This is a genomic window from Paucidesulfovibrio gracilis DSM 16080, assembly GCF_900167125.1.
GTDB classification, from domain to species: domain Bacteria; phylum Desulfobacterota; class Desulfovibrionia; order Desulfovibrionales; family Desulfovibrionaceae; genus Paucidesulfovibrio; species Paucidesulfovibrio gracilis.
Genome location: NZ_FUYC01000018.1, coordinates 1 through 41833, shown reverse-complemented (window position 1 = coordinate 41833; position 41833 = coordinate 1). Strand labels below are relative to the sequence as shown.

37 protein-coding genes, 1 tRNA gene and 1 riboswitch are annotated in these 41833 nt (G+C 54.8%); of the genes, 25 read left to right on the top strand and 13 right to left on the bottom strand.

Features of this window, described 5'->3' with window-relative positions; translation table 11 throughout:
- Positions 1-155: 155 nt before the first annotated feature.
- Both B5D49_RS12605 and B5D49_RS12600 read right to left on the bottom strand, forming a co-directional pair.
- Positions 156-232, bottom strand: a tRNA-Pro gene (locus B5D49_RS12605).
- A gap of 210 nt (positions 233-442) precedes the next feature.
- Positions 443-1204, bottom strand: a complete 762-nt coding sequence (locus tag B5D49_RS12600; protein ID WP_078718066.1) for a Smr/MutS family protein — start codon at positions 1202-1204, stop codon at positions 443-445.
- Positions 1205-1386: 182 nt separating this feature from the next.
- Between B5D49_RS12600 and B5D49_RS12595 the strand changes: the two genes are divergently transcribed.
- The 3 genes from B5D49_RS12595 (at position 1387) to B5D49_RS12585 (ending at position 3933) form a co-directional block, all read left to right on the top strand.
- Positions 1387-2148: an ABC transporter ATP-binding protein gene (locus tag B5D49_RS12595; RefSeq protein WP_078718065.1), complete on the top strand. Its 762-nt coding sequence runs from the start codon at positions 1387-1389 to the stop codon at positions 2146-2148.
- Positions 2149-2181: 33 nt separating this feature from the next.
- Positions 2182-3342, top strand: coding sequence for a SufB/SufD family protein (locus B5D49_RS12590; RefSeq protein WP_078718064.1), 1161 nt, complete (start codon positions 2182-2184; stop codon positions 3340-3342).
- A 138-nt stretch (positions 3343-3480) separates the two neighbouring features.
- On the top strand, positions 3481-3933 hold the full coding sequence (locus tag B5D49_RS12585; protein WP_078718063.1) for a metal-dependent hydrolase: 453 nt from the start codon (positions 3481-3483) through the stop codon (positions 3931-3933).
- 36 nt (positions 3934-3969) lie between these two features.
- Here the strand turns inward: B5D49_RS12585 and B5D49_RS12580 are convergent, their stop codons facing one another.
- Both B5D49_RS12580 and B5D49_RS12575 read right to left on the bottom strand, forming a co-directional pair.
- Positions 3970-5058 carry a glycosyltransferase gene (locus B5D49_RS12580; protein WP_078718062.1) on the bottom strand — a complete coding sequence of 363 codons (1089 nt, stop codon included), beginning with the start codon at positions 5056-5058 and terminating at the stop codon, positions 3970-3972.
- Positions 5059-5140: 82 nt separating this feature from the next.
- Entirely contained in the window at positions 5141-5608 is a 468-nt protein-coding gene (locus B5D49_RS12575; protein ID WP_078718061.1) for a hypothetical protein, read from the bottom strand.
- Between the two features lie 396 nt (positions 5609-6004).
- Here B5D49_RS12575 and B5D49_RS12570 point away from each other — a divergent pair, with 396 nt between their 5' ends.
- Positions 6005-6796: a hypothetical protein gene (locus B5D49_RS12570; protein ID WP_078718060.1), complete on the top strand. Its 792-nt coding sequence runs from the start codon at positions 6005-6007 to the stop codon at positions 6794-6796.
- Between the two features lie 130 nt (positions 6797-6926).
- Here the strand turns inward: B5D49_RS12570 and B5D49_RS12565 are convergent, their stop codons facing one another.
- The gene (locus B5D49_RS12565; RefSeq protein ID WP_078718059.1) at positions 6927-7844 is read right to left on the bottom strand and encodes an exopolyphosphatase; all 918 of its coding nucleotides are present in this window, start codon (positions 7842-7844) and stop codon (positions 6927-6929) included.
- Between the two features lie 83 nt (positions 7845-7927).
- A complete protein-coding gene (locus tag B5D49_RS12560) occupies positions 7928-9106 on the bottom strand; it encodes a hypothetical protein (protein WP_078718058.1) in 1179 nt (392 codons plus the stop codon).
- A gap of 58 nt (positions 9107-9164) precedes the next feature.
- On the opposite strand from B5D49_RS12560, the gene B5D49_RS12555 reads away from it, so the two are divergent.
- The 3 genes from B5D49_RS12555 to B5D49_RS12545 all read left to right on the top strand — a co-directional run bounded on the left by B5D49_RS12555 (position 9165) and on the right by B5D49_RS12545 (position 14702).
- Entirely contained in the window at positions 9165-10076 is a 912-nt protein-coding gene (locus B5D49_RS12555) for a biotin--[acetyl-CoA-carboxylase] ligase (RefSeq protein ID WP_159447232.1), read from the top strand.
- Positions 10077-10142: 66 nt separating this feature from the next.
- Entirely contained in the window at positions 10143-13844 is a 3702-nt protein-coding gene (locus B5D49_RS12550) for a pyruvate carboxylase (RefSeq protein ID WP_078718056.1), read from the top strand.
- Positions 13845-13913: 69 nt separating this feature from the next.
- Positions 13914-14702, top strand: a complete 789-nt coding sequence (locus B5D49_RS12545) for a DsbA family protein (protein WP_078718055.1) — start codon at positions 13914-13916, stop codon at positions 14700-14702.
- An 82-nt stretch (positions 14703-14784) separates the two neighbouring features.
- Here the strand turns inward: B5D49_RS12545 and B5D49_RS12540 are convergent, their stop codons facing one another.
- Both B5D49_RS12540 and B5D49_RS12535 read right to left on the bottom strand, forming a co-directional pair.
- Complete coding sequence (locus tag B5D49_RS12540) at positions 14785-15405, bottom strand: FMN-dependent NADH-azoreductase (RefSeq protein WP_078718054.1); 621 nt, start codon at positions 15403-15405, stop codon at positions 14785-14787.
- A 143-nt stretch (positions 15406-15548) separates the two neighbouring features.
- A complete protein-coding gene (locus tag B5D49_RS12535; RefSeq protein WP_078718053.1) occupies positions 15549-15812 on the bottom strand; it encodes a hypothetical protein in 264 nt (87 codons plus the stop codon).
- A gap of 126 nt (positions 15813-15938) precedes the next feature.
- Between B5D49_RS12535 and B5D49_RS12530 the strand changes: the two genes are divergently transcribed.
- The gene (locus B5D49_RS12530; RefSeq protein ID WP_234990739.1) at positions 15939-16433 is read left to right on the top strand and encodes a chemotaxis protein CheD; all 495 of its coding nucleotides are present in this window, start codon (positions 15939-15941) and stop codon (positions 16431-16433) included.
- On the top strand, positions 16430-17278 hold the full coding sequence (locus B5D49_RS12525; RefSeq protein ID WP_078718052.1) for an HDOD domain-containing protein: 849 nt from the start codon (positions 16430-16432) through the stop codon (positions 17276-17278). Before B5D49_RS12530 ends, B5D49_RS12525 begins: the two co-directional genes overlap by 4 nt.
- 76 nt (positions 17279-17354) lie before the next feature.
- Here the strand turns inward: B5D49_RS12525 and B5D49_RS12520 are convergent, their stop codons facing one another.
- Entirely contained in the window at positions 17355-17510 is a 156-nt protein-coding gene (locus tag B5D49_RS12520) for a rubredoxin (RefSeq protein ID WP_078718051.1), read from the bottom strand.
- Between the two features lie 156 nt (positions 17511-17666).
- Here B5D49_RS12520 and B5D49_RS12515 point away from each other — a divergent pair, with 156 nt between their 5' ends.
- Positions 17667-17945, top strand: coding sequence for a PilZ domain-containing protein (locus B5D49_RS12515; protein ID WP_078718050.1), 279 nt, complete (start codon positions 17667-17669; stop codon positions 17943-17945).
- Positions 17946-18484: 539 nt separating this feature from the next.
- The gene (locus tag B5D49_RS12510; protein WP_200806804.1) at positions 18485-21616 is read left to right on the top strand and encodes a hypothetical protein; all 3132 of its coding nucleotides are present in this window, start codon (positions 18485-18487) and stop codon (positions 21614-21616) included.
- Positions 21617-21794: 178 nt separating this feature from the next.
- On the opposite strand, the gene B5D49_RS12505 is transcribed toward B5D49_RS12510, so the two are convergent.
- Positions 21795-22484: a hypothetical protein gene (locus B5D49_RS12505; protein WP_078718049.1), complete on the bottom strand. Its 690-nt coding sequence runs from the start codon at positions 22482-22484 to the stop codon at positions 21795-21797.
- A gap of 252 nt (positions 22485-22736) precedes the next feature.
- On the opposite strand from B5D49_RS12505, the gene B5D49_RS12500 reads away from it, so the two are divergent.
- The gene (locus tag B5D49_RS12500; protein ID WP_159447231.1) at positions 22737-25118 is read left to right on the top strand and encodes a PAS domain S-box protein; all 2382 of its coding nucleotides are present in this window, start codon (positions 22737-22739) and stop codon (positions 25116-25118) included.
- A gap of 70 nt (positions 25119-25188) precedes the next feature.
- Here B5D49_RS12500 and B5D49_RS12495 read toward each other — a convergent pair whose 3' ends face one another.
- Positions 25189-25569 carry a hypothetical protein gene (locus B5D49_RS12495; protein WP_078718047.1) on the bottom strand — a complete coding sequence of 127 codons (381 nt, stop codon included), beginning with the start codon at positions 25567-25569 and terminating at the stop codon, positions 25189-25191.
- 177 nt (positions 25570-25746) lie between these two features.
- A riboswitch (FMN riboswitch) is annotated at positions 25747-25894 on the top strand.
- Positions 25895-26006: 112 nt separating this feature from the next.
- Here B5D49_RS12495 and ribB point away from each other — a divergent pair.
- Positions 26007-26654: a 3,4-dihydroxy-2-butanone-4-phosphate synthase gene (ribB, locus tag B5D49_RS12490; RefSeq protein ID WP_078718046.1), complete on the top strand. Its 648-nt coding sequence runs from the start codon at positions 26007-26009 to the stop codon at positions 26652-26654.
- A gap of 52 nt (positions 26655-26706) precedes the next feature.
- Here ribB and B5D49_RS12485 read toward each other — a convergent pair whose 3' ends face one another.
- Positions 26707-27447, bottom strand: coding sequence for a GGDEF domain-containing protein (locus B5D49_RS12485; protein WP_159447230.1), 741 nt, complete (start codon positions 27445-27447; stop codon positions 26707-26709).
- A gap of 430 nt (positions 27448-27877) precedes the next feature.
- Positions 27878-29221 carry a Na+/H+ antiporter NhaC family protein gene (locus B5D49_RS12480; RefSeq protein ID WP_078718044.1) on the bottom strand — a complete coding sequence of 448 codons (1344 nt, stop codon included), beginning with the start codon at positions 29219-29221 and terminating at the stop codon, positions 27878-27880.
- Positions 29222-29672: 451 nt separating this feature from the next.
- Here B5D49_RS12480 and yedE point away from each other — a divergent pair, with 451 nt between their 5' ends.
- From yedE to cas2e, 12 genes are all read left to right on the top strand, one after another.
- Complete coding sequence (yedE, locus tag B5D49_RS12475) at positions 29673-30758, top strand: YedE family putative selenium transporter (RefSeq protein ID WP_078718043.1); 1086 nt, start codon at positions 29673-29675, stop codon at positions 30756-30758.
- Positions 30759-30770: 12 nt separating this feature from the next.
- Positions 30771-30989, top strand: coding sequence for a sulfurtransferase TusA family protein (locus B5D49_RS12470; RefSeq protein WP_078718042.1), 219 nt, complete (start codon positions 30771-30773; stop codon positions 30987-30989).
- Between the two features lie 2 nt (positions 30990-30991).
- On the top strand, positions 30992-31543 hold the full coding sequence (locus B5D49_RS12465) for a putative Se/S carrier protein (RefSeq protein WP_078718041.1): 552 nt from the start codon (positions 30992-30994) through the stop codon (positions 31541-31543).
- The gene (locus B5D49_RS12460; RefSeq protein WP_078718040.1) at positions 31531-32394 is read left to right on the top strand and encodes an NAD(P)H-hydrate dehydratase; all 864 of its coding nucleotides are present in this window, start codon (positions 31531-31533) and stop codon (positions 32392-32394) included. The genes B5D49_RS12465 and B5D49_RS12460 overlap by 13 nt, the downstream gene beginning before the upstream one ends.
- A 631-nt stretch (positions 32395-33025) precedes the next feature.
- Complete coding sequence (locus tag B5D49_RS12455; RefSeq protein ID WP_078718039.1) at positions 33026-35647, top strand: CRISPR-associated helicase/endonuclease Cas3; 2622 nt, start codon at positions 33026-33028, stop codon at positions 35645-35647.
- A gap of 145 nt (positions 35648-35792) precedes the next feature.
- A complete protein-coding gene (casA, locus tag B5D49_RS12450; protein WP_078718038.1) occupies positions 35793-37361 on the top strand; it encodes a type I-E CRISPR-associated protein Cse1/CasA in 1569 nt (522 codons plus the stop codon).
- Complete coding sequence (gene casB / locus B5D49_RS12445; RefSeq protein WP_078718037.1) at positions 37358-37861, top strand: type I-E CRISPR-associated protein Cse2/CasB; 504 nt, start codon at positions 37358-37360, stop codon at positions 37859-37861. Before casA ends, casB begins: the two co-directional genes overlap by 4 nt.
- Before the next feature lie 12 nt (positions 37862-37873).
- Positions 37874-38989, top strand: a complete 1116-nt coding sequence (gene cas7e / locus B5D49_RS12440; RefSeq protein ID WP_078718036.1) for a type I-E CRISPR-associated protein Cas7/Cse4/CasC — start codon at positions 37874-37876, stop codon at positions 38987-38989.
- 5 nt (positions 38990-38994) lie between these two features.
- Positions 38995-39759 (top strand): type I-E CRISPR-associated protein Cas5/CasD, encoded by a 765-nt coding sequence (cas5e, locus tag B5D49_RS12435; protein ID WP_078718035.1) that lies wholly within the window; start codon positions 38995-38997, stop codon positions 39757-39759.
- Positions 39752-40402 carry a type I-E CRISPR-associated protein Cas6/Cse3/CasE gene (gene cas6e, locus B5D49_RS12430; protein WP_159447229.1) on the top strand — a complete coding sequence of 217 codons (651 nt, stop codon included), beginning with the start codon at positions 39752-39754 and terminating at the stop codon, positions 40400-40402. Before cas5e ends, cas6e begins: the two co-directional genes overlap by 8 nt.
- Positions 40402-41313: a type I-E CRISPR-associated endonuclease Cas1e gene (gene cas1e / locus B5D49_RS12425; protein ID WP_078718033.1), complete on the top strand. Its 912-nt coding sequence runs from the start codon at positions 40402-40404 to the stop codon at positions 41311-41313. Before cas6e ends, cas1e begins: the two co-directional genes overlap by 1 nt.
- Positions 41288-41587, top strand: a complete 300-nt coding sequence (gene cas2e, locus B5D49_RS12420; RefSeq protein ID WP_200806803.1) for a type I-E CRISPR-associated endoribonuclease Cas2e — start codon at positions 41288-41290, stop codon at positions 41585-41587. Before cas1e ends, cas2e begins: the two co-directional genes overlap by 26 nt.
- Positions 41588-41833 lie beyond the last annotated feature (246 nt).

Genomic DNA, 41833 nt, shown 5'->3' with positions numbered 1-41833 from the left:
TCGTGACTGCCCCCGTTTTTGGTGTAGACCCGGGTAAGTGGACATGCCCGGAACAGTTCGCTTTCGTGACTGCCCCCGTTTTTGGTGTAGACCCCATTTGAGTCACCACGAAAAAGGGGTTTCGGATACTATCCGAAACCCCTTGGCTCTCGTCGTGGTCGGGATGAGAGGATTTGAACCTCCGGCCCCCTGAACCCCATTCAGGTGCGCTCCCAGACTGCGCTACATCCCGACGAAGCGAGGGAGTTACTACCTCTGGGCCGACTGCTTGTCAACGATCTTTGAGCATTTTTTTCAATTTTTCTTAAGAATCGTTGTTTCGTAGTTTGCGGAGAAGAAGACTAAATGTTCCTTTTTGACAAATATTCTTTTTAATCTCGGAATGTTACAGGAAGATGAAAAGGGAGCATGAGATAGTGGTCAACCATGCCCGTCAGACGTGTTAATCGGAAAAGAATGCCGAACGGTCCCAGTGGATTTTGCCCTGGGATTTACGTTGTTTTCGCAGCAGTACGTAGAGTGCTCCGGCACCGCCGTCCGCGGCGCGGGCCGTGCAGAAGGCCAACACGACGCGTTTGAGAGGTTCTCTGGTCAGCCAGTTTTGTACGGAGCGACGGAGAATGCCTTGTCCTCCAGGGGAGTTAATGCCGCGTCCTGTGACGAGAAGAACGCATCGCCGTCCCTGCAGATATGATTCTTTAAGGAAAAAGACCATGGCGTCATAGGCTTGTTCCGCATTCATGCCGTGCAAGTCGAGATGCCCCTCATGGCTTAGGGTTCCCGCTTTGAGTTGGTTGAATGTCTTGGCATCCAGCCCTTTGACGTACCCGTGCATGTATTCTTCCGTGAACTCCAACTCAAAATCCACTTCACCCCGTACGAATTTGTCGAGGTACTCCTTAGCATCTTCATCAATGGAGGAAGGTGCAGGAGCCGGAGGCGCGCTTTCCGGGGCTATTTGCCTTCCTTGACTTTCATCCAGGGGTGCCACGCCTTGCATGGCGCTGAAAAACATGTGCTCATCATCCGGCTCGGCCCGGGGGGTATTATCCTTCGCGGATGAGGGCTCTTTTTCTTCATCCACAAGGCCTAGGCGTTCACGCACCTTCTCTACGACGCGTTCATGTTTGGGACGTTTCTTTTTCTTTTCTCCAAAGCTAACGGATTGAAGAGCATCAAGGGAGTTCAGCTTTTTTTTGGCCATGACCTTTTCCTTGGTTTTGCCCCGCTTGGCCCGCGGGGTGCAATATCTTCTGTGCACGGCCTTGACTTTCGGCAATGCGTGGACATGTTGGAAAATGAAGCGCCGCGTTTGCGGCTGGACTTGCCGAGCTGTGTCAAGTAATAAACCCGGCTCGTTGAATGTCAATATAAGTGAGGAATCCGATGCTCAAGATCGAAAATCTGCATGTTGAAATCGACGGGCGGGAGGTGCTCAAGGGCATCGACCTGGAGATCAACGAAGGAGAGACCTTCATTCTCTTCGGGCCCAACGGTTCCGGCAAAACGTCGTTGCTTATGACCCTGATGGGGTTTTCAGGATATGAGGTGACCAAGGGACGCATATTCTTTAACGGTGAGGACGTGACCTACGCGCCGACGTATGAACGTGCGCGGCTGGGGATTGGGATGTCCTTCCAGCGTCCGCCTACCATCCATGGCCTGCGCACCCGCCATCTGGTGCAGATGTGTGCCCGCGGGCATGAAGTGGATGTGGATGAAATGGCCCGCAAAGTGAACTTTGATCATTTTTTGGAGCGCGATATCAATGCGGGATTTTCCGGTGGAGAGATCAAGCGTTCCGAATTGCTCCAACTCATGGCCCAAAATCCTCGGCTGGTACTTTTCGACGAGCCGGAATCCGGTGTAGACTTGGAAAATATGCAACTGGTGGGCAAGGTGGCCCGCTCCATCTTGGATGGGGATGTGCAGCCCCGGGCGGATTTGAGCATGAAGGAACAGAAGATGCAAAAGCGTAGGACTTCCGGGTTGATCATTACGCATACCGGATACATTTTGGATTACGTGAATGCTGATCGCGGCCAGGTGCTCTACAACGGACATCTTTGCTGCGAAGCTCGTCCCCGGGACATCCTGGAGCATATTCAGGAATATGGTTACCAGGAATGCGTGAAGTGCCTGAACTAACCCCGCTCGATTCGGGTGAGGAGATATATGTCTATGCGTGATGTCGATCTTAAGCAATTCGAATTTAAGGGCCGGGAACACGAAGCCATCACAGGACTTGATACCCTGGACAAGGCTGATCAGGAACAGCTGCTCATGGCCGGTGTGGTTTCCGATGAGAGCAACAGGAGTGCCTCATATCTCCAGATGGACCATTCCGCAGTGCATTGCCGTTCGCATAATGATGCCGTGGAAATCATGGACATCAAGGACGCCTTGAAGAAGTACGACGGACTCAAGGATTATTTTTGGACCTTGGTTGATAAGGATAAGGACGACTACACCCGTTCCGCAGCGGAAAATCTGCATGGCGGATACTTTATCCGGGTCAAGGCCGGGGCAAAGGTCGAACAGCCCATTCAGTCCTGTCTGATGCTCAAGTCCGAGCAAGTTGGCCAAAATGTTCATAATATTGTGATCATTGAGGAAGGTGCCGAAGCGCATATCATCACGGGTTGTTCCGTGGCCCACGGCACCCAGGGGGGTGCGCACCTCGGAATCTCCGAGTTTTTTGTGGAAAAGAACGCTTCCCTGACTTTTACCATGGTCCACAACTGGAGTGATAACGTCGCAGTCCGGCCTCGTTCCGCGGGCATTGTCAAGGAAGGGGGGAAATTCCTTTCCAACTACGTGCTGCTCAAGCCCGTTCGCGATCTCCAGATGTACCCGTCCATTCGCATGGTGGGCGAGGATTCCGTGGCCCGGTTTAATTCCGTGATCGTGGCTCCGGAAGATTCCTACCTTGATATGGGCAACCGCGTGATTATGGAAGCGCCCAATACTCGATGCGAGATTATCGCCCGGACCATTTCCACAGGTGGTACCATCATCAACCGTGGGCATATCGGAGCCCATGCCGTTCCGGCCAAGGGGCATCTGGAGTGCCAGGGGCTTATTCTTGGAAATGGGCGTATTCACGCTATTCCGGAATTGGACGGCTCCCTGGAAGGGGTGGAACTTTCCCACGAAGCGTCCGTAGGCAAAATTGCCCAGGAAGAGATTGAATACCTCATGGCTCGTGGACTGGATGAGGACGAAGCCACCTCTACCATTGTTCGTGGGTTCCTGAATACTGATATTATGGGGCTGCCCGATGTGCTTACCAAGGCCATTGATAAGCAGATTGAGGAATTGCAGGCCAGCGGCGCCATGTAGGCGCATTGCATTGTCCGGCCGGGCAATGGGATAGGGAGCGGTCTTCCTTCGGGAGGGGCGCTCCCTTTTTTTCCGGTGGCCAGGCCGGTTGTTGCCTTGCTGGAAGGGTCGCCATATACTGATTTGAGGAAAAGAAATATGCCGGGATACAAAGGACATCTGCTAGGCGGCGCGTTTGTCGGCGGGACCATGCTGGTGGTGATCGCCGGAGTGGGGCTGTACTCCGGGGAGTACCCCATGCTGGCTGCACTTTTTGCTTTGGTGCTTTTGGGAGCGCTGTTTCCGGATATCGATACCAATTCCAAAGGGCAGACGTTGTTCTACAGCTTGCTGCTACTCCTGGACGGATGGCTTATTTACCGGGAAATGTATATTTATGCGGCCTGGGTGGGACTGTTGGCGTTGATCCCCGTGGCAGGGCGGCATAGGGGCTGGGTGCATTCCTGGTGGGCTATGCTGGTTTTGCCTTCCCCCATCCTGGGTGTACCCCTGCTCTTTATGGATACGCCCTGGGAACAGAGTTTGCCTTTTTATCTTGCCTTTGTTTTGGGGTATTTCTCTCATCTTTTGTTGGACCGGACGCTATTTTAATCAATGTTTTCCTTTTTCGGACCGGCTTCCGTTATGTTATTCCACGGCATCCAAAAACCGTTGCAGGGCATGGCGGGTGTCGAAACGTTCCAATACCCGGGCGCGCCCTGCTTGTCCCATGCTCCGGCGTAGCTCCGCGTTTTGAAGTAATCGCTCCAGAGAGTCCGCCAAAGCTGTTTCGTCCTTGGGCGGAGTCAGCAACCCGGTTACCCCGTCCGCTACGACTTCCGGATTGGAGGATACGCTGAAAGCGGCCACAGGGAGTTCCATAGCCATGGCTTCTACGAGCGCATAGCCAAAACCTTCCCATAGCGAAGGCAAGGCAAAAATGTCCACAGAAGCGTAGAAGCGTTTTATTTCTTTAAAAAATCCAACGAATTCTGTTCGATCGTCAAGCCCGAGGCGGGAACACTCCTCGCGCAATGCGGCTTCGTCTTCTCCTACGCCGGCCAGCAGCAGGCGAAAGCGCAGCCCGCGGTCTTTCAGCATACGGGCAGCCCGAAGCAAGTGGCGTTGCCCTTTTTGCGGTGTAAGGCGGGCGGCATTACCGATAACGATTTCCGGTCCTTTGCGTGGTACGATCGGAGTGGCATCGAGACTGTCAAAGGTCTGAACGTCGAATCCGTTGTAAACCAGTCGAATGCGTTCTTCGGGGATCAGCGTTGGGTTGTGTGTGAGAACGCAGCGCTTGGTTTCTTTTGAGTTCACGAGAAGGCGGTGCAGCACCCGGCCATACAGCCAGCGGTTCAACAGGGAGTTGCGCACCGGAACCGCAATCCCCCGACGGTAAACCACGCGTCGGACTCCTGCCAGACGTGCTGCAGGTGCCGCGGCTTTCAGGTCAGCTGGCAGGGCCATGATCAGTGTATCGATTTTATGGGATCGGAACAGCTGATACAGTTGCGTCATTTTGATCGGATTGAGAAAACTGAGATTGCCGATGTGCAGCTCATGCAGGGTAATGCCCCGGGTCCGCCGAATCCTTTCGGCCAGTTCCCCGTCCCGATGGGCCGCTACATGGACGTTCCACCCGGCATCCCGACAGAGCAGGGCAAAGTCATGATTAAATTTTTCGCCGCCGCCCCAGGGGCGGTTGGTGTTGAAAAAACAGATGGTGCGCGTCATGGAATGAAAGGCTCCCGGAACCTGAAGGGGACAGGGAGCCTGGGCTGAAAGGTTGGGTGAAACGGGCTTGTGCTATGGAGCGTTAGAAGTCGTCTTGCGAGGACTCCACTTCCATCATGCCCAAGGTTTGAAGCAAAACTTGAACACGCTCATCCGTGGACAGCAAAATGGGAACGCGGTTGTTGTCGGAGTGAAGCTTGTAGCGCGTCAGATAGATGGCTTTGTCGTCCGGCGTGATCCATATGTCGATGACGGTCTGGTAACGGTCGTCCAGCAGGGGAAATTTCCACGCGGTGGCGACCCTGGCCTTGATGGTGCCGCCGTCCAACGCCTCGGATTCACGAATGCGCTGTATTTTGGATCCGAGATATTCGGCGCTGGGCCGCATCTCGGTGAGGGCGTGCTCTGCCGCCGTCTTGATTGCTTTTTCATAGCTGTCGATGAGCATTTGCTCCTTGAGTGTGAAGGCAGAGGCGGGCAGCGCCACACACAGGAGCATCAAAAGTAAAGCCAGATGGCTGATCACGGCAGAAAGGCGATTGGTTCTCATGCGTTCTCCTTGAGCTGTGTTCCGTTCTCAATCATGTTCCGTTGCGCCGGGGGGCGGTTCGTGATGCCGAGGTCGGCTTCACCGGCGGTTTGGCCATTCGTCCGCTTGTGTCCTGGAATGTTTGTGTCTCATGATCCGCCCGGTATGGAGTCATGATGCCGTATGGAGGGCATACCGGACGCAGGGTACAACATTTGCGAAGGTTGCCTGGCAATTCCTTTTGGCGGACAGGAGAACAAGGATGCACTGTAACGGATATTTGCAAAGTTTAGGTGGTTTGAGTTTTTTTTTCAACGTCTAATCAGGACATGCAGGAATGCGCTTTTTGTTTCTCCCCATCTTGATGGGTTGTTGGAAATGCCGTACCAGAATAAAAAGTGCTGGAGGCGTATTTTTATGAGTGATTTCGAATCGTATGCCGAAGGACTGGCGGAAGAGGTTCTCAGTGAGATGGCCGATAATTTCTTCGGCTCTCGGCGGCGCATGGACCGACATATGGAGCACTTTCAGGTTTTGACCGGAGAGCTGCAGCCTGCTTTTCGTTATGCGGCGGAACGTGTTGAAATGCTGCATTTCCTTTTCCCGAATATTGAGACGCGAAAAGAGTTTTATACCCTGGTGGGGGTGGGGTGGGACGATGTTCCCGTGTCCATGGAGGAAGAACGCGTTCCTGTTTTGGAACGGGTGCCATGGGCGTTAACGCGGCGGAGGAAATACCTTTCCCTGGTGGAAGCAACGTATTCCGCCATGGGACGTGCTGTGCTCGAATATATGTATGGCAAAGAGTACGCAGATCCGGAAGAACCTCGTCGGAAATTATTGACCGTGCATTATGTGGGGTTGAAGCATTTGGAACGGCAAATCAACGCCACATTGGAAAAAATGAATGGTCAGACTTCCGTCTCCGGGACGTTGCAGTATGTCCGGGGGTTGGACCCCGCCGGTTTGGAGCGCGAAAATATCGCAGGTGCGCCAGCCGATGATATGCGTTCCCTTGATGAGGCATTCCGCTATGAGGCTGTGGATCTGGATGCAACGGGCCTGACTCCGTTTCCAGATTTCCCGCCTTTGTCGGAGATTCGTTCTGAGCTTCGCGCTTTTGCTGGTTCGGTTTACAGAAAGCATGCCAAGCAGGTTTGGGCGTTGGTGAAGCAGGTACGCAGGGTTGATCCGGATGAAGCTGGGTAACTGACCGTTAAAATACTTGATTTTTTAGAGATGAATGCGCAATGCGGGGCGGACCAAGAAGTTACTTGGTCCGCCCCGACGCTTGAAATGGTTTGGATGGAGGAGAGAGCGGAGGAGGGCGACCTGAAGCTCAGCCCTGTGCATTGATTTTGCGGATAAGTTCCTCTCGAACCGTTTTCGCCTGTTCAACCGGGATCTGGCAGGTACCCACGCCAGGATGGCCGCCCCCACCATATTCCAGCATGAGTTTGCCCACATCGGTCTTACTGGTGCGGTTAAGGATGCTGTGTCCCACCGTGAATACAATATTCTGGCGCTTAAAACCCCACATGATTTGCATGCTGATGTTGGCGTCGGGGAAGAGGGCGTAGACGGCAAACCGGTTGCCTGCGAAGATGGTCTCCTGTTCCCGCAGGTCCGTAACCAGCAGATTTCCATGAACCGTGGTCGTGTGTTTGAGCATGTCCACGAAAAGATCGGTCTGCTCGAAGTATCGCCGGGTTCGTTCCCGAACATCTTCGATTTCAAGGATTTCATCCGCGGTTTTGTGGCGGCAGTATTCAATCATGTCCAGCATGAGCTGGTAGTTGGAGATTCGGTAATCGTGGAATCGGCCCAAGCCGGTTCTCGGATCCATGACATAGCCCAACAGAATCCACCCTTGGGGATTGGTGATGTCATCCGCTGTGAGGTTGGCGCTGTCCACCTTGTCCACGGCCTGCATCATGGGAAGCAAATGACTACCGAAGACTTCTTCTCCTCCATAGTAGTCCCAGATGACCCTGGCACAGCTTGGAAGGGGGCGACTGGCGCCTTCAAATCGAAGGTTTTGGTCCAGCCGTTCCTTTTCACTGGTGTGGTGGTCAAACCAGAGTCCCGCTCCCGGAACGTAAGGAACGTTGGCAAGGATATCGTTGGCATTGACAGGGATTTTGCCGTCCTGAAGATCTTTGGGGTGGGCAAAAAGATAGTCGTCCACAAGGCCTTGCTCTTTGAGCAACACGGCGCAGGCCAGTCCATCAAAGTCGGAACGGGTTACCAATCGCATGCGGCATTACTCCGTGGAAGAAGGTTGCAATAATAGGGTACTGCTGTTTGCACTTTTGTTAGTACGCAATGGCCGGAGATGGGTCAATCCGGCCTCGCGTTCGTCAGAGCGTTTGCCCGAAGTTCTCGTAATCGTTGACCGGATTCCCGTCCCATATTTTGGAGCGTTTTCGGGAGTCGAACAGCGAGGATTCTTTGCAGGTCGCGTTCAGCCCGTTGCCGGTAATCTTCTCCTTGATCCAAGCAAACGAGTTCAAAGAGTGGGCGCAGCAATCGTTTAGAGTAGAGTCGCATAAGCAAGTCCACGCGGGTGCCGGGGCGGAGGGTGGGATACCGCGCAGCCTGCATGTGCCATTGCGCGGCCACCGAGCCTGCCTCCAAATATCGGTTGGCAAGGGCCAAGCGGGTTCCCATCCTTTGAGCCGGTGCGCCCCCTTTTTGTTCGTGTCCGATATGTCGTGGCCATTCGTTTGGTGGTGTGTGAGCTTTTCCCAGGTCGTGGCAGAGGAGCATCCAGCCGAGTACGCATCGTTGTTCCGGGGTATGGTCTGGAAATTGGGCGGGCATGGTTTGGAGGAGGTGCAGGGTATGCCCGAATGCGTCACGTTCGCCGTGGAATTGTTTTGGACCGGCGGGAACAGCTTGCAAGGCTTCCAATTCCGTAAGCCATGGATTAAGACATCGGCATTTTGCCAAAAAACGAAAATAGCGTTCTGGGGCTGGAGCACTCAGGGCTTTGAGCAATTCATGACCAACCCGTTCCGGGGCGATGCCGTGAAGTCGATTTGACGACGCGATGCCGCCCATGGCTTGCTCCAAAATCGAATGAGGTCTGAAAATGGGGTATTGCGCCAGGAAACGGGCGGCACGAAGAGCGCGGGCCGGGTCGGTTTCCAGGGTGTGCTTGTGGCTGGGGCGTAATAACCGGGCGTGCAGATCCTCCAACGCCAAGGGATGGCAAAACAGTTCCCCGGATTCATCCAGTGCCATGGCGTTGATCGTTAGATCCCGTTCTTCAAGATCCGCTTGAAGTTTTTCTTCTTCAGTAATTGGTGGGGCAGTGGCCGAGGAAGGGGGGCGGGGAAAGGCGTATTCTTGGCCGTTGATAAGAAAAACCGGGAAGTTTTTGCCCACCTCCCGGGCCATTGGAAAACGCCGAAGAAACGTCTCCCTGTCCGTATCCAGGACAAGAAAGTCCTTGTCGGTCGGAGGGAGGCCAAGTAACAAATTGCGAACCGCGCCGCCTACCAATAAAATTCGCATGTCGTGGCATTAGCACATGCCGTGGGTGCTTGTCATGGCTGAAAAATTGGATTTATCAATGAATTGTGAAGTGTTGCTGCTGGATAATGGGTTGGGGGAACTATTTGATCCCGTGGACTTCAAGGAGTTGGCCTTTCAGAGTCCGGGGTGGGCCGGTGAGCCTCGTTTGGATGCGGTTGGTGAGTACGATGGTATCTCTTTACCTCCGTGGGGCGATGTCTTGGTTCGGCGTTTTCGCGTCCAGGGGGTCGGACCCGTTTGGGTTGGGGGCCGGTGTGAAACCAGCATGGAAGTTGCCTGGGCGCTGATTCGTGCGGGGGCGCTGCCGTCTTGGGGATCGGTTGTGGCCGTGGAACAGAAGGGGGGGCGCGGTCAGTTGCGTCGTCCCTGGGTCTCTGTACCCGGCAATCTCCATGTTTCCTTTGCGCTGGAGGTTCCTCCAGCTCCCTGGGACAGCCTGCTTTCCCTGGTGGCCGGGTATATTTTCTCTCAGGCCTTGACGGAATTGGGGGAGAGCGTCCGCATCAAATGGCCTAACGATTTGTATCAGCACGGCCGTAAGGTCGGAGGCATCCTGGTGGAACAGCGTGGCCAGGATGTTGTGATCGGCATGGGGTTGAATTTGGCGCAAGCGCCGGGCGATCACAAAATGCGTTCTGAAGCAGCGGCCCGAGCTGACATTTTACAATTGCGACCCCACGGTAGGAGTCCTTTGGGGGTCTGGCTGGAGCTTGTAAACCGGTCGAAAAATGCGTACAAGGAAATCTTGAAACATACATCACCCTCAACATTTCTGTCACTCGTTTCCGAACGCCTTCTCTGGCTTGGTCATATGATTTACCATCGACAGGGAACGCATTGGGAACGGGCCAGACTTGTCGGTCTTCATCAGGACGGCGGCTTGATTCTAGACAAAAATGGAAACAAGTCCGTTGTCTATTCGGGAAGTATCTTGTTCGAGCAGCCCTAACACCATTCAAAAGCGGCGACCGGACACCCCCGTCGATTCGGCGTCTGCAACTAATCGGAAGGACGTATGAAGCCCAAATCGTTCAATGAAATTCTGGATTTGATGAGTGACAAGCCCATTCTGGTGGCGAACCGGGGCATCCCGGCCAGACGCATTTGCCGAACTATTTCGGAAATGTCGGAAGCCATCAGCGTCATGACCGCCACAGACGTGGACAAAACGTCTCCTGCCACCTCCGGCGCCAATGAGTTGATGTTGCTGGGAGACGATCCCCGAGCCTATCTGGACATCGACACCATCATTCAACGAGCCAAGGATCGCGGCGTTATCGCCATCCATCCCGGCTGGGGGTTCGCGGCGGAAGATGAATCCTTTCCAGAAAAGTGCAAGGAAGCTGGGATCATTTTCATCGGCCCGCCGACCGATGCCATGCGTACGCTCGGCAACAAGGTTGCGGTGCGTCGGCTGGCCCAGGAGATCGGCGTACCTGTTGTTCCCGGATCCGAAGAAGCCGTAGACATCCCCAAAGCCCGCGAGATCGCCAAGCAGATCGGGCTGCCCATCATGCTCAAGGCTGAGGGCGGCGGCGGTGGACGCGGGATTTACGAAGTCTACTCCGAAGACCAGCTGGAAAAGGCTTTCCACAAAGCGTCCGCCTTGGCGCAGGCCAGCTTTGGCAACCCGCGGCTGTACATCGAAAAGCTGCTGACGTCGGTCCGACATATCGAAATTCAGGTCATTGCCGACCAGCATGGCAATGTCTTCGCTTTTGACGAGCGTGATTGCTCCGTTCAGCGCAACCACCAGAAGCTCATCGAGATCACGCCGTCCCCCTGGCCCCAGATGACTCCGGAGTTGCGCGAACAGCTCAAGGAATATTCCCGCAATCTGGTGAAGGCTGTCGGGTACTACTCCGTCTGTACGGTGGAGTTCCTTGTGGAAGAGGACGGCACTCCCTATTTGATCGAGGTCAATACCCGGCTCCAGGTGGAGCACGGCATTACGGAATGCCGGTATGGCATCGACCTGGTGGAAGAACAGGTTGCCATTGCTTTCGGTTCCAAGCTTCGCTTTACGGAAGAGAATTGCAAACCTTTCCAGCATGCGTTGCAGGTCCGAATCAATTTTGAGGATCCGCAGAACAGCTTTTCCCCCAACGCTGCCCGTATCGAACGGTACTTTGCTCCCGGCGGTCAGGGGGTGCGTTTGGATAGCTGCATCGGTGAAGGGTATACCTTCCCATCCCAATACGATTCGGCCGCGGCGTTGCTCATCACCTACGGTCGTTCCTGGGAAAAAACCGTGCTGCTTATGCGCCGTGCTTTGCGTGAATACGTTATCGGCGGCGTGAAAACCACGATTCCCTTTCATCGGCAGGTGCTCAAGCATCCGGATTTCTTTTACGCCAATTACAACACGAAGTTCGTGGATATGCATAAAAACGAACTTCTGGCCTATTCGGATGAGGCCAAGGATTCGTTCAGGTTGTGTCGGCTTATCGCCGAGATTTCCGCCAAGGGGTATAACCCCTATGTCCAGCTCGGCGAATATCGTAGCATTGCGGACAAACGCGTAGGAAAGTTCGAGTTCGTCCGACCTCCGGCGATTGACACCGGATTCCAGCCTCGTTTTAAGCGTGGAATGGACCGCACGGACATCATTAATGGATTGCGTGAAGACAGGGAAAAGGGTGTGGTTCACCTGACCGACACCACTACCCGAGACATTACTCAGTCCAACTCCGGCAACCGGTTCCGTCTGGCCGAAGATCGTTTGGTTGGTCCCTACCTCGACAAATGCGGATTTTTCTCGTTGGAGAGCGGCGGCGGCGCCCATTTCCACGTGGCCATGCTTGCCAACATGACCTATCCCTTTACCGAGGCCAAGGAATGGAACCAATTTGCGCCCAAAACGTTGAAACAGATTTTGGTGCGCTCCACCAATGTGCTCGGCTATAAGCCGCAGCCCCGAAACGTCATGCGGCTGACCGGGGAGATGATAGCCGAACACTTCGACGTGATCCGGTGCTTCGACTTCCTCAACCATATTGAAAATATGCGGCCGTTTGCTGAGGTTGCCCTGTCCAGCAAGACCAACATCTTCCAACCTGCTTTGTCCATGTCCTGGGCTGCCGGTTTTGATGTGGAGCACTATCTCGGCGTTACCGAGGAGATTCTGCGCATGTGCGCGGATGTGGCCGGGGTGAACACCACCAAGGTTCAGGATATGGTCATCCTCGGACTTAAGGACATGGCCGGTGTGTGTCCGCCATGGTTCATGCGTGAGCTGGTGGGGGCATTGCGGGCCAAGTATCCGAATCTGGTCCTGCATTACCATCGTCATTACACTGACGGTCTTTTCGTACCTTCGTGCGGTGCCGCAGCCAAGGCCGGTGCGCATATTCTTGACGTTGCCATCGGCTCTTCGGTCCGCTGGTACGGACAGGGAGAAGTCCTGTCCACTGCTTCCTATATGGAAGGGGAGTTGGGATTGAAGACCAATCTCGACAAGGAAATGATCCGCTCGACGAACTTTGCCCTCAAGCAGATCATGCCCTACTATGATCGCTACACCTCACCGTACTTCCAGGGTATTGACCACGACGTTGTCCGGCACGGGATGCCCGGCGGGGCCACGTCCTCTTCCCAGGAAGGCGCCATGAAACAGGGGTATATCCGCCTGCTTCCGTATATGCTGAAGTATCTGGCCGAAACACGGAAGATCGTCCGTTATCATGACGTGACTCCCGGCTCCCAGATCACCTGGAACACGGCCTTCCTGAACGTTACCGGCGCGCATAAGCGTGGTGGGGAAAAAGAGGTTCGCCGTCTGCTGAATATTATGGAAGTCGTCAACTCCGTGCCGGAGGAAAAACTCTCTGACCAGGAGCGTAAGGCGCGGCTGACCATTTACCGCGATTGCAACGATGCCTTCCGGGATTTGCTGAAAGGCAAATTTGGCAAGTTACCTTTGGGCTGGCCGCCGAATTGGGTTTATGAATCCGCTTTTGGTCTGGAGTGGGAAAAGGCTGTTGCCGAGCGTACGGAAGACTCTCCGCTGGACTCTCTGCCTGATGTCGATCTTGTGGCGGAGCGTGCTGCGCTTGACGAAGCCTTGGGACGTGAACCTTCTGATGAAGAATTCGTCATGTACCTGAACCATCCGGGCGATGCGCTGAAGACCATTGAGCAAAAGTCCAAGTACGGGAATCCGAACAACCTTCCGCTTCACGTCTGGTTTGAGGGCGTGGAAAAAGGTGAGGAGGTCTATTTCATCGGGAATTCCGGAAAGCCGCATAAGTTTAAGCTTATGGACCTTCCTGATCCTGATGATGAGGGCGTTTGCGATGTGCGCTATATCTATGATTCTGAAAACCTTAGTCATCAGGTTAAGGTACAGGAGGCCAGCAAGTCCGGACCTGGTGCCGTGGAAATGGCCGATCCTGATGATATCATGCAGGTTGCTTCGCCTTCCACCGGTGACTTGTGGGTCATGCATGTGCGTCCCGGCGATCTGGTCAAAAAAGGTGAGGAGATTTTCAACATCTCCATCATGAAACAGGAAAAGGCCGTGCTTGCGCCGGTGGAGGGGATCGTTCGCCGCGTTCTCAAGACCGCCAATTTCGAGGAAGACAAGAAGATGGTACCGGTCAAGGGTGGTGAGCTGTTGGTAGAGCTTGGTCCATCTCCACGTTCTTGTGAGAAGTGCGGTGAAACCATCGCCTTGGAAGAGTGCAAGTTCTGCCCGAATTGCGGAGCGAAGCGATAATTCCGAAGTTGGTAACGAAATAGGTACGGCGGTCCCCTGGGCCGCCGTATTTGCTTTGAGGAGAGGAAAATGCGTCGAGTTGTTGTTTTCATCCTGTTGCTGAGTACGATTTTGGCGGGTTGCGCCGGAAAGGAAGCCGTGCGTCGAGCCGTGCGTGAGAATCCCGAGATCGTTATGGACGTTTTGCGGGAGCATCGTTTGGAATTGTTGCAGATTATGCAGGAAGCAGTAACGGATAAGGAAGCCATGGCTCGGCGACAGCAGTGGCTTTTGGAGTTGGCGGAACCGTTTAAGCCGGTCATTGAAGGCGACCGTCCTATACGCGGAAGTGTTATCGCTCCGGTGACCGTTGTGGAGTATTCTGATTTTTTCTGCCCATATTGTGATCGGGGCAGCCGGACATTACATGAGTTGCAAGAGCTGCACCCCGAAGTCATCAAGGTAGTGTTTAAGCATTTTCCATTGCATGAGGGATCGCAGCTTTTGGCGGGACTTTTTGAAGGGGTAGCCCTCCAGAACGAGGATGCGGCCTGGGAATTCAAGCGGCGGGTTTTTGCCGCACGGGCCACCATTCAGGAAGAGGGACCATCTGGTCCAACTCTTCGGGATATATTGGAAGACTTGGGTGTTGACATCAAACAGGCCTATGTTGCTGCCCGGTCAGCCTCGGTTCAGGAGCGCATCGCGGCGGACGTCCAGGAGGCCAGGACATTTGGCTTTCGTGGAACCCCTACCTATCTGATTGGTGGCGTTGCGATTCGTGGAGCAGCTCCCTTGCAGGAGTTTGAGGAAGTGTTGGACCTGGTTTTAAAGGATCGTGACGGAGCGGCGACATGTATTGAATGCGGTTCCGAATAGGTTGAACGCGTCTCATTTGAAAGCACATGGGGAGGAAAGTCGTTCGCTTTCCTCCCCATGTGTTTTATCGATGGCTAGATGGTTAAAAATCTTCGGCGATTTCTTGGACACGTTTGATGGCTTTGGCTTTTGATGCTTCTTTGTTGGGGCCGAGCATGCCTGCCGCCGCCGCACTCACCACTTCGGTAATGCCAATGAAGCCTAGCCAAAGGTCCATATAGGGTGACTGGAAGTTGAATGACTCGGTGGGGCTTCCCGGCGCATAGTCGCCGCCGCTGGCATAGGCAACCAGTGCCTTGCGATTTTGCAGCAATCCTTCGTAACCGTTGCTTCCCACGGTAAAGGTATATCCCGGCTGGGTGACGACATCGATGAAATGTTTCAAACGGTAGGGAATAGAAAAGTTCCACATGGGGACGGCGAATACGTATTTGTCCGCGGATTTGAATTCCTCTATCAACTGCTCAACGCGCTTCCAGGCCTGCCGCTCTCCCTCGCTGCTCTCAAGCTGGTGCATGATATTGTACTTTCCCTGGACAGTGACCGGATCAAGATCCGGTAAATCCATTTGAAAAAGATCCATTTCTGCGACGGTGTCATTTTGATTGCGGGCAAGGTACGCTGTGAGAAAAGCGTCGGCCAGGGCGATGGAGTGGGAGCGTCCCACGCGTGGGGAGGCCTTGACGTAGAGGATGTTGCTCACTTGGTTCTCCACATTTTAAACTGTAGGTTATTGAAAAATAGATACTATCACCATGAGTCCGCTGAAGCAATGAGATTGCCTGCGGATGTTCTTTACCTGCCTTTGAAGGCAGGAAGGGGGGCGGAGGGGCAGTAAAAGCCGTTTCAATATAAGCCGTTGATGATGGCGCCTGTGCCGTCAAAATAGGCCGCGAGAATATTTTTATTCGGATCCCAGTTGGTTCCGGTATTGGCGAAATCCAGAGCGTTGGTACCGCTGGTGAGTTGGTAGTCCACTGATTCCACAATGGTGTTGGAGCTGTAGGTTTGATCGTCAAAGCGTGCCGTTTCCGCCATGTCCATATCGAAGCCTCGAATGGCATTGGCCGTTTCCATTACGGCGTTGCTGTCAACAGGATCAAAAGCCATTGGTTGCCTCCTTTCACTCAGAATACGTCATGGGCCATTTTCTTGCAAGAGGGGGAATGGCTTGTACAGTATGCCTTGCCAAATGCAGGGAATAAGGTACCATGAAACAAACTGGGGAGTGTGCCTGTGGTGCTCAAACCGGAGCCTCGACAGCTCGTTGTCAGCATTTCGGATATGAAATACTCGGTTCGTCCTGAAGAGATGATTGTGACGTATTCCCTTGGGTCGTGTCTGGGGATAACCGCTTATGATCCAGGAAAGCGAATTGGTGCCATGATGCATGCGCTGCTGCCCAACGCCAACGCCTCTCCTGAGAAAGCAGCCAGGACGCCCTATATGTTTGTCACTGTGGGGTTTCGGGCTATGGTGGCACGTTTGGAAAATTTGGGGGCAGTTCGCCGCCGGTTGGTCATCAAAGCGGCTGGAGGAAGCGATATGCGCGGGGACAACGTGTTTCGGACCGGAGAACGGAACACTGCGGCTTTGCATCAGGTGCTCCAGGAGGAACGCCTGCGACTTACCGCCCAGGAGGTAGGAGGAACAATTCCCCGCACCATGTTTTTGCATCTGGACAGCGGCGAGGTGGTGATCAAAACGTTTGGAAAGCGGAGGAATATATGAGTCGGCGCGAGGAGATCATTTCGGCAATCCAAAATGTGGAACGTATGCCATCCTCCGTGCAGAAGGCTGTGGTGCTTTTGGGTGATCCCGATGTGGATGTGGGAGAGCTGGCCAAAGCCATTGAGCATGATCCGGGTTTGACCAGTAATCTTTTGCGTCTGGCTAATTCCGCTGTATTCGGAGCCAAACGGAGCATTTCCACTGTTCGTGAGGCCATTGTGCGTCTCGGAGCGTCCAATCTGAAGAAAATACTTACCACTGCGGGGCTGGCTCCCGTGGCCAACCGCGAGATCAAGGGCTATGGCCTGCCGCCGGGAACACTGTTGAAACACTCCATCACCGTTGCTGTCAGTGCCGAAGAGTTGGCTAGGCAACTATCCGTGCATCCCCCGGAGCACACGTTCACTTCGGGCCTTCTTTCGGATATCGGCAAGGTGGTGCTTGGTACGTTTTTGGCCGTGGATGCCGAGCCAATCCTTCGTCTAGCCCATGATCAAGGGATGACATTCGAGGCGGCCGAGGAGGAGATTCTCGGTATCAATCATGCGGAAGTTGGGGCTTTGTTGCTGGATTTCTGGGAACTTCCGGAAAATATCGTTCGAGTTGTCCGCTGGAAATATGATCCGTTGGGCATTCCGCAGCGTGATTTGGCCTTGGACCTGGTTCATGTGGCTGATTCCTTGGCAAAGATGTCCGGTATCGGCGTGGGGGTGGATGGATTGAATTACCGCCCCTCTGAGCAGGTGGCGAAACGGTTGGGATTGACGAGCGATATTATTGATAAAACAATGGCTGAAGTTTTAGAGAAGGTGGAGGATCTCTTTCAAGGGTTGTATGAAGGTTGATGATGGGCCGTGTTTGTCCCAGCAAAGGGAGCAGGCGGAAAAGAAAGGGCGGTGCTTTGTCCGCCCTTGGTTTTGATCAAAGTTTCTCAAAGTATTCTTTTTCCGCGCCACACTTGGGACAAACCCAGGTTTCAGGAACCTGGTCCCAAGGTGTTCCCGGCTCGACGCCGTTGTCGGGGTCACCAAGTTCCGGGTCATACACGTAACCGCACGGACATTCCCATTTTTCCATAAATTATTCCTCCGTAATTCTTTTGGGGGATGATAGTATAAGAATATTGCAGGCCATACGTTGAGTCAAGGATCATTAAGATATTCACGAAACGGATAGTAAGATGCGGGTGACCGGTGCCGGTGGCTGTATCTTTACTCTTACGTGGGAGGTGTCATGATGGCGGGGGATGACAACAAGCGGACTGCGGAACGAAAGACCGTGAAAAAACCGGTGGAATTTTTTGTGGATGCGGACATTATTCAGGCGGAATCCGTTGATTTATCCAGTACCGGGATACGCATGACCACACAGCACCCCATCCGTATTCGAATGCGGATTTACGACGATGACGGGGGGTTCAGTGAACAAGTCGCGGAGTTGGTCTGGGCTTCCAAGGAGGCGCCTCTTACCAGCTACGGTTTTGAGTTTGGACCTGATCCTGAAGCTGAGTAGGGAATTGTTGCGTGTGTGGCCGCTTTCGCCTGCGAAGGAAGGCCAGACGATCCGGTTCAATTCGATATCTGTCGTTCCACTTTGCCTTTGCCCTCGGGAGAACGCTTCCCTATTGGTTTTGTAGTGTGCCGGGGGCGCGTTGTCTGACATGATTTGAAAAGACTTACGTGTGTTGTTCTTCAATAAGCGCTTCAACGAAGCACCCTGGATTGGGAAGGGTCGCTTGTGGAGTGCTTTCCTTTTTATCGCTATCTGTTAGCCTATTCCTACACCGTCGGTTGGACATGATTTTCCTTGTGCGGCAAATCGGGCCATGGCATGGGATTTTTGTAACACATTCGTAACATGATGTGTCGTTCAAAACGGCGGCGTTCTGTTCGTAGTGAATAATCTTTCGGAATAATGATCTGTTTTGGTGAAATGCGTTTGGCGGCGTCATTTCGTATCAGTGCTTTTTTTGAAGGCCCACCCTGCGTTGCAGTCCAAGGATGGTCATTGAAAGCCACTCTTCTTAACGCCGCCATATGGAGTATAGCAAAATGCCGGAAACGACTTCGGAACACCTCCCGGTTGTTGCTGCGGAGCGGACTTCCTCCTTGTTTTTTGATCGTAGAGACGAGGTTCTTCTTGCCATTGTAAACGATGTGTTGGATCGGGATAAGCCGCATTGGGATTTGAAAAAATTGCTGGCTCCCTATCTGCACCCGCACGGCATTAAGGAGATGGCAGCTTCCCGAGGATTGCGCGTGGCATACGCGGTGATCCATTTGTTGGGTTCACTGGAGCAGGGCAAGGCTACGGAACGCTTGGAAGCGCTGCGCGCCGCTCGAGACGAGGTCTTGACCACGGCCAAGGGACCGTTGCGGATCAATGCGGCCAGGGTTCTTTTGCAGATTATGAAGGAGTTGGTCCGGGCCAAGGGTGATACCGCTAAGCAATTGACCCTGGCCCACGAGTTTCGAACTGTTACCACAGGTAAACCACGTATGGTCTTGCGCCAGCTGCGCAAGTATCATCTGGTTGAAATGCCGGAAGAATGGAATCAGATCAGTTTTGATGACCATGTGCATGACGCGAACACCAAAGGGCGTAAATCCCCCACCCATCTGATCATGGATGCCTGGATCAAGGGTATCCGGCGTCTGAGTGTCATTTATTATAATTACGTTGATCCACGTGTGGCGGATGAATTGCTACAGGCCGCTAAGATTATGGATATTTCTGTCCATATCGGCGTGGATCTTTCGGCCCGTTACCGGGACCGGTTCGCACGTTTTGTCTGGGAGCCTCGAGGGTTTGGCGATGCGCAGGATTTTCTTGCCTTTCTCCGTCGTCCGGACATGCAACAGTTCTTGTCCGACGGCCGCAAAGTTTCCAATTACCAGCACGCTTATGTTTTTGAAGCTCTTCGGGCCTACAACCAACGGCATCGTTTTGATCTCGGCGAAAGTCTGGGCATCGCCGCGCCGGAATTGGATGAGGTTGATTTTTGCAGCTTTGTGGGCATGGGCCAACCTTCACTGTTGCACTTGGGAACCTTTATTCTGGAAGGGTTGATTCCTTTCCTGCGGGAACATCACGCAACGTTGGCACAGTGCTTGTGCGATCCCAATTGTCCAGACATGGAAAAGGTCCGCGCAATGCAGGAGCGGCTCGAAAGCCTTTGTGCTGAGGAGATAGTTGAAGAGTATCTCATCCCTGAGCGTAACCCAGAATTATCCGATCCGGGCGACCCGGAAGCGGAAGATTTACCGGAGTTGATCGCCCTGACGCCCCGCGCTCTGATGCAACGCATCAGGAGTTTGCATTCCTTGAACCGGGTAACTTTGGTTCCGGACGGCCTTGGCGTGGAGCAGGTTCTTGAACTGCTGTACGATTGTCGTGGCGATGTCACGCATATGGAGATTTTCAATCTCAAGGGGGATGTGGACAGTCGCTCCGCGCAGAGTGTGGCTTTGAACAAGTTGCGGCTCGCCATCAATGACCCCGGACCCATGGCCTTGAAGCGCATTTTGTTGGATCGCATCCGGAGCTTGGAGCAGGGGGGGATTGATGGGAATGTTCTGCTGGATAAGTTGAACAAAATACTTGGCAATATTAACGCGTTTCGAACGCTCTATCGCCACGCACCGTTAAAGGCGAGCATGGGGAGTCGGTCCACAGGACGTTCCGTGCTTACGCGCGGCATGGGATTGGTTGTTTCAGCAACTTTACCCCGTCGTGCGCAACGGAATTTGCTCGTGCGGGCCGATAAGCGTGAATTTCTGCCGGTTACTGTGGAATCGTGGCGACGGATTACATGCATCCCGAGCGAGGCGGTCAGCCCTATGGGGCGGCGATGGTTTCAATTGGTCCGTGGGGTTCCGTTGCTCTCTGCTTTGACGTTTCTGCGTAAGGAGGACTGGAAGCCGGTTCGATGGACCGTATCCATGGAGGAGCAGGGGAACGTTGCAACGTTGGGAGGGCCACGCAGGGAAACGGATTTTGAAATCGTACCTCCTTGTGAAAAAGAGCACCAAAACCAGTCGCCGAATTGGCGGCACCTGAATAGCCGTTGGATGAATTCGCTTAAGGTCTTGGTGGGGTTTATTCCTGCTTTTTTGACATTTGCGCTGACAAAGGACTGGTGGGTGCTGGCCTACCTTGGAGCGTTTATTTGGTTTGGAATCACCGGTTTTCGCAATGTGATCCAGTCCGTGCTCGGAGGGGGCGGATTCCGTCGGTCCCCGTTGTTGCGTTGGAATGACTATGTAAGCTGGAGCCGAATTTCCGATTCGCTGCTTTTTACTGGCTTTTCCGTGCCGTTGCTGGATTGGCTGACCAAGAGCGTTGTTTTGGATGGGATGTTCGGGGTCAACACCACAACCAGCCCATTGTTGCTATATACCATCATGGCGCTGACCAATGGAATATATATCACGAGCCACAATTTGTTCCGGGGACTTCCGCGAAGCGCCGCATTTGGTAATTTTTTCCGTAGTGTGCTGTCCATCCCCATTGCGGTGTTGTTCAACTCCGTTGTGGGGTTGGCTTTGGGCTTTCTTGGAACACCCGATGTGAACGGTGTGTTGCAACGCTGGGCTGCGGTCATCTCCAAGCTGGCTTCCGACTGTGTGGCTGGCTTTATCGAGGGACTGGCCGACCGGAAAAACAATATTTCCATGCGGCTTTGGGATTATACTGCAAAGCTTCATCAAGTCTTTCAAACGTATTCTTCATTGGAGATACTTTTCCCTCGACGTGATGTCTTGGAAATGTTGCAGCGACCGGACTATTTCTTCAGTGAAGTCCGCACGGCCCGGAGTTCTTTGGACAAGGTTATGATCGTGAACGCTTTGGATTTGTTGTATATGTATATGTACCAACCCCGCGCCGCCAGCGCACTCCGCGTGAAGGTCGCGGCCATGACTGGTGAGGAACGGGCGGTTTTCCTAGAATCGCAACGTATTCTCCTCAATGAACGGGAAGTGAGCAAGCTCTTCGTCGATGGAATTGTGGGGCGGCGTTTTTCCAAGGGGCTGTCGTTCTATCTTTTGCGTTACAAATGGTATCTGCGCCATTTGGATCGCATGGTCCGCGGTCTTCCCCACGCGGTCGATCTGGACCGACCTGATCCCCGGTCCCGGATGATCGGAGAGGGAAAAAATGACGGCATAGGGGCTGGGATTTAACCGTAACGGCCGCATTGGATATCGGCGAATACTTTGGAACCCCATCCGAACGACAGTTTCCTGGGATGGAGCGTTGTTCAGGACGAATTGATCCCTATGGGGAGACCATACAAATAAAAAAGGCAGGGAGTTCCCTGCCTTCTTTATTTACTGGCGCGATTGGTGGGGAGAGGGAGGATTATCCTTTCTGGCGACGGCGCAGTCCGATGAGTCCCAGGAGACCGGAACCGAGCAGCCACACGGCTCCGGGGATCGGCGTCTTGGAAAATGTGTCCGCACCCATGATGTCATTGGCGCAGCTCACCGTATAGCTCAGGGAGAGCTTGTCAAAGTCGATGTTCAAACCTGCGATGGAAATGACTCCCACATTCCCTTCGCCGGGAAATTCGGGCTTTCCGGACCACGTTCCACTGTAGAGCGCATCACCCCAGACTTTGCCCCAGGCGGGGTGGTAGTCACGGTAGTCGCCGTCGGCATGGCCCAGATAATATGCGCCGCGATCCGTGTAGGATGTGTTGAAGTTGTAAACGTCGGCGGTGAGGTCATTGTTGAGGCGGACCAGATAATTCCAGGAACTGTCGTTGTCCGTGTTGACGAACAAGTCGCCGCTGCCAAGTTGGTTGTAAAGGCTTTCCGAGCTTCCGGCGGAAAAGAAGAAGCGAACGGATTGCAGCGTGTTGTTGACCACGGTGGCGGTTCCGTCGGTAAAGTCCGGAATGCCAATGACGTCTTTTTTGTTTTCGTGGTGTGTACCCCACCCGTTCCAGTGAGTGTACTGGTCTTCAAAGGTCCACAGCTCGGCCTGTGCAGGCAGGGCGGCCAAGGATAACATGGCCAAAAGGATAAATGCTGTGAATTTGCGAATCATGGTTCCCCCTAAATTTTGACGCCTGTTTTTATTCTTTCCACCATCTTATGTGCATGAAAGCGTTGGTCACAATCGGCCAGAAGTATGAATTTAGCGTCGTTTTTTTCATACTTCGGTATGGGAGGAAGTTTTTTCCCTATGGCTCTAAAGCAACGACAGTGCCAGAAAACAGCTTTTTACCCGGTGGGGTAAAAAGGATGGTTGCGCTTTTTCCCATGGCGTGGTGTAGATATGGAGATGAGGGGATTTTCAATGACATATATTCGCAGCGTCATGAGCATGTTGCTCCTTTTGGGGGGACTCTGCTTTCTTCCATCGGCCATGGCAGGGGGGCAGGGCGAGGCAGGGCCGCTGATCATCGTGGGGGATGAGAACTACCCACCGTTTGAATATGTAGGGGATAACGGTACGCCGCGGGGAATCTTCGTGGATTACTGGAAGGAATGGTCAAAACAAACCGGTATCCCCATAGAATATCGGCTTGAGCCTTGGCTTGAAGCTTTGCGGATGGTTAAGGCGGGCGAAGCAGATGTCCTTTCGGGTCTGTTTCGTACATCGGCTCGCGAGCAGTTTTTTGATTACGGACAGCCGTACTATTCAATTCGTGGTGCTGTTTTTTTTCATGAAAGCGTGCTTGGAGTCCGTTCTCTTGCAGATTTGCGAGGTTTCCGTGTGGGAGTCGTGCAGGGCGATTATGCCAGCACATTCTTACGTGAAAAGGCTCCGTATCTGCGTCTTGCCTTGTTTTCCAATCACGAAGCCATGGTGCGGGCCGCCATAAGCAAAGATATCCGTGTCATGGTCGGCGACCAACCCGTCATCACCTTTTTCCTTTCCCGCCATGCTTCCGGCGATGCCTTTCGCTATTCTCCGGATCCACTGTATTCCGAAGGCTGTCATCCCGCCGTACGCAAAGGGGATGGGGCCACGCTGTCCCTGTTGCAGCAACATGCGGATGCAGTGCCCCGAGCGAGACTTGAGTCCATTGTACAACGTTGGATCGGACAAAATGCCCTTAAGCGGTTGCCATGGGAATGGATCGCCACACTTGCAGCCGTCTTGCTTTTGGCCATGTTGTTTTTGGGATTGCGTAACAGGGAATTGCTGCAACGTGTCGGCTTTGCGAAGGAGTCGTTGACCAGAAGCGAGGAGCGTTACCAGCTTGCAGTGCTTGGTGCCAACGACGGGATTTGGGATTGGGACCGGGAAACGGATCAGGTTTATTTTTCTCCACGCTGGAAGGAAATCATCGGATATGGCGACCATGAATTGGCCAATGATCTGGATGAATGGAAATCTCGTATTCATCCGGAGGACTACGACCGGGTGATGGAAGCCAATCAGGCGCTGTTTGATCGAAACACCGATTCTTTTGCGGTGGAATATCGAATGTTACACCGGGACGGTTCCTGGCGATGGATTCTTGGGCGTGGGACGTGCCTTCGGGATGCGTCCGGGACTATCCGGCGCATGGCTGGGGTGCATTCCGATGTCACACATCGCCGGGAAATGGAGGAGGATCTTCGCCGGAGTGAAGAAACGCTACGGGAGATCCTGGAAAACATGATGGACGGTTACTATCGGGCGGATCTGTCCGGCCGGTTGGTTATGTCTAACAGACGGATGTATGAACTGCTTGGGTATGAAAAGTTTTCTGAAGTGGAAGGGAAGGATGTCGCTTCGACTTTTTACTATCGTCCCGAGGATCGGCGTGCACTCTTGGAGCAGCTTATGCAGCAGGGAGTATTGCAGTCATTCAGTAGTTTGCTTCGCCATAAAAACGGGCAAGCCGTTCCCGTGGAAACAAGTTCCCGGCTTGTGCTTGACGGGAAAGGTCAGCCTATTGCTGTAGAGGGCGTGGTGCGGGACGTGAGCGAACGTCGCCGGCATGAGCGTGAATTGCAGCGACTGGTGGAGCGGCTTGAAGCCAAAAATGATGAGTTGGAACGGTTTACATACACTGTTTCACATGACCTCAAAAGTCCGATTATTACGATCAAGGGATTCCTTGGACTGTTGGAACGGGATTTGGAATTGGGTGATCCGGACCGGGTGGCCGCTGATTTGGCCCGCATCAACAATGCCACCGATCGTATGGAGAAATTATTGCGGGAATTGCTGGAACTTTCCCGCGTCGGACGGATGGACAATCCCTTGGTCAGGGTCTCGTTGGGAGAAGTGGCTGAAGAAGCGAAAGAGCTATCGCAGGGGCAATTGGAAGAAGGTCAAGGAACGGTTGAAGGGTTGGACAGTTTGCCGGAGATTTTATGTGACCGACCAAGAATGGTTCAGGTTTTTCTTAATTTGTTTTCCAATGCCGCCAAGTTCCGCCGTGTGGATGCGCCTCTCCGTATCGTTGTTTCTAGCGAAGTTCGCCCGCAGCAGGACGAACTGTTGGTGCGTGTGCAGGACAATGGACGCGGCATCAAGGCCGAATATTTGGAAACCGTGTTTGGACTGTTTCATCAACTGGACAGTCAGGAACAGGGAACAGGACTCGGACTCGCTTTGGTGCGACGTATCGTGGAAAATCACGGCGGCAAAATCTGGGCGGAATCCGCAGGGGAGGGGACCGGTGCCGCGTTTGTGTTTGTTCTGCCAATGAATGGTGCTTCGCAGGCTGAGGAAGAATGAAAAACGGCAGGAACCTGTAAAAAGCGTTCCTGCCGTGTGTTGTGGGTTTGCGTGTTTTGTTTTTTTGATCTCAGCCGCCGAACCAGCCAGGGCTGATGACCTGTAAGGCCTTAGTATAGTTGGTGCGTAAAGCCTCCAGTTTGCCGCCCAGCTCCGACTCCTTATCCGAGAGGTTGGTAGGGCAGATTTCCAGCATCTGGTCACGAACCGCCTCAATTTCCTTCACTGTTGATTTGATCAGCGTGAGCGTGTCCGCAACCTTTTCTTGGTCCGCGGCATTCATAGCGCCGACTTCCACCAGTACGTCGTACAAACGCGCCTTCCACGCGTTGAGTTCCATTTCCAGTCCCTTGCAGTAGTGAGCAACGGCTTCTTCTTTGGAAGTACCAGCACTGCATCCGTCAATGCCGCCACAACTGGGGCAGGGGCCGGGATAATCCATGTTCGCCATAATGTCCTCCTGGTTCGGTATGCGATATGAAAATCATTCCTACTTTTACATTAGATGAATAGCGATAATGTGTAAAGAGGGGCGTATGATTTTTTGTGGTTTTGAATTCATATTTTTGAGCTTGGGGTCTGGGCGGAAGGGTTGACAACAAGGACGGAAAGGCGTTTGCTTCTTCGCACTTATTCTCAGGGCGGGGTGGAATTCCCCACCGGCGGTGATTCGGCTTTGCCGAAAAGTCCGCGAGCGCTCTTGGTTGTTCAAGAGGTCAGCAGATCCGGTGTGATTCCGGAACCGACGGTAACAGTCCGGATGGAAGAGGATAAGGCAGTCTCCCCACGCGAGGGTCTTTCCACCCTTGCTGGCTGTTCGCGTCATGTGAGCGGCTGTCTTTTCTATGCCCTGATTCTGGTACCCTGATTCTGTGAAGGAGTATTACCATGGATCAGTCGTTGCTTTCCCGTTTTGGTGATCAGGTGGAACGTGTGCGCGCCGGAATTGAAGCCCTTCGCCAAGGCAGGGGGGTTTTGGTTACGGATGATGCGGATCGTGAGAATGAAGGCGATTTGATTTTTCCCGCTCAGACATTGCGTGTGGATCAAATGGCCATGCTCATCCGTGAGTGCAGCGGGATTGTCTGTCTTTGCCTTACGGATGAAAAGGTGCGCGCTCTTGAGCTGCCGCCTATGGTTCGTGATAATTCCAGCCGATATCAAACCGCGTTTACAGTCTCCATTGAAGCTGCCGAGGGCGTGACGACGGGTGTTTCCGCAGCGGATCGTTTGCGAACCGTGCAAGCTGCCATAGCCTCTTCAGCCACTCCGGGTGACTTGCATCGCCCCGGACATGTGTTTCCGCTTTGTGCAAAACCCAACGGCGTACTGGAGCGTCGAGGGCATACGGAAGCTACTGTGGATATGATGCGCTTGGCCGGTCTGGAACCTTGCGGTGTGTTGTGTGAGCTTACGAATCCGGACGGCACCATGGCCCGCTTGCCGGAGGTTGCATCGTTTGGCGAGCGACATGATTTTCCCGTGCTCACCGTGGAAGACCTAGCCTATTATCGTGAGCAGGTCGCTCAGCAGTAAAATGTTCAGTGGACGCGACAGCAGATCTTCCAATGGGCGGGTCTGCTGTCCTTTAGAGAAGGGTGCCAAGGTCGGCATATAGCTGGCAACAGTTGCGCCCCAGTTCTTTGGCCCGGTACATGGCGATATCTGCATTTTTTACCAGGGTAACAGGTCGGTCCGCCTCCGCAGGGTACAGGCTGATACCGATGGAAGCGCCAATTTTGGCCTGGCCTTGGGGCAGAGAAAAGGGGCGTTTGAGTTCCGCCAGGATGGTGTCGGCAAGATCTTTGGCCTGTTGCGGTGAGTTGAGGTTCGGGAGGATTACGGTAAATTCGTCGCCTCCCAATCTGGCGGCCGTGTCGGTCTCTCCGAGTGTCGCGCAGATTCGCCGCGCCACATTTTTGAGAAGTGCGTCTCCGGCATCATGCCCCATGGTGTCGTTGACTTGTTTGAATCGGTCCAGGTCGATAAAAAGCAGCCCTAAGCACGTTTGCTTTGCTTCGGTTTCCGCACAGATTGTATCCAGCGTTTTAAAAAAAGTCGCTCGAGTCGGAAGACCGGTCAAACAGTCGCGATGAGCCTCTTCGATTTGATCTTTTGCTTGAAGCAAATCCTCAATCATCATCTCCAACCGAAATTCCCTGGCTTCCTTTTGGACCACAATACTGGAAATTTGTTCCGCCAGTTCTGCCACCACAGCGGGGATACCCGGAGTTGCCGTGAGTTGCAGCAAGTCCTGCACACTTTGGCGGTCTCCCTTGGCAACAGCCGTGGTTAATTGTAAAATTTTTTGCAGCGCATCATCTCGCATGCTTTCCGCCCTGGTCTCAGTCTGATTGATGGAGGAGTAGTATAAAAGCATATTATGCGAGAAAAGAAAATAAGGCGCTACAGCGGCTTGTTCTGCAATATCATATATAATCCGTATCTTGAGTCTCCCCTGATGATCATGATAGGTGTATGGAATCTTGAACGGAGAATGTATTCATGCGGCTGATCTGAACTAATGGAGTGGGAAAATGAGTTGGTGGAATTCTCTTTCGGAGTTTTGGAGGGGCTTTATCTGTGGTGGCCTGGCGGTTCCGGCGGCGATTGTCGCCGTGGAGGTCGTAGTTAAGATGGCATTGCGAAAAAAATAGCACCTTCGTCTTTGTGTTGAGGCAAAATTCATTTTGCTTCTCCCCAAAAAGAACGCCTCCTTACCGATTCGGGCAGGAGGCGTTTTTTTGGGGAGAAATGCATCAGGCGAGCGATTCGGCCGCCTGTTTTTTGATTTTAGGAAGCCCCGTGGTAATGGCGCCGATGGAGATCACTGCAAGCACCATACAATACCAATTGTTGGCGACCACGGCCACCGGAGATATTCCTGCAATGGATCCGGCAAGGAGTACTTGGGCAGCATAGGGGGTCATCCCCTGCACAATGCATGAAAAGATATCCAGAAGACTGGCGCTTCGGCGAGGATCCACACCCGTATCCGCTGCGATTTCCTTGGCAAGTCGACCAGTAAGGATGATGGCTACGGTGTTGTTGGCTGTGCATGCGTCTGCCAGGGCCACCAGGGACGCAATGCCAAATTCGCCGGAACGCCTGGTGTTTCCACGGCCAGCCCGGCGAGCAAGCGAGTTGACACGTTCCAATAGCCATTGCAGGCCGCCGTTGAACCGGATCAACTCTCCCAAGCCGCCGACCAGCATGGAGAGGACCAGGATTTCATGCATGCTTGCAAAACCGGAATAAATGTCCTGGGCAAACTGGAGCAATGAATAGTCCGGTATGACGGTCAGGCCTACACCGCCCGCAAGGACGATGCCCGTGGCAAGCACAACGAAAACATTCACACCGGCCACGGCCAGACCAAGAATGACAAGGTACGGTACAACACGGATGAACTCCCAGTCCCCAATGTTCGTGACCGTTCCCGACGTACCGAGAAACCCGAGCAGAAGAAGGGTGCCAAGAGCTGCGGGGGTGACTATTCGAAAGTTCATCTTGAACTTGTCGCTCATGGCGCAGTTCTGTGTGCGTGTTGCTGCAATGGTTGTGTCCGAGATCATAGAGAGGTTGTCTCCGAACATGGCACCACCAACAACGGTCCCCATGAGCATGGCGATGGAAATATCGGTTTGATGTCCCACCCCGGCGGCAATGGGAGCAATGGCTGCGATGGTCCCCATGGAGGTTCCCATGGACGTGGCGACAAACGCGGCAATGGTGAAAAGCCCCGGAAGGACGAGTTCGGCGGGGATGAATGCCAAGCCCAGGTTCACTGTGGCGTCTACTCCGCCGATGGCTTTGGCAACCGAGGCAAAGCCGCCCGCTAAAAGGTAGATCACGCACATGGTCACAATGTTGATGTCACCGACGCCATGCAGGAAGATGGAAATTTTTTTGTCCAACTTTTCCTTGCCCATGAGTAAGGCCAGAGCAATGGCTGGTAAAATGGCGACCGCAGCGGACAATTGATAGAACGCCATGCTCTTGCCTTGAATGGTGAGCACTGTTCCCGTGCCGATGAATAGAGCGAGAAAGAGGAGAAGGGGAAGCAGAGCGCTTCCACGCGGTGGAATGGATTGCTGGTTCATGAGGTAAGCTCTTTGGGTTATGATTGACTGTGAGCCGTCCCTTCGTGCGGACGGCGTCCCATCATGCGTGGAAATTGTCTTTAGGATATCCCTTGCAGTGTGTCCAGTTAAAACGATCTCTAACTGTCTTTTATTGTTGTTATATGTTTATATATCAATATTAGTTTTTAAGAACCGGCTACTTATGAACACACGCCTCCCCAAGCGGGCAAGCAGTGAAAGCATTTCCTTCCCAATACTCTAAGGATGGAATGTTTGTTGTTTCTCCTTAAATCTTGTGAGTTTTACTCAACTGGTTGGCCATTATTTCTTCGCTTTTTCAAATAGAAATTCTCTATATCTCCATACTGTTTGTTTGCTTATAAACAATTGGTCTGCCCAACGCTTCTTCGATAACTTCCGTCTTGACTGAGGGGTAGGTTTCGTTCGTTTTGCTAAGAAAGGAGGACGTATGGTCAATTTTTTTGCCTCGCGAAAAGGAATCATTTTCGTCGGGCTTGTGATCGGGTGCTTGGCAGCTTTGCTCCAGTATCTGGGCAACCCTGGGAACATGGGCATCTGTGTTGCTTGCTTTGAGCGGGATATCGCCGGTGCTGTCGGGCTGCACCGTGCGGGCGTTGTCCAGTATATGCGTCCTGAAATCTTCGGCTTTGTTCTTGGTGCGCTGGGTGCCGCACTGGTCGGCAAAGATTTTCGGCCCAGGGCCGGATCCGCGCCCATCGTCCGATTCATCCTCGGTGTGTTTGCCATGATAGGCGCCCTGGTTTTTTTAGGGTGCCCATGGCGTGCGCTGTTGAGGCTGGCTGGCGGAGATCTCAATTCCCTCTTCGGTCTGGCCGGTCTCATCGCCGGAATTTGGGTCGGCACACTTTTCTTCAAGAAAGGGTATAACCTCGGTCGTAGTCAAAAGACATACTCGTCGGTGGGACTGATTATGCCTTTGGTCATGGTCGGTTTTTTGATTTTGATGTTTCTGTATCCGCAGGTTTCCGGCAAAGCTGAATCAGGTGTGCTTTTTTACAGCCTCAAGGGACCGGGAGCGATGCATGCGCCATTGTTCATCTCTCTGGGTGTGGGGTTGTTGGTGGGAGCCATTGCCCAACGGAGCCGGTTTTGTACCATGGGGGCTTTTCGTGATTTGATTTTGTTCCGGCAGGTTCACCTTTTTTCCGGTGTTCTGGCCTTACTTGCCGCAGCCTTTGCCGTGAACTTAATCCTTGGACAGTTTAATCCTGGGTTTGCCGGACAGCCCGTGGCTCACACCCAGGGTTTGTGGAACTTTATGGGCATGGTCCTTGCCGGTCTTTGCTTTGCTTTGGCTGGTGGTTGTCCTGGACGGCAGCTGTTCATGGCGGGCGAGGGAGATGGCGATGCCGCCGTCTTTGTGTTCGGCATGATCGTTGGCGCCGGTTTTGCGCATAACTTTGGCTTGGCCAGTTCGCCTAAGGGCGTGGGGCCGCACGGTATAGCGGCGGTCTTCATTGGATTGGCTGTGTGTTTGTTTATTGGATTTACCATGCGAAAAAAATCAGCCTAGGGAGAATACGACATGATTGAGACTGTCGATGCGCGGGGGCTGTCCTGCCCTCAGCCGGTACTGGATACCCTGGCAAAGATCGTGGCAATGGGATCGGGGAAAATAGAAGTCTTGTTGGACACCGAGGCCTCCAAGGAAAATGTGGCTCGTGCCGCGCAATCCAAAGGATGGCGTGTGGAATCCGTTGAAGAGGATAACGGTGAATATCGTTTGATGCTTGCCGGGGACTAAATATGGGCCTTCGGAAGCTACTCCGAAAGATTGTTCCCGGTTCGCAGGGCACTGTCCGGGCGGACCGGGGACTTCTTATTTTTGAACATACCAGTGAGGTCATTCGGGCCGAACAGGAACTCAAGCGTGCGGGCTATGCGATCAAGGTGATGGGACCGCCTCCAGAGATTCAGAAGGGTTGTGATCTTGTGGTAGAGTATCCTCTTATTGAGGGACTTGATATCCTGCGCACCTTAGAGAAGGCTGGAACGGTTCCATTGGATGTCGTGCCGGTAACCGGGCCGTTGCTTTCTCCCGTGGATTTGTTTCAGATAAAGGATTTCGGACGGTACCTGATGGTGCGCGCCGCGAACATGAAAATTACCGTGGAAAAGAGCGGGGGGACTATCGTGAACGTGTCCGGCGGTGGTTGTCCAGATGTTCCGTACATCGCGGCTCAACTTATTGGACGCACGTTGGAGGATGCTCCTGAACCGCGCGAAGTAGGACATACTCTGTGCGGTTATGCTTTGCAGCTCGCCTACGAGGAGGTGAAGCGCCAGTGCTCGCAGTAGTGGGGACCATCCCTGATCCGACCATTCCGGTGTTGGAAGGAACAATTGATTTCCAAAATGGACGCCTTGCCGTGGATGGCAGGGAATTTTCCCCTGACCGCGGGACTCCCGCCCTGTTGGCTGCTTCGGCTGTGACGTGTCGTTGTCTGCAATTGCAGCCACCGTACGCCTTTTTAGTAGGAGATGAAGGGTTGGGGAAGGGGAGTCGGAATATCTATGAATATTTGACTCGTATTTTGCCACAGCAAACGTTTTCCACTCTTGCTTTTCATTACTTACAGCCCGACGTGGATTGGCATGATCGGATTTTGCTGAGTATCCAATCGTTGACAACGTTTCCCACGCTCGTGGCCGATGCTGGCTTTATGTACGCAGCAAAAATGAGCGGGAATGCAGGTGCATATACCCTTTTTACACCAGATGTTGGTGAGCTGGCGTTTCTGGCGGATGAGATGGCGCCGCATCCATTTTACACACGTGGTTTTATTTTGCAGGATGACGAGAAAATACAGGAGCTTGTCGTCCGAGCTTATGCACACCAAAACGCGGCCCAGTGTCTGTTGGTCAAGGGGAGCACGGATCACATTGCCAATAAAGAAGGCGTGCTGGCAAGGGTATCAAGCCCGTCGATTGAAGCAATGGAAGCGATGGGAGGAACGGGTGACACCGTAACCGGCATGGCTTGCGCTTTGATCGAGTCCGGTTTTGACGTATCTCGTGCAGCGTGGGTTGCGGCTCAAGCCAATCGTCATGCTGGGGAGTTGGCGGACCTTAATCCGGCCTCGCAGATCGGTGAGTTGATTACGCACATTCCTGCCGCGCTTGAAAGAGCTTTGAAGGAGCTACAATAATCGGGCGGCGTAGCACACGGATAGACTCTGAAAGTCGTTCCGGTTGTTCAGGCAATTTTGTGATGGCAAAAAGGTGAATTCTGATACTCGCTCCGCCGTTTGTGCATTTTTCCATGTCTTGAATTTTTCTTTGGCTACAACGTTGAGCACCGCAAATCTCCCCCGCCCCCATGAGGAAAAAAGAAAGACCCCGGATTGTCGGGGTCTTTTGTCAAACTGTCAAAGGTAGATACGCCTAAATTCTTTTTCGACAAGACCTGTTAAAGCGTTCAATATACGAGTTTTGCATCGGCTTATCTCGTTGGTGAATTTCTGATCAATGCCATGTTGATCGGTCCTAGCAATGCTTGTTACGTCTTAGTTTGCCATATGAAAATACTGAGCACAACTTGGCCAGAAGTCACTACTTTGCAGAGGAACTATTTCACTGAAGTTTTACAACAGATTTTGCAAATTAGCCTGCAAATACGGTGTATACAGGGTAATCCTTTCCCAGTTTGTCGAGGGCTGAGAAGTAGGGCTTATCAGAGGTTGTTGCCATTTGTTCCATGTTGGAAAACCTGACGTTTCGAGTTGTTTTATCTACAGTTAAATATTTAAGTTGCGTTTTGTCCCGGTCGGGAGGACTTGAGTGCGTTACGATTATTGGGGAAAGACGTTTTTGGATGGGGACTGGCATCATCTGGGGCATCATTGTCTGGACGTCGCGGCCGTGGCCGAACGGTTGCTGGACGCGAACCCCGTGTGGGCGGCTCGCATGGCTGATCTTGCCCCCATGCCGACCGGCCATGTGCGTTCCTTGGTTCTTTTTCTTGCCGCGTGTCACGATCTGGGCAAGTTCCATCCCGGCTTTCAGCGTTTGACCTCGTTGGGGGAAAAGCTCGGACACCGTCGCGGCGGGTATGCGCACCATCACACGGAATACGGGCTTGCTCTCTGGGAAAAAATATGGCCATGGGACTATCTTGACCTGCCGGATGAATACTCCCTGAAACCGTTGTTGACGGCCGCATTCTGCCATCACGGATCACCCTGCGATACCTGCGATTTGGGGCATTCCGCGTTTTCCGTGGAGGCTGATGCCGAAGCGTTCGTGCGCGAGGTGGCGGCGCGCTTTCTTTGCGAATCATATGAACAGTTCCGAGAGGTGGAGCTTGAGCCATTGTCGTGGTTCACGGCCGGGCTGATCATCCTTGCGGATTGGATCGGCTCCAACGAGCATTGGTTCAAGCCCGTTTCCAAGTGGGATTGTTTTGAAGCCTATTGGCCGGTTGCGCAGGGGCGGGCGGCCGATGCCGTGGACGCACTCGGGCTGGTCGGGGCGCACGCCACGGATAGCTGTGAGTTTGCGGACCTGCTGCCCCATTTGAAGGGATGCGCGCCAAGCCATATGCAGCAGGCCGTTCTCGATCTGCCGGAACCCATCGGGCCGGAAATGTTCATCATTGAGGATCTGACCGGCGGGGGCAAGACCGAGGCGGCCCTGCTGGCTGCGCACCGTTCCATGCGCTTTGGCCTTGCATCGGGCCTGTACGTGGGGCTGCCCACCATGGCCACGGCAAACGCCATGTATGAACGCCTCGCCCAAGGATACCGGGCCTTGTTCGATCAGGATATTTTTCTCGCCCTCGCGCACGGCGGCACCTTTCTCAATGAAACATACATGTCCGGCCTTTGCGCGCGGCAGGGAGCAGACAACGACGAAGGGGGCGCGGTTAGCGCCCACTGGCTGGCGGATAGTCGCAAAAAGGCTCTGCTGGCTGCGTGCGGTGTGGGTACCATCGATCAGGCTCTGCTGGGCGTGCTTGGGGCCAAACATCAGTCCCTGCGGTTGCTGGGTTTGTGCCGTTCCGTGCTGGTGGTGGACGAGGTGCATTCCTATGACGTTTACACCGGTGAACTGCTAGCAAATCTGCTGCGGTTTCATGCCGCCATGGGCGGTAGCGCCGTGCTGCTCTCGGCCACCATGACGAGTGAGCTGCGCCGGACTCTGGCCGAGGCGTGGCGCAATGGCCGCGCCCTTGCCGGGAAAAACGTGCCCGAACCCGAACAGGATGCGGACCCGTTTTCCGTGTCCTTTCCGCTCATGACAAGGCTGACGGATGAGAAGGGAGAATCCATTCCCGTTGCCACGCGCCGCACGCTGAACGTGGCCGTGGAGTCGGTATATGACGAATCCGGCATGTTCGACGCATTGCGCCGGGCTTTTAAGGCCGGTGCCTGCGCCTGCTGGATTCGAAATACTGTGGTGGACGTGCTGGAAGCGGCGCGGCTGCTGGTTGAGGAACACGGCCTGCCCGCTGACAGGGTGCTGGTGTTTCATTCCCGGTTCACTGGCGCCGACAGGGCCGATATCGAACGGGAAGTGTTGCGCGTGTTCGGCAAGGAAAGTGTAGCGTCCGACCGGGCCGAGAAAATCCTGATTGCCTCGCAGGTGGTCGAGCAGTCCCTTGATTTGGATTTTGATGTTTTGCTGAGCGATCTAGCGCCCATGGAGTTGATGATCCAGCGGGCCGGACGGTGCCACAGGCACGAGCGTTCCCGTCCGGTCGGCTATGAAACCGCAGTGATGCGGGTGCTCATGCCCGAACCTGCGGACGATGCGCCCGGAGACTGGTATGGGACCATGTTCGAAAAGGGGCAGTATGTGTACCCGCGTCCGGCCGTTTTGTGGCGTACGGCCCGGATTTTGTGCTCCAAGGGGGCCGTCGTGTTGCCTCGCGACGCACGGGAATTGGTAGAGGGCTGCTATGGGGACGGTGTTCTGTGCGCCCCGCATAGCATGGACGGGCGGGAAATGGACGCCTTTGGCAAGCAATGCGCGGACAAGGCCGTGGCCTGTTTCGGTTCCCTCGATTTTTCCGGGGGTTATTCGCTGGAGGATTCGCCGTGGGGCGACGACGTAGCCGCTCCCACGCGGTTGGGCGAGCCGAGCCATGGTCTGCGGCTGTTGCGCGTGGAGGATGACGGGGTGCGCCTGTGGTCTGACGACGGCAGGGGCGCGAGCATGGACAACTGCGTGCGTTCCGAGGTGCGCGTACCCGTGCGCCTTCTTTCGTCCGCCCATGCTCCGCAATCCTGCGCTAGCGACGTGTCCTCGCTCATGGAGTCCATGCCGGACAAGGGCGAGTGGTGCGTCTGCCTGCCCCTGTGCGAAATTTCGCCCGGCGTGTGGTCTGGTTCTGGCAAGGACGCCAGGGGCGTGACCAGAACCGTCCGCTATGATCAGCGGTGCGGTCTGGTTGTTGACTGATTAAATCCCCTGCAGTTGGTGTTTTTTTCGATAATTGTATTAGTTCTTCGTTATTGTCGAGTCCGCTGATCCACTTTATATGAGGGTGGTTAGGGGGCTTTTTTTTGTATATGGTATCGTATTCCAAATATATATGGAGAAAACCATGAACTACAATTTATTGGATGAGCCGTGGCTGCCCGCACTTTTTGGGGACGGGCGGACCGAATGGATACGGCCATGGGAAATCGTGGGCGACAATCCGCCCGTAGGCTTAAATCCGCAACGGGCGGATTTCCGGGCCGCGCTCATGGAATTCCTTGTGGGCCTGTTACAGACCGCGTTTGCGCCTGCGGACATGCGCACCCGGGACCGAATGCTCGGTTCCCCGCCGAGCCAAAAGAAACTACGCGAGGCCTTTGCGGCCCACCGGGAGTTCTTCAACCTTTTTGGCGAGCGCCCCCGGTTCATGCAAGACCTGACCATGAATGAAATGGACAAGCCCGTGAGCAACGGGATCGGGGCATTGCTCATTGAGCAGCCCGGCGGCATCACCCTGCGTGAAAATAAGGACTTTTTTATCAAACGCGGGCAGGTGGAGGCCATGTGTCCGGCCTGCGCCGCGGCCGCCCTGTTCACCTTGCAGGCCTTTGCCCCGGCCGGCGGACGCGGCAATCGCACGTCCATGCGCGGGGGCGGTCCGCTTTCGACCCTGTGCGCGGGAGACACCCTGTGGCAAAGCCTGTGGCTGAACGTGGCTCCGGTCAAGGGCCGGGGGAGCATCGAACCCACTTCGGACAGGGGGGTGCTCGCTTCTCGCGTGTATGCATGGGCCGCGCCCACCCGCACCAGCGACAAGAATGAACAGGTGCATCCGCAGGATATGCATCCCCTGCACGTGTTCTGGGGCATGCCCCGGCGCATTGTGCTGCGTGAGGAAGAGGCCCAAGGACCCTGCCATGTCTGCGGCAGGGAACATGGTCTGGCCGTGCGCGAGTTCCTTTCCCGTCCCAACGGCTACAACTACGGCCCGGAATGGGTGCATCCGCTCACGCCCTACACCATGGAACAGGGCAAACCGCCCCTGTCCATCAAAGGGCGCAGCAACATAGACGCCTACAGCAACTGGCTGGGCGTTGTCTATGGCGAGCCGGACGCCAAGCGGCACATGCACGCGGCCCAGTGCGTACGCAATGCCGGGAGGCGCGGCAGCCGGATCGGCGTGGCCGGGTATGACATGGACAATGCAAAAGCTCGGCAATGGTGCGAGCATGTCTTCCCATCCTTTGTCCTGCTCGGGGACGAAGTGACCTTCGTCGCGGAAGTGCGCGGCATGGTGGCCGCTGCGGATCAGGTGCGGCGCAACCTGCTGGGCGCGCTTAAGGACGCGCTGGTGCATGATGCTGGAAAGAATCAGGCCAAGACCGACATGAGTCTTTTCGAGAACGCCAACAACATGTTCTGGGGCCGCACCGAAGCGGCTTTTTATGAAAACGCGGCCCAGCTTGCTGCCTTGCCAGATCGCGACGCGAGCCTGTCCGAACGGGACGAGCTGCGTCTTGTGTGGGGCAGGGTGCTCTTGGTCGAGTCTTCAAAGTTGTTCGAGGAAAACGCCGAACGGTTCGGCATACCGCCAGAGCGCATGGAGCGCTGCGTGGAAGCGCACAAGCGCATGAGGAATTACAATATCAAGTATTTGCGCGGCATGGAAATGTATCCGCCTAGGGAGGCATGATGAAATTGGATCAGGCATTCAACGACAACGGCTTCTGGAAGGCCGTGGAATCGTGGTGGCATGGTCTGGAGAAAGACCGTGGTCAGCGGGCCGGTCTGCGCCGGGCCAAAAGTCGCACCGAGGTGTATGTGTCCCCGGCCTATCGCAACGGACTGGTGGAGGAATTAGCTTCGTTTGAACTGGGCGAGCCTGATCTGGAACGGTTGGCTCTTGCGGCCGGTGTGTTGGCCAATGCCCGGCACTTGCACAAGGGGCATTTCGCCGCTGTTTTCGCTCGGGAGGGCAAGGGCTCTCCGGACATGCGCGACGTACGTTTCCGTAAGCTGCTGGCCGTGGAGGACGGTGAATACGATGAATTGTACCGCATGTTGGTGCGGTTCGTGGGTATGTGCGGCGGCGTGGCCAGCCTCGGCGGGTTGATCCGGCATACCATGTACTGGAACGATCAGGCCCGGATGAACTGGGCCAGGGAATACTACCCCAACCGAAGCAAAGCATAAGGAGATCATATTATGTCCCGTTTCATTCAACTGCACGTTTTGACCACGTATCCGGCCAGCAACCTGAACCGCGACGACCTCGGACGCCCCAAGACCGTGAAGATGGGCGGGTGCCAGCGGTTGCGTGTTTCCTCCCAGAGCTTGAAACGCGCATGGCGCACCTCGGAGCACATCTCGGGCGCGCTGTGTGATCATTTCGGCAAGCGTACCAAGGAAGTCGGCAAATACGCGTATTTTGCCCTGACAAACGGTGTGACCTTTGCGGAAAGCATGGAGGACATTGAGGCAACGGGCGATCTGCCAACCCTGAAGCAGGCGGCCGCCGCCAAGATCGCGCGCGCTGTGGCGGGCGTGTTTGCCAAGAACAAGGCGGAATACAAGGCCAAGGCGGACAAGTTTGTGAAAAAGGATTTCCTTGAATCCCTCGAAACCGAGCAGATGGCCCACCTGAACCCCGTGGAACTGGCGGCCGTAGGCGAGCTGGTGGAGACCTGCCGCGAGACAGGCAAGGAACCGGAAAAAGATGCGTTGGATCTTTTGCGCGGTGAAGCCAATGCCGTGGATGTGGCCATGTTCGGCCGAATGCTGGCCAGCCGTCCGGAATACAACGTGGAGGCCGCTGTGCAGGTGGCGCACGCCATGACCGTTCACAAGGCCGTTGTGGAGGACGATTTCTTCACCGCCGTGGACGATCTGAACCGCGACGACCCCGGGGCCGGGCACATGGGCGTGGCTGAGTTCGGCGCGGGCCTCTTTTACCTGTATGTGTGCGTGGACCGCGACCTGCTGCTGGAAAACCTCGGTGGCGATGAGAACCTTTGCAACCGCACTCTTGGAGCGTTGGCGCGGGCCGTGTACACGGTGAGTCCCTCGGGCAAGCAGAACAGCTTTGCCTCCCGCGCCGTGGCTTCCTATTGCGTGGCGGAAAAGGGCGACGCCCATGCGCGCACCCTTGCCGAGGCGTTTCTCAAGCCCGTGAACGGCGAGGATATGCTTGCGGACGCCCTTGCCGCGCTCGAAACCAAACGCGAGAGCTTCAACGCCATACTGGGCGAGGAGGCCGAATCCATAGTTTGCGGCCATGGCCGGCAAACTTTGAAAGACCTTTGTGACTTCATCGCGGAGTAAAGACCATGAGGGAATATCTTGTCTTTACCCTCCGGGGTCCCATGCAGAGCTGGGGCACGGTCTCGGCCGTGGGCGAGGTTCGCGCCACGGCCGGGCGGCCCGGGCGTTCCGGGGTGATGGGGTTGGTGGCGGCCGCGCTGGGCATCCGGCGCGACGCTCCGGATGCCCTTGAAACCCTGCATGGCGCGGCGCGCATTGCCGTACGTGCCGACGCCTCGGGCGAACGGATGATTGACTACCACACGGTGCAGACGCCTCCTTCCGTGCGCAAGGTGACGTACCATACGCGGCGCGACGAGCTGGTGAACAAGGTCTGCAAGGAGCAGCTTACCACCATCCTTTCCCGACGCGAGTACCTTGCCGGGGCCGCGTTCACGGTGTGCGTGTGGCTGGAGAAAGATGCCGGATACGGCGTGGATGACATGCGGGACGCGCTGGCCCGGCCACGGCTGGCGCTCTACCTCGGCAGGAAATCCTGCCCGCCGGGTTTTCCCCTGCTGCCGGAAATCCTGTCCGCAGACAACGTTGCCGAGGCGTTTGAACGCTATGACGAAATATGCGGTGAACACTGCCGTAATGCGGGATCCCTGTTCACGGGTTCGCAGGTGTGGTCCGACGCCGGGCACGGCGTCCCCGAAGTGGAAAAATATTCCACGGTGTATTCCGTGCGCGACGTGTTGACCAACTCGGCCCGACGACAGTTCGCCATGCGGCAGGAGCACCATTTCACCCTGCGTCGGAAACCGGAGGTGGAACATGTTCATGAGTAAGATTCGGCTGGACATGGCCCGGTCCTCGCATCTGGGCGTGTACGAGGCACATCAGGCGCTCTGGAAGCTCTTTTCGGATTCCCCTGACCGGCGGCGGGACTTTCTGTATCGCCATCTGGACGACTCCTCGTTTCTGACCGTTTCGAAGCGGCGGCCCGAGGATTTGCCTTTTGTGCGCAGGATAGAAGTGAAGGAATATGAACCGAAGCTGACGAACGGCGACAGGGTATTGTTTTCCCTACGTTTCAATCCCGTGATCAAGCGGCGTGAACCTTCGTCCAACGGCAGGCGCGGGCGTCAGGTCCGGGTGGACATGGTGCAGGACGAACGAAAGCGCTTTATGCGCAAGGGGCTTGAAATGCCGCCGCGTTCGGAAATAGCCCAAGGTGTTGCCGAACAGTGGCTTGAAAAACGAGAGCAGACTCTGGGCCTGGCACTGGAAAAGGAAACTGTCATGGCGGAGGCCTATGACCAGAGCCGTTTCGGGTACAGGGGCGGCAGCAAGGATGTGGTGCTTTCGCGTATTGATGTGTGCGGGTTTGCCACGGTTTCCGATGCCGCGCTACTGAAAAAAGCCCTTTTCCAGGGGGTGGGCGCTGCCAAGGGCTTTGGTTTCGGGCTGTTGCTGGTAAGGCGGGCGTGATGCTGCCGAAGCTCAGACCGTTGCCGCTGAAGGAGCGGTCCAGCATGGTCTTTCTGGAAAAAGGCCGGTTGGATGTGCTGGATGGCTCCTTTGTGCTGGTGGATGCGGAAGGCGTGCGGGTGCACGTGCCGGTGGGCGGGGTGTGCTGCATTCTGCTGGAACCCGGCATACGCGTTTCGCATGCCGCAGTGACTCTTGCGGCCCGTTCCGGCACCCTGCTTGTGTGGGTGGGGGAGGCCGGTGTGCGGCTCTACGCCGCCGGGCAGCCCGGAGGCGCACGTAGCGACAAGTTGCTTTGGCAGGCCTCACTCGCCCTTGACGACACCGCGCGGCTCAACGTGGTGCGCAGGATGTACGAGATCCGCTTTGGCGGCAACGCCCCGGGCGGCCGCAGCGTGGAGCAGCTGCGCGGCATGGAGGGCGCACGCGTGCGCGCTATGTACAAGCAGATGGCCAAGCTCTATCGCGTTGAGTGGTCCGGGCGGCGATACGATCCCGGGAGTTTTTCGAGCGGAGACGTTCCGAACCAGTGCCTGAGCGCGGCCACGTCGTGCCTCTACGGGATCAGCGAGGCCGCCATTCTCGCAGCCGGGTATGCGCCGGCAATCGGTTTCCTGCATACGGGAAAACCCCGTTCGTTCGTGTATGACATCGCGGACCTCATCAAGTTCGAGACCGTTGTTCCGGCCGCGTTCGGCGTTGCCGCGGGCAAGCCTGCGGACCCAGAGCGCGAAACGCGCATTGCCTGCCGCAACATGTTTCGAAAGAAACGGGTGCTGAAACGCATTATTCCGTTGATTGAGGAAGTTCTGGCCGCCGGGGGCAAAAAATTGCCTGAGCCTGCGCCCGAGGCTGCGGGGCCGGCTTTCGAGGAGGAGAAGGGGCATGGCGATGACGGTCATCGTGGTTGAGAGCGTTCCGCCGCGTCTGCGGGGGCGTCTTGCCGTCTGGATGCTGGAAATCCGTGCCGGAGTGTATGTGGGTGACCTGTCCTTGCGCACCCGCGAGATGGTCTGGTCCACCGTGCGTGAGGGAATTGCGGACGGCAACGGGGTGATGGTCTGGCAAAGCCGGACCGAGCAGGGGTATTCATTTGAAACGCTTGGTGTCAATCGTCGGGTTCCCGTGGATTTTGACGGCATGGCGCTGGTCAGTTTTTTGCCATTGGAGGAAAAAGAGACATGATGCAATGATAATGCCTGACTATGGGTAAAATTTTGGTTTTTTTGTTGTGGCGTTTTTGTGCTAAGAAATATAAGTGGTTCTGGTTAGAGTGTTCCCCACGCCCGTGGGGATGAACCGCCGCCGAACCAGTCGGCCTCCAGCTCGCTGGAGTGTTCCCCACGCCCGTGGGGATGAACCGCAGACCGAGCGCGTGCGTTTGCTCGCGGATCAGTGTTCCCCACGCCCGTGGGGATGAACCGGAAATCG

Excerpts from the sequence above, each read along its gene's own strand:
- B5D49_RS12600 (WP_078718066.1), bottom strand. The coding sequence starts at position 1,204 with ATGGCCAAAAAAAAGCTGAACTCCCTTGATGCTCTTCAATCCGTTAGC.
- B5D49_RS12595 (WP_078718065.1), top strand. The coding sequence starts at position 1,387 with ATGCTCAAGATCGAAAATCTGCATGTTGAAATCGACGGGCGGGAGGTG.
- B5D49_RS12590 (WP_078718064.1), top strand. The coding sequence starts at position 2,182 with ATGCGTGATGTCGATCTTAAGCAATTCGAATTTAAGGGCCGGGAACAC.
- B5D49_RS12585 (WP_078718063.1), top strand. The coding sequence starts at position 3,481 with ATGCCGGGATACAAAGGACATCTGCTAGGCGGCGCGTTTGTCGGCGGG.
- B5D49_RS12580 (WP_078718062.1), bottom strand. The coding sequence starts at position 5,058 with ATGACGCGCACCATCTGTTTTTTCAACACCAACCGCCCCTGGGGCGGC.
- B5D49_RS12575 (WP_078718061.1), bottom strand. The coding sequence starts at position 5,608 with ATGAGAACCAATCGCCTTTCTGCCGTGATCAGCCATCTGGCTTTACTT.
- B5D49_RS12570 (WP_078718060.1), top strand. The coding sequence starts at position 6,005 with ATGAGTGATTTCGAATCGTATGCCGAAGGACTGGCGGAAGAGGTTCTC.
- B5D49_RS12565 (WP_078718059.1), bottom strand. The coding sequence starts at position 7,844 with ATGCGATTGGTAACCCGTTCCGACTTTGATGGACTGGCCTGCGCCGTG.
- B5D49_RS12560 (WP_078718058.1), bottom strand. The coding sequence starts at position 9,106 with ATGCGAATTTTATTGGTAGGCGGCGCGGTTCGCAATTTGTTACTTGGC.
- B5D49_RS12555 (WP_159447232.1), top strand. The coding sequence starts at position 9,165 with ATGAATTGTGAAGTGTTGCTGCTGGATAATGGGTTGGGGGAACTATTT.
- B5D49_RS12550 (WP_078718056.1), top strand. The coding sequence starts at position 10,143 with ATGAAGCCCAAATCGTTCAATGAAATTCTGGATTTGATGAGTGACAAG.
- B5D49_RS12545 (WP_078718055.1), top strand. The coding sequence starts at position 13,914 with ATGCGTCGAGTTGTTGTTTTCATCCTGTTGCTGAGTACGATTTTGGCG.
- B5D49_RS12535 (WP_078718053.1), bottom strand. The coding sequence starts at position 15,812 with ATGGCTTTTGATCCTGTTGACAGCAACGCCGTAATGGAAACGGCCAAT.
- B5D49_RS12525 (WP_078718052.1), top strand. The coding sequence starts at position 16,430 with ATGAGTCGGCGCGAGGAGATCATTTCGGCAATCCAAAATGTGGAACGT.
- B5D49_RS12520 (WP_078718051.1), bottom strand. The coding sequence starts at position 17,510 with ATGGAAAAATGGGAATGTCCGTGCGGTTACGTGTATGACCCGGAACTT.
- B5D49_RS12515 (WP_078718050.1), top strand. The coding sequence starts at position 17,667 with ATGATGGCGGGGGATGACAACAAGCGGACTGCGGAACGAAAGACCGTG.
- B5D49_RS12510 (WP_200806804.1), top strand. The coding sequence starts at position 18,485 with ATGCCGGAAACGACTTCGGAACACCTCCCGGTTGTTGCTGCGGAGCGG.
- B5D49_RS12505 (WP_078718049.1), bottom strand. The coding sequence starts at position 22,484 with ATGATTCGCAAATTCACAGCATTTATCCTTTTGGCCATGTTATCCTTG.
- B5D49_RS12500 (WP_159447231.1), top strand. The coding sequence starts at position 22,737 with ATGACATATATTCGCAGCGTCATGAGCATGTTGCTCCTTTTGGGGGGA.
- B5D49_RS12495 (WP_078718047.1), bottom strand. The coding sequence starts at position 25,569 with ATGGCGAACATGGATTATCCCGGCCCCTGCCCCAGTTGTGGCGGCATT.
- ribB (WP_078718046.1), top strand. The coding sequence starts at position 26,007 with ATGGATCAGTCGTTGCTTTCCCGTTTTGGTGATCAGGTGGAACGTGTG.
- B5D49_RS12485 (WP_159447230.1), bottom strand. The coding sequence starts at position 27,447 with ATGCGAGATGATGCGCTGCAAAAAATTTTACAATTAACCACGGCTGTT.
- B5D49_RS12480 (WP_078718044.1), bottom strand. The coding sequence starts at position 29,221 with ATGAACCAGCAATCCATTCCACCGCGTGGAAGCGCTCTGCTTCCCCTT.
- yedE (WP_078718043.1), top strand. The coding sequence starts at position 29,673 with ATGGTCAATTTTTTTGCCTCGCGAAAAGGAATCATTTTCGTCGGGCTT.
- B5D49_RS12470 (WP_078718042.1), top strand. The coding sequence starts at position 30,771 with ATGATTGAGACTGTCGATGCGCGGGGGCTGTCCTGCCCTCAGCCGGTA.
- B5D49_RS12465 (WP_078718041.1), top strand. The coding sequence starts at position 30,992 with ATGGGCCTTCGGAAGCTACTCCGAAAGATTGTTCCCGGTTCGCAGGGC.
- casA (WP_078718038.1), top strand. The coding sequence starts at position 35,793 with ATGAACTACAATTTATTGGATGAGCCGTGGCTGCCCGCACTTTTTGGG.
- casB (WP_078718037.1), top strand. The coding sequence starts at position 37,358 with ATGATGAAATTGGATCAGGCATTCAACGACAACGGCTTCTGGAAGGCC.
- cas7e (WP_078718036.1), top strand. The coding sequence starts at position 37,874 with ATGTCCCGTTTCATTCAACTGCACGTTTTGACCACGTATCCGGCCAGC.
- cas5e (WP_078718035.1), top strand. The coding sequence starts at position 38,995 with ATGAGGGAATATCTTGTCTTTACCCTCCGGGGTCCCATGCAGAGCTGG.
- cas6e (WP_159447229.1), top strand. The coding sequence starts at position 39,752 with ATGAGTAAGATTCGGCTGGACATGGCCCGGTCCTCGCATCTGGGCGTG.
- cas1e (WP_078718033.1), top strand. The coding sequence starts at position 40,402 with ATGCTGCCGAAGCTCAGACCGTTGCCGCTGAAGGAGCGGTCCAGCATG.
- cas2e (WP_200806803.1), top strand. The coding sequence starts at position 41,288 with ATGGCGATGACGGTCATCGTGGTTGAGAGCGTTCCGCCGCGTCTGCGG.